This is a genomic window from Neolewinella antarctica, assembly GCF_011927835.1.
Classification (GTDB): domain Bacteria; phylum Bacteroidota; class Bacteroidia; order Chitinophagales; family Saprospiraceae; genus Neolewinella; species Neolewinella antarctica.
The window spans coordinates 61,254-118,924 of sequence record NZ_JAATJH010000006.1 but is presented as its reverse complement, the minus strand read 5'-3'; the positions used below and the strand labels follow the sequence as shown (position 1 = coordinate 118,924).

Here is a 57,671-nt window from a genome sequence, read left to right as displayed (position 1 = left end):
GCCAGCGTGCGACCGTCCGTAAAGGCGCGTTCCTGCCGGTGACAATCAGCGCAGGCGAAGGCGCTGTCGCGGCCCATAATTTTGTCGTAGAACAGCCGGCGCCCCAACTCGATTCCTTCCCGAGTGAGGGGGTTGTCCTCGTCCAGGATTGGGCGGGGCATGTATTCGGCAATTTCCAACTCGTAATCGGTTGCCACCGACGGGCCGGTAATTAGGGGATCCGTCGGTTCGCCGGGGCATTCCGGGCAGACCGGCTGCGCGTCGTCTTCCGGATCGGGGCCGCAGGCGCTCAGCGACGCGAGCGACAGGGAAACGAGCAGGAAGAGAATCCGGTAGGGCATTATTTTGAGTTCAGGGGTCGGTGGTCCGGGTTATTAACAAACGAAGTGTCGGTAAGGGTGTGCAGGAAGTCGACTAAAGCGGTCTTTTGACGGCCCGTTAACAGCAACGGCATTACGTTGGCGCTACGATTTTCGGCGTAGTGACCCCCACGGTCGTAGTGATCGACGACCGCGGCGAGCGTCGCCATCCGGCCGTCGTGCATGTAGGGACCGGTCAACGCTACGTTGCGCAGGCCGGGGACTTTGAACAGGCCGTTGTCGTATTTGCTTCCGGTGACCGCTCCCCGCCCCTTATCCCTGAAAGCCGCCACGTCCAACTGCTCATCCAACCCATTATTGAAGAATCGCTGGTTGGTGAAGTGCGGAGCGGTGTGGCAGTGGGCGCACTCGCCGGTGGGGATTCTGCCAAACCATTTTATCTCTTCCGGTTGGTCGCCCAGGTCGAAAAAAATGGCGGCGCCGAGGGCTTCGCTCTCCGTGTACGCCGCGTCACCCCGCACGACCCGGTCGTATTTGCTGTCCGCTGAAATGAGCGAGCGTTGAAATTGCGCGAGCGCCTTACCGACGTGGTCGGGATTAAGCTGGCGGAGTTCGTCCAGTGCGAAGGCGTCCAGGAACGCCGGACCGTAAGCAGGGTGCCGCCGGAGCTTACTGATGACGGCCGGCCAGCTACCACCCATTTCGTGCTGGTCGGCGATGGGGTGAAGCGCCTGGCTTTCCAGATCGGCGGCGCGGCCGTCCCAAAACAGGGTTTGGTGTAGGTAGCCGACGTTCGCGAGCCCGGGGCTGTTGCGGCGGCCCGTCCGCCCACCGAGACCGACGCTGAGCGACTTGCCGTCCGCAAACGCTCTGGCGGGTTCGTGGCAAGTTCCGCAACTGACGGTCGAATCAGCCGATAGGATCGGATCGAAGAATAGTCGGCGGCCCAACGCTAGCCCCTCCTTGGTGGTCGGGTTATCGTCGGGAAGGATCATACTTGCAAAAGCAGCGGGTTCCGCAAGGGCCAGACGCTCCGGGCCGGGGTCGGTACACCCCAGCGCCGTCCACAGCAAACAAAACCCGAGCAGCGTACGCATACTTCGTTGATTTACCGGGTCAGTTTGAACTGCTCGGCCAGGCGGTTGAAAACACCGGCGGCAACATTCTGATTACCCCCGTGCACGCGGCGGTTGGCGGGTACGGTGAGGTCGTAGGTGTCGCTGTTCCCGCCGAACGCCTGGAAAATGTCGGCAACCACGGTGAGTTCGGCGTCGGTGCCGGGGCGGAAGGACACGTCCTGGCTCAGCGTGACGGTGCGGTAGAGCGCGTCGCTGCCCATGTGGATGGTGACGGGCGCGTCGAAAATGTCGTCACCCTCCAGATCCGCATTAGCTTCGATCTTTGCGAAAACGTAGCGGGCATTGGCGTTCCAGAATTCGTTTTCGTTCAGTGGGTCGTTCGCCGAGAAGTTGTTCGGGTCGGTGTTGTTCAGCGCGGGCTTCACGCCGAGGCCGAAGCGGACGGCGGAGTAGTCGCCGGAAGGGACGGTAAAGGTGCGGGATTCGACGTTGTCTTCGGTGGCGGACGCGTAGCGAATCAACTCGATCTCACTCAGGATGACCGGATCGCCGCCGTCCGCCGGGACTAGTTGCAAGTCGGAAACGTAGTACTGGAATAACTGAAACTTCAGTTGCCCCCCCCCGGGGTAGGCGTAGGCTTCACTCTGTACCATGAGGTCACGCCCGTCGAAATCGCCCGTGAAGTTCATTTGTAGTTCCACCTCGCCATCCGTGAAGGGATCTTCGTCGTCTTCGCAGGACACAAACAGCAACGCGAGTAATAGAAAAGCAGCGGAGAGGTACTTCATGATAGATTTTTCGGGGGGTTAAAAGGGCAAGCAGTTTGCGCGGGCGTTGAAGCAGGGTAATTGGGTGGGGCGGTGATAAGGGGCAAATTTCCTCCTCCAAATAACGTGCTTTCCACCGCAAAGATTTGTTAAGCGACGGACAATGCCGTGATCAAGCCCATCATTAACGGATGAACAAGAACGCCAGAAACCCCGTTGCTTCATCACGTATATCAGTACACACAACCCCAAACAATTATGGCCGACCAAGCTAAAGAAACCCTCAACAAGGCACTCCACCAACTCTCCTACGGCTACTATATCTTAGCCACCCGGGCCGACGCCTCCGACCTGAAAACGCGCAAAGAAGACTGGGTCAGCGCCGGCACCGTCAGCTGGGCCACGCAGTCCAGTTTCGAGCCGCCCCTGATCACCGTCGCGATCCAAAAGGACAGTGACCTGAACGAGACGATCCAGAAAAGCCAGGTCTTTTCCCTCACCGTCATCGGTAAGGACGAGAAGGAACTCATCAAAAAATTTGCTGAGGACAGTAAAGTCGACTATTCCGACAACAAGGTGAACGGAGTCTCCTACAAAGAAGGCAAAACCGGTGCGCCCCTCCTCGACTGCGGCGTCGCCACGCTGGAATGTACGCTCGAAGACGCCCTGACCACCGACGGTGATCACCTACTCTTCGTCGGCCGCATCAAGCATGCCTTCACGTCGGGTGGTGACCCCATCACGGAGCGCGAGGTGAACTACGAGTACGCCGGCACCTCGCCCCGGAAGTAGTTTCCTGGTTAGTTACGAATTTGGTAAACTCCTCCAGTCATGCCTCCCGATTATTGACGGAAGGGTAACCCGGAAGTGGTCAAACGCTTCGGAAATCCATCAGCTAAATAACTGACCCTAAAACTTGAAAGCCGGCAGCCAATCTCACGATTGGTTGCCGGCTTTTTGATTGTGTCCGTTTGCGACGGCACTAATACATTCTCAGGCTCAAAGAAGTCAAGCCCAAGCTTTCCGTAACCCGGAATTTTACCTCGCTGAAAGTAGGCAACCGGAGTCTGGTCTTTGCCTCCCCCGTAAACGCCCACGGCTCACTCGGCAACCCCAGCCAGTTGCGATTCATGTCTCCGTCGTTGTCCACGTCGTGAAACACGGCCAGCGCGTATTCTTGATTCACCACCATGTCCGGTAGCTCCAGATAATTATCACCGGCCGCTTCAACGTTGACGCCGATGATGCGGGCCTTTTCCCGGTCCATAAAGTCGTGGTCTCCCTCGTAAATACCCACCCAGATCATGCCCCGGGCCACTTTTACATTGGACACCCTGAGGTGGATGGTGCGCGTAGTGGGAGGGTCAGCAGCCGGGTTGACGCGTTCACGGTGTGCCCCGGACATCGCCGTGCAGCACAGCAAGAAACTCAGAGATAGAAACAGGTTGCGCATGGTGGACTAGGTACGTAGACTACAAATGTATAGTTGTTCTGGAACCCATCTGAATCCGCTCACACACTCGATAATCGGCAGGAGTATAGTGCGCAGACGCAAATATCCGCAGGTCGCACACTAAGTATTCTACCAGCTCTCAACGCAATGGGAAATTAAGCAGTCCTGGCGTTCCCAGGTCTAATCCGCTACACTACTGTTTGAGCGTCTCCAATCCGGCTTTAGCAATACGAATATCTTCACTACCCTTAGCCCCACCGACTCCGATGCCACCAACGACTACGCCGTCGACGACGATAGGAACTCCTCCATCCATGGCAATTATGTCTTCAGCTAAGGAGGGGAATTCTTTTGAAATGGACCCGTCTTTAATTCCCTGGGCTATTTCGGCCGTTTCACGTTTTTGAGAGCAGGCCGTGTAAGCTTTTTTATAACTGGAACGTAACGTGTGTACTCCGGCATCGTGATGGCGCAGTACGGCAAGCGTCTGCCCCGATCTATCGACCACGGTGATGGTGACTAACAGGCCGTCCTTCTCAGCTTCGGCGTGTGCGGCTTGCATTATTTTATTGACCATTACGTCCGTAAGGATCGGTCGTTGTGTAGAGTTCGTCTGTGCGTTTGTCATACTTGTAACGAATATGGATAAAATTAGAAATAAGCTTTTCATAGCGCTAAATTATTTGCTACGGTAGATGTAAATTAATGGATAAGCTCGCCCCCTGCTCAACGACCAACGCCGGCCACCTCCACAACGGAGAACAGTCATTGAACGGAGAGGCTTACAAAGTTCTACTCAACCACGAAAGCGTAGCGAACAACGCGGTCGGGGTCTTCGGGGTAAACACCCTCCAGCGATACGGCGCCGGTAGCCCGGTCGAGCAAACTGGTAAGCTTCTCGACACTACCGACGACGGTACCGTTAACTTTAGTGATAATGAACGTCGGCCGGATGCGGGTCTGTTCGGAAAGTAATCCACCGCTCAGGTCTCTGATCACAACGCCACCGTCGAGGCCAAAATCGTTGGACTGACTTTCGTTAAGTTCATAAAAGCTCGCCCCGAACTTAGTCGTGGACGCGGGTTTCTGGGCTACGGCCACTACGCCCGAGCCGCCGTCCGTATTCTTCAGGCGTGCAACGGTGGTCAGCGCGCGGCCGGCGCGTTCGTAGCTCAGCGTGACTTCGTCGCCGGGTCGGCGGCGGCCGAGTTGTTCCAGGAGTTCACTATTGCGGAGGGTACTAATGCCATCGACACTCAGGATGACGTCCCCTTCCCGGAGCCCCGCCTCTTTGGCGGCACTTCCTTCGGTAACTTCACTTACGTAGACGCCGTTGTCGCGGTCGATGCCGCGCTCCTTAGCAAAAGCAGTATTTAGCTCCTGGATGCGCGCACCCAGCAACCCACGTTGAACGACGCCAAATTCGCGCAGGTCCTCGGTCACTTTTTTGACGATAGCGGAAGGCACGGCAAAACTGTACCCGGCAAAAACACCGGTTGGGCTGGAAATGGCCGTATTGATCCCCACCAGATTGCCGTTGATGTCGACGAGCGCGCCACCGGAATTACCCGGGTTAACGACGGCATCCGTCTGGATGAAAGACTCGATGGCCAACTCGCCACCGCTACGGCGGACGATGTCGATGCTCCGGCCTTTAGCGGAAACGATGCCAGCGGTAACCGTGCTCGTCAGGCTGAAGGGATTACCGACGGCAACGACCCAGTCGCCCACTTTGAGCAGGTCGCTGTCGGCGAACTGCACGGTGGGTAGGTTTTTCGCGTCGATCTTGATGAGGGCGATGTCCGTCGTAGGGTCCACGCCGATCACTTCAGCCTGGTAGGTTTGCTGATCGTTGAGGTCGACTTCCAAGTTCTCCGCCCCCTCCACGACGTGGTTATTCGTGACGATGTAGCCGTCGGCGCTGATGATGACGCCGGAGCCGGAGCCCCGCTGCAGTCTTTCTTCACCACCACGCTCGCCACCGGGGTTACCGAATAGGTCGCGCAGACCGGGCGGAATGAGCCGAGGGTCGATGCCTTCGTGCGGATTACCGCCACTACGGCCGGCGGTTGCGCGCTTACTGGCCTTGATGTGCACGACGGCCGGGAGCGTTTTCTCGGCGGCTACGGAAAAACCGGCGTTCGGAGCGACGGCACCCGTCGACGTAGAAGTATCGGCGTAACGGGCGAAATTAGTTTTTTGGTTGGCGGGGACGTCAACGTACTTGACGGTCTGGTTGAGGCCGAGAAATTGCGCCCCGCCGAGGGCGGCCAGCCCACCAACGATGGCGGCCAGCAGGATAAAGAGAATCTTTTTCACGTAAGTAATTTTGATGCGCTGTTAAAATGGAAAGCGGACCCGAATTGAATTCGTTTGGTTCCGTAGTTAATAGACGAACGCGGAGCCGATTTAGTTGGATGGCTTAACCTTGATTAACGCAGGTTAACCACGTAGCGACACTACTCGTCCGCCGCCTTACTTTTGCCCCGCCCAAAACCATCCCCGATGCGGTCACTCCTCCTCCTCTCCCTCTTCTGCTGCACCAGCCTGCTCCCCGCCCAGGAGTACTTCCAGCAGGAAGTAGACTACGACATTTCCGTTAGCCTGAACGACCGAACCCATGAGTTACTAGGGCAGCTCACGCTGGGCTACACAAATAACTCCCCGGACCAACTAACGCGCATCCCCTTTCACGTCTGGCCAAACGCATTCAGCAGCACTACCACGGCGTTCGCCAAGCAGAAGCTGCGGAACGGGGATACGGAATTCTACTTCGATGATTCGGACAACTGGGGGGAGCTAGATGGCCTCAACTTTACCGTTGACGGGAACCCAGCACGCCACCAGGCCGACGCTAGCCACCCCGACATCGTCTACCTGACGCTCCCGGAACCCCTGGCACCGGGCGGCACGATCACCATCCGCACGCCCTTCCGGGTGGACGTTCCAAATAGCTACTCCCGCCTCGGGCACGTGGGGGAAAGCTACCAGGTCACACAGTGGTACCCCAAACCGGCCGTGTACGATACCGACGGTTGGCACGCCATGCCTTACCTCGACCAGGGGGAATTTTATAGCGAGTTCGGCTCGTTCAAAGTGGCGATCACCCTCCCGGAAAACTACGTCGTGGGCGCGACGGGTATCCTCGAAGAGGCCTCAGAGCGGGAGTGGCTACTCGAAAAAGCAGCTACGAATCGCAAGAATTTAGTTACCCGCGCCGTCACCGTCGGCACCGGCGAAGAACCTTTTCCAGCCTCTTCAGCGAGCACGAAAACCATCACCTTCACCGCCGAGCGGGTCCACGATTTTGCGTGGTTTGCGGACAAGCGGTTCAAAGTCCTGCACGACACTTTACAACTAGCGGGAGCACCGGAGCCAATCAACGTTTGGTCCATGTACACCGAGACGGAAGCGGCGCTCTGGGCGCGGAGCACGGAGTACCTGAAACGGGCGGTCCGCTTCTATTCCGACAAGGTAGGTACTTATCCGTACCCGCAAGTCACCGGCGTGCAGTCGGCGCTTTCCGCGGGCGGCGGCATGGAGTACCCGATGATTACCGTTATCGGTTTGAGTTATTCCGCGCGTTCCCTGGACGAGGTGCTCACCCACGAAGTTGGCCACAACTGGTTCTACGGCATCCTGGGCAGCAACGAGCGAGATAGCCCGTGGATGGACGAAGGCCTGAACTCCTACTACGAGGGGCGGTACATGGATACGTATTACGAAAAAGAGCAGACCAACGTCCCGTTCATCGGCTCGCTCGACCTCGGCCGGACGGGTTATCGGTACCTGGCCCGGCAAGGTCGCGATCAGGCTCCGAATACCAACGCGGATTCGCTCAGCCAGTGGAATTACTGGATCCAGGCTTACAGCAAACCGGCCATGGCGCTCAGTGAACTGGAAGCCTTCGTCGGCGCCGACAAGGTGGACGCGGCCATGCGGAAATACTACCGCCAGTGGCGGTTCAAACACCCGCAGCCAGATGACTTTTTCCGGGTGATGGAAGCCGAGCTGGGTAGCGAGATTTCTCCCTGGCTGGCCGACGCCATGCTGACGACCAAGACGTCCGACTGGAAGGTGAATTCCGTGCGGAACGGCCAAATTAACCTCGCTCATTCCGGCGACCGCCCGGCACCCGCGACCGCGCAAATCGAACTAGGGGATGGCACTAAATTGGCGCGGACGCAGGTGCCGGGGGAAATACCGGAGAAGCAAGCGGACGGGGGCGAAGGGACGAAAGCTACCCTCCCGGAAGCCGCCAACCCGCTCGATTTATACGCGCACAACAACGCATCCGGCACGCGCAAACCCGTGTTCCGCTTCGGCATCGGAACGGGGGATGCGGAGAAACTGCCGCTCTTCGCGCTACCCCTGCTCGGCTACAACATCCACGACGGTTTTCAGGCCGGTGTCGCCCTCCACAACCGGACGTTATTGCCGCAGCCTTTCGAATGGATGATTGCCCCACTCTACGGCTTTTCAAGCGGTGAAGTGAACGGATTCGGTGGCGCGCGCTACCGGCTGCTACGTCCCTTCAGCGGCGTTCGGCAAGTGATGCTCAGTGCTGGCACGCAGCGGTGGAGCGACTTCACCCTGGCACGCACGGACGAGGCTTACGGTTACGCGCGCACGGCGGCCAAAGTGGAATTTTACTTCGATAATCCACCGATCACCGAACGCAAAACCAAAGCCTTTATCCAGGGCATTTACCTCAACAAAAACCGCCCTGCGTTTGCCCGCATCGACACCGTCACGCAAATAGTGGGCACGCGGGACGAAGCTAATTTATTCATCCGCCTGGGCTTCGAGAGCCGTACTGAGCGAGAGATCAACCCGTTCGCCTACGCATTGACGCTGGAGTACAAAAACCGGGACGACGGCCAGTCGGAAGCTTTCGAAGCCAGTCATTTGCGGCTCGACGGGACGGTGGAAGGCGCCTTCCAGTACGAGGCGGGTAACTTCTTCCGGTACCGCGTTTTCTGCGCCTATTTCATCCAGAACGAGCTGCGCGACCGCGCTTTCTACCCCGAATCCGCCCTTTCCCTCGTCGACAATGCCGACAGTGACTACCGGCGCGACGGGCTCTACCTGGGCCGCAACGTCAACCCCGACCAGAACGACTGGGCGGACCAGCAACTCGGGCGGCGGCAGGGCGGCTTCCGGGCCCCGATCAGCTCTCAATTCCCGGCGTTCAAGAGCAACAACTACATGGTGGCGACTAACCTGGACGTCGACCTGCCGTTCGGCAAGCTTCCGATCCCGCTCGGTGTATTTCTCGACGCGGGCTACTATGGCTTTCGTGCGTTAAGTTCCGACCCTGCTACGGGGAGATTTAGCTGGGTAGGCGGAGCCTCCCTAACGTTATTGGATAATCGGGTGGGTGTATTTTTGCCCCTGGTTGCGGACCCGGACACAAGAAATCTACTGGACCAACGGGGCGGGTTGTTGTCAGGACTTAGCGTGCGGCTACAGTTAGACGGGTGGTTGCCTTGGAAATGGGTGGATGGGATTCTTTAGGGCTGGGGGCTGGAACCCAGGTCTTTGGTCTTTGGTCTGAGGTCTTTACTCTTTAACCTAATCCAGCCCGTGAGTAATAGTTGGCGAGCGATTTACTCATTCTCCCACCAACCCGCAATCAGCTTCGAGACACTACTCCAAATAGTACTTTCTCGAGCCTTGCCGGTGGGTGACGGTGTTTATCGGTTAATGTGTGGTTGCTAACAAGGCGTGGTCTGAACAGATGACATTTCGGGTGGTTATAATTTATACATTTCGTTGACGCGGGGGCAGTCGATTTTGTGTAGTTTTTATACTATTTTTAGTCTTAGCAACAACCTGACAATGAGAATCGCCATCCTCGGGAATTATCCCCCCAAAGCCTGTGGCATTGCCACCTTTACTAACTCCCTCGCCCGGGCGATTCTCGCGAACTTACCGGGGGAAGATATTTCGGAGTTCGCCGAAATCGTTGCGATTGAAGACGCGGGGCAGCAGCACGCGTACCCAAAAGAAGTAACCCGCACCCTGCCCCGCGACGAGCGGGCGGCTTACGCCGCACTGGCGGACTACCTCAACGAAGGCGGTTTTGATTTGCTGGTCGTACAACACGAATACGGCATCTTCGGCGGGCCGGACGGCAACTACCTACTGGACCTGGCGAGCCGGTTACAAGTCCCGATGGTGATGACCTGCCACACGGTACTCAAGGACCCCAGCGACGGACAGCGTTCCGTACTGCGGCGACTGTGCTCGCGGGCGGACGTGATGGTGGTGATGTCGGAAATGGCACGAACCTTTCTGGAAGATGTTTACGCCTGCTCGCCGGACAAGATCAGAGTCATCGAGCACGGGGTACCGGAAATTAAAACGTCGCCGCGCCAGGCGCTGCGCGAACGCTTCGGTTGGCAGGACCGCCGGGTAATCTTCACTTTCGGTCTGCTGGGCCGGGGTAAGGGCATCGAGACGGTCATCCGGGCGCTTCCGGAAGTAGTGGCCGAACACCCCAGTACGCTCTACGTCGTCCTCGGTAAAACCCACCCAAACGTGGTGCGGGAATCCGGCGAAGAATACCGCGAATGGTTGCACACACTGGCCGACGAACTCGGCGTGCGGGACAACCTGCTCATGATCAGCGAATTTGCTTCTGAGCAGTACTTGTTCGAATGCCTGACGGCGATCGACGTTTACGTCATCCCCTACCCCAACGTTGCCCAAATTACCAGCGGTACGCTGGCCTACGCCGTGGGTGCCGGGGCCGCCGTGGTGAGTACGCCTTTCTGGCACGCTACGGAGCTGCTCGCCGAGGGCCGGGGTCGCCTGTTCCCCTTTCACGATTCGGATAACCTTTCCGAGCAACTGCTCGAATTACTCGGCGACGAAGCGGCGTTAGCAACCATCCGGGCAACCGCCCTGGCTTACGGAGAGCACTTATTTTGGCCGAAAATCGGCGCGGAATACATTCAGGCGTTTGATGACGCAAAGACGGCCTACGAATCAGCGAAACTGAATCCACAGTTGGGCAAAGATTCTGACGTGGTACCGGACCTAGACCTGGCGCACCTCCTCCGCATGACCGACGACTGCGGCCTGATCCAACACGCTAAATTCGCCACGCCGAACCGTTTTGAAGGTTACTGCCTGGACGATAACGGCCGCGCACTGCTCTTCACCTGCCTGGCGCTGGGGTCCAAAGCGATCAGCCACCAACAGCGGAAGTCACTAATCAGCCTGACGGAGATTTACCTCGCCTACATCTTTCACGCGCAGAACGAGGACGGTAGCTTTCGGAATTTCATGTCGTACGGACGGGAGTTCCTCGAACCGCAGGGCAGTGAGGACAGCTACGGCCGCGCCCTCTGGGGCCTGGCCAAGTGCGTAGCCGCCCCACCCCGGAAGGACCTCGGCCAACTCGCTCAGGAGTGCTTCGTGCGGGCCATTAGCTACCTCGACCAGAAAACGAGCCCCCGCACACTGAGCTACGGCATCATCGCCCTGAGTGAATACCTGGGGGCGAGGGACGACGAAAACCTGCTCGACCTCCTCGACCGCAGCGTCAACCGGCTACTGAACCACTACCAGGACAATCGCCACGACGACTGGGAATGGTTCGAAGCCTACCTCACCTACGACAACGCGCTGATGCCGCTGGCCCTCTACCGGTCCCTGCGCGTGCTGCCCAAGAAACACGTCAGAGCCATTGCCCGCACGACCACGGACTTCTTAGCTAAATACACGATCATCAACGGCGTGCCGCGCCCGGTGGGTTGCCACGAAACCTGCCACCGCGGGGCCACCCCGGAGCAGTTCGACCAGCAGCCACTGGAAGTTATGGCCGAAGTGCTGCTGCACATGGAAGCCTTTCAACGCAGCGGCCGGCCCGCGGACGAGCGGAGGCTTCGTACGGCTTACAGCTGGTTTCATGGCAACAATGATTTGGGGGCATTACTGTACTGCGCAGAAACGGCCGGTTGTTACGACGGACTCACCGAGTTCGGCCCGAATAAGAACCAGGGGGCGGAAAGCTTACTGGCCTACTTGGTGAGTACCGTCGCCGTGGCGGGTATGGTGAGTTCGCAGTCGCAAAAGACCACTACAAATAAATCTACCGTCGGAAAAGCGCACGGCACATCTCCGGCGCGCGGGGGTGACCGGGTACCGGTCCTCGTGGCGGACGAGCAACAATCACCCAGCATCGTCTCCGCAACCGCGCTCGGCCAGTACACCGGATCACTCGCTTACGCGCGACTGTTCAAAAAAGGACATCAGTACCCGGGGGTCGGTGAATAACCTATGGTTTAAGGGGTAATCGGGGCGGAAAGCCAAAGGAAAATTGCTACGGTGGGAGCAAAGCAGTCGCTTTGCTCCCATTTTGCTATATATATTTGCCCTTCCTCAGATTTATAGTCAAGGCCCCGAGCTTAAAGCAGCGGTAGGTGGCCCCGGCGCAAAGAAGTTTAACCCCCAGAAGCAACATGCAAGTAGCCGTAGACAGAAAAGAACTCCGCCTGTACGGAGACCCCACCCACGTGATCGGACGATTTTTTTGGGCCGGTGAGCGCCGGGCGCAGGAACTTATGGTGCGAGTCCTCGAAATGGAGGAGCGGGAGGTACACGAGCAATTGATGCGGACCCTGCGTGGTTTCGCCGGGCGGCACCGCAACATTACCGATACTTTTCGTCGCCACCTGGAAGCGGCCCTGGAGCGGGTGCCGGGTAAGCGGGAGGCGGTGATGCAGGCTTCCGACGACACCAAAGCACTGATCGGCGCCTATTTCACCCACGAATACAGCATCGAATCAGCGGCATTTTTCAACCCCAGCATCGTCCCGGCGCACGACCAGACGGATTTGCAGGAAGGGGAACTACGCTTGGTGATGAGTATGCGTGCCGTGGGGGAAGGGCACATTTCCAGCATCGTGTTTCGCAACATCATTCTGGGCAAAGACAACGAACCGCGCGCCGAGCCCACCAGCCGGTTCGTGGCGCTGTCCCGTAACGTGCGCTACTGCACTTACGATAAGGAAGATTTTGCCGAGCGGACGCACAAGGATTCGAACGTCAGCGACGAAATGCTCGCACGCCTCGTTACCGACCTGCCCGACAACTTCAACCACCGCGAGCTCTACGAACGCTACTGGCACCTCTGGCAGAACTTCCCCGAAGACAGCTCCGAGCGCGACGAGCTCAACACGCTGATGACCGTCGCCGATGCTTACTACGAGATCAAGTTCAGCCTCGACACCGACCTGAGCGAACGGGTGCTCTACCCAATGATTGATTTTGAGATGCGCGGCATGGAGGACGCCCGCTTCACGCAGTTCACCCAGGACGACGGCTCCACCTGCTACTACGGCACCTACACGGCCTACAACGGCAAGCAGATCCGGCCGATGCTGATCGAGACGAGTGATTTTTATGACTTCACCATCCGGCCCGTCTACGGCGAAGCGGCCATCAATAAAAACCACGCCATCTTCCCCCGCAAGATCAACGGCAGCTACTACGCGCTCTGCCGGATCGACGGGATCAATAACTACATCATCAAAAGCGACAAGTTCCAGGTGTGGGACGACGCGCAGCTCCTGACGAAACCGGCCTTCGACTGGCAGTTGTACCAAATCGGTAACTGTGGCTCGCCGATCGAAACGGAGCACGGCTGGCTGGTGATCACCCACGGGGTGGGGCCGATGCGGCGCTACTGCCTCGGGGCGATGCTGCTGGATTTGAACGACCCAACCATCGTACTGAAACGACTTCCCGAGCCACTGCTTTCGCCGGACGAAGACGAGCGGGAAGGCTACGTGCCCAACGTCGTCTACTCCTGCGGCAGCATGTTACACAACGGGGAGATCGTGATCCCTTACGGTATCTCGGACGAGGCGGCGCGGTTCGCTACGGTGCCGCTGGAGAAGTTGGTGGAGGCTATGGTGGAGGTTTGACTAAGTACTACTCCACGAGTTGAGTTCTGCCACAAAAGCACAAAAACACAGAAAGGAGTCACTGCTTAGTTGTACAAATAGACTGGTTTGTGATTTTGTGCTTTTGCGATCAAAACATTGTTTAACGTGCTCTTCCACTAACTTGCTTTGCACCCGCGGCCGCGCAAAATAATTAGCTTAGCGATGCGCGGTCGCGGGTGCCAGGTAGTTTAGACGAGAGCAGTGTTTTGTCACCGAGACAGCAGCAACTTCCGCCCCCAGACTAGGACCTGCCCTCCGTAAACGCACAGCCAAAGCAAGAGCGTCGTGAACGAAAGCGCCTGCGCCCCGGCGTACCAGACCTGACTGCGCAAGTCCGCCACGTAAAACTTAAAGGCGAAAAAATCCGCCAGCGAGAGAATGGTGTAGGCGACCATAAAAAAGACGCACCCCTTGAGCAATTTGCGGATGTACCAGAGTTGCCGCGGCAAGCTCCGCCGGTTGAGGTAGCGCCGCCGCTGGCGCATGTAGAGCACGGAAAAGAGGACGTACAGCGGCCAACCGGCCAGGAAAAGTGCCTGCTCGAAGGCACCATAGAAAGGGTTGTAGAAATACCGCCCCGCCTCGTGGCGGTACGCCGGAACCAGCCAAATGCAGATAAAATAAAGCGTCTGCCCGATTGGGAAGGCGAGGTGTTTGAGGTCCGTCCACCGAAACTGGTACGCGGGGTACAGACTGATCTTAACGTAACTAAACAGCAGCACGGGCAGCCAGAGGCTAAAGTAGATGGGCAAGAATTTCCAGTCCGGGTGCCGCTGAAACTGACCCGTGAACTCCAGCAAAAAGTGTAATTGCGTAAAGCCGGCGGTAAGCAGCAACGTGCCGTAGAGATAATTAGGGCGTTTGTCACCCGACCGTTTTAGAAAGTAGAGCACGCCGATCCCCAGCGCCGCCAACGTGGTGGCGGCCATGAGCAAGGTGGGGATGATGCGCGGAAGCTCGGTGGAAATAGCGGTTTATTGTGGTGCCCCTCACGGTGGGTGGGCGGGTGCGGCGAAGGTACGGTAGGCACCCTGCTCCGGTCGTTAACAAAAAAGGCTGCCCACTAATTTGTGGACAGCCGTAAGAAACTAGTAAAAACTCTAACCTCATTTTGCCGGGGCAATGGTTCCTTTAGCGAGCTCGCGGAAAAAGCCCTTCAGGTATTTCGTGATCTCGCGCTTACTGGCTTTTTTCAAGCCGGGATAGTTTTCGACCTGGGCCAGCAGGGTATCTTGGTGGGCAAGGAACTTAGCGGTGGCGGCGGTCAGGTCGCAGTCGGCGGCGAAGCTCCACTTGAGGAGGCGATCGGTGACGTCCGTCTGTCCAAATTGAGCATCGACGGAAGCATAGTCCGCGTTAACTAAGCCGCTGAAGTCGAAATCGTAGGGGACGAGCGTTTTTTCGCCCGCTTCGTTCGTCATCAATTTCAGGTTGCGTAACATCGTATTGCAGTAGTCCGCGTTTCCAATCATGTACTGAAAAAGGGCGACTTCCTCGGCGTTCGTGATCTCGTCAGCGGTGGCGTTGTAGCAGTCTTTACAGTTGTCGAGTGCCAGGCGGTCCTGAAGCTCGTCGTAGTCTTCGATGAGGATAGCGACGTTTTCTTCGGTAGTCCCGTCGGCGGTGTTGACGTAAGTGACGCTCAGTAGTTGGGTGCGAAAGCTGGCGGCGGGGTTGATCGTACCGTACAACTCGTAGGCGAGTTGCTCGCGCAGCAGGGCGTCGCGACCGGCCTCGTCGCTGGTGCAGTGGGTGACGAGCTTGAAGTCGTTGTGGGTGTTGAGGCCGAGGGCGCGCAGACCAGCTTTGGCGAATTTCAGCTTCATCGGCGGCATTTCGCAGGTGCGGCGGCGGAAGCGGCCCCGGACGGCTACTTCGAGGGCCAACTCCTCGCCGCCGGCCAGCACGGTGGCGGGGAGGAAGTCAGCGGAGGAGCGGTTGATCTCGAGGCTGTCCATATTAATGTAGAGCGAAATGGAGAGCGTTTCCTGTTTGGCCCAGCGGTCAAAAAGACTATTTCCGCCCTTCGGTGCATCTTCCAGCGGCGCGGCGAAAGCGGCACAACTAACTAAAAGACAAATTACTAAAGTGGAAAAAGATTTCATGATGGGTGCGGTAAGCGGGTTTAGGAGGAGGGACGAGCCGGAGTTTGCCAGGGTTGCATTATTCTCGATTACCTGGTCTATTTTCCGTTTCATGCACCAAATATGGGGGGACACTCCCCCGCCGGGCGATTCTTTTCGAGCGCGCCTAGGTTTTCATCGACGAACGGCGTGGTTTTCCGCTTTCTACTCCTTACTCACCTACTTTGCACCCGCGGCCTCGCATAATTCATGCACACCCGCGTGGTGCTTGGTAGCATTGACGAGGAGTCGCGCAGCAAAGCGCCATCGTAGAAAAGCGCAGGACAGTTGGGCGCGGTCGCGGGTGCCGGGTTATTCCTCAAAAAGCAACGAATATCGGGCCAACCACAAGCGGACTACCGGGTTTACCCTACTAAACCCCGCCGCCATGAGCCGAGGCTTCGTCAAAGAATCAGACCAGGAAGAGTTACCCATCATCCCGCCCCGCGCGCCCCTGCCCGCCGGCGTGGATAACTACGTCACGCCCGCCGGCCTGCAGGCGCTACAGTCCGAGAAATCAGGTTTGGAAGCCGAGAAATCCGCCTTGCCCACCAACAACGAAGACGAGCACCGCCGCGCCACCACCGTCCTCGACGGTAAACTCGCCCTGCTCAACGGACGGATCAGCACCGCCCGCCCCATCAAGCTCAGCGACCAACCGGCCGACGAAGTCCGCTTCGGCGCGACGGTGACTTTGAAGAACTCCGGGATGAAGAAACCGCAGACCTTTCAGATCGTCGGGGTGGACGAGGCGAACGTTAAGGAAGGGAAACTGGCTTTTACGGCGCCGATCGTGCGGGCGATCACCGGGTTGTACGCCGGGGAGACGGCTGATTTTCAGTTGGGTGGGGAGGTGCGGAAGTTGGAGGTTTTGGGGATTGAATATTAGTTCATATTAAGATATAAGTTCATCGACAATATTAGAGCGACAATCTGCTTTTCGGAGACTTCCCTGTTGCACGCGACGATAAATGTGTTCGGTAGCGAGATGTTTGCCCGATTATAGCGCCTTTGTTTCTGCCCGTTTTGCCCTCCTTTTCGGAAGAAAAGGAGCAAAATTCTTGTCCTGTGAGCCTGGCTGATCAATATTTTGGTGCCCAAAAAGCTAAAATCCGTAACTATGAGGAGGAACGACGATCAGCGCAGCTAAACTCGCCACTCACTTTGTGTTTCAAGATTAACTTTATTGGTAACATCATCTGGTAGGTTACATAATTAATCCGTGCAGGCTCAGACAGTACGGATTTCTTGACGCCTTTCAGGCACCAAAATATTGGCCAGGCTCAAGGGACGATCAGTAAGTAACCTTGTAATTCAATAAGTTGAATATTAATCGCCGTCCGAGAGCTACAGTTTGTAGGGGCGTATAGATACCGAAGCCCTTCTGGCCTAATTAAATAACATACTTTGGCATTCAAGATACATTCCCCCTTCTCCCCCACCGGCGATCAGCCGCAGGCCATTAAGGAACTCGTCCACAACATCGAGCAGGGTGAACGCGGGCAGGTGCTGCTCGGGGTGACGGGCTCGGGCAAGACGTTCACGATGGCCAACGTCATCGAGAAGTTGAACCGGCCGACGCTGGTGTTGACGCACAACAAAACCCTGACGGCGCAGCTCTACGGGGAGTTCAAAGAGTTCTTTCCGGATAACGCCGTAGAATATTTCGTGAGCTACTACGATTACTACCAGCCGGAAGCCTACATCTCGGTTTCGGATACGTACATCGAAAAGGACTTGGCGATCAATGAGGAAGTGGATAAGCTGCGGTTGCGCGCTACTTCAAACTTACTAACGGGCCGCCGGGACATCGTCATCGTTGCCTCCGTCTCCGTTATCTATGGTATGGGCAACCCGGAGGATTATAAATCCGGCATCGTTCGCCTAAAAACGGGGCAGATCAAGAGCCGTAACGGACTTTTGTATGACCTAGTTGATAGCCTCTACGCCCGCACCGAAACGGAATTTAAGCGCGCTACCTTCCGCGTCCGGGGCGATACGGTAGACATCAACCTCCCCTACGCCGAGCACGGCCTGCGCGTCATCTTTTTCGGCGACGAGATCGAAACCCTCGAGACTTTCGAAATCGAAACCGGCAAACGCATCACGACGCTGGAGTTTGCGGCCGTCTTCCCCGCTAACCTCTACGTCGCCCCGAAGGAAAGACTGAACGGCATCATCGCCCAGATCGAGGACGAACTCTACGAGCAGGAACGCTACTTCGAGCGTGAGGGCCGCCTGCTGGAAGCCAAACGCATCCACGAACGCGTGGCCTTCGACCTGGAGATGCTCAAAGAACTCGGTTACTGCAACGGCGTGGAGAACTACTCCCGCTTCTTCGACCGCCGCAAACCCGGCACCCGCCCCTTCTGCTTACTGGATTACTTCCCGGACGATTTTCTGATGATCGTCGACGAGAGCCACGTGACCATCCCCCAGGTCCGCGGCATGTTCGGCGGCGACCGGGCGCGGAAGCTTTCGTTGGTCAACTTCGGCTTTCGCCTCCCCTCGGCGATGGACAACCGGCCACTCAACTTCACCGAATTCGAGAGCCTGATCAATCAAGTTGTCTACGTATCCGCCACCCCGGGCGACTATGAATTGGAACAGACGGGCGGCGAGATCGTCGAGCAACTCATCCGGCCTACGGGCCTGATCGATCCGCCGATCGAAGTCCGGCCGAGCATCAACCAGATCGATGATTTACTGGAAGAAATCGACAACCGGGTAAAGGCCAACGAACGCGTGCTGGTCACGACGCTCACCAAGCGGATGAGCGAGGAACTGACTACCTACCTGGATTCCCTCAGCGTCAAGGTCCGCTACATCCACAGCGAAGTCGATACGATGGAGCGGGTGGAGATCCTCCGGGATTTACGCCTCGGAGAATTCGACGTGCTGGTCGGGGTCAACCTGCTCCGGGAAGGACTTGACTTACCGGAAGTCTCCCTTGTCTGCATCATCGACGCGGACAAAGAAGGCTTCCTCCGCAACGAACGAAGCCTTACCCAGACGGCCGGCCGCGCGGCCCGTAACGTCAACGGCAAAGTTATTTTCTACGCGGACGTCGTCACCGACTCCATGCAGAAGACGATCGACGAAACCAATCGCCGCCGCACCGTCCAGATCGCCCACAACGAAGAACACGGCATTACGCCGCGGTCGCTGGCCAAAACGCGGGAAGAAATTATGGACCGGAGCACCATCCTCGACGTCCGGGGTAAAAAAGCCCGGGTGAGCAACGTCGAGCGCGTCGAGATCAGCAACGCGAACGACCCCATCCTGAACTCCATGTCAAAGGACCAGATCGAGCTAGCGATGAAGGAGGCGGAACGGAAGATGAAGACGGCGGCTAAGGAGCTGGACTTTATGAGCGCGGCGCAGTACCGGGATGAGGTGTTTGCGCTGAAGGCGCGGTTGAATGGGGGGCGGTAGGTGATTTTTGGTCTGTGGTCTGTGGTCTGTAGTCTGTGGTCTGTAGAAAGATTATCATTTCCTAACTCCATTGATAAGTTGAGTGGATGCGATCAAAACTTTGTTCGCGGCCCGGCCAAGATCAGAGGTGGGGGATTTGAGCCTTTACCTGCGGAGCATTATCGTTCATCCACTAACTTGGGGGTTGATGTATTCCGGCTGCGGGATTATCTATAGGTGAAGTAGTAGTTAACTAATTACGGAGATAAGCTTGGCATAAGCGTAGGGGATGCCGCGCACGAAAGCTGAAATCAAACGGACACCTCACCACGGTAGGCATCCAGTGCGTTAAGGATCTCGGCATCTTCGGTTTGGTCGAATTTGCGGGCGAAAAGGAAAGAAGGAGATAGTCCTTTTATTAGGTCGAGATCCTGCAGGCGAAAATTAACCGGGCCCGATTCACTTTCCTCATTCCAGTTAGCGTAGGTGACTTTGGGTGCGATTCTCTCGGGGCGATCCCGGTAGAGATGGTTAACAATGCTGTGCAGAAAAATCTCTTCCACCAGTACGGTATCCTCATGATAGATTCTGTAATCGGGGTGGTCGATCAGGAAAGCTAGTACGTCTTTTACCGTGTCGGTGGTCAGGGCCCACCAGTGTTCTCCTCCGTATGGCTCCAGGTAGGCGGGGAACTTCCGGCGGCGCAGCAGTTTTCGGTGGGCGATCAACTTGCCGCGTGCGAGCGCTTTTGTCCATCGCTTGAGTACGCCCAGGCGAAAAAAGCGGCGCGTAAAGATGGGGGGGATAACTACACAATCTTCCCGTTGGCCAGAAAGATTGAATTTATAGTCGTTGATACGGGCCATCCCTCCCCGGCACCAAAGTTTCGTGGGTAGCTTGAAGCTTTCCAGGTAATTAGTCGTTGGCCGTTGTTGAAAAAAGTTACGTATCCGTTGGTTGCTCCGTAGGGGATAATCCTGTCCACTCATTAGAATACAGTAGCCATCTTTGTCGGTCGCCAGGGCCAGCCGTAGGAGGTTGAGGGTGGCATCGACCAGGCTGATGTCTCCCCAGGAGGTCGCGTAGCGTTCTCGGTCGCTCAGTAGGTTAACTTCGGGCGGGCTTCCCCGGAAAGCCTCGATGAACGGTTGCAGTTCGACGCTGGCATCGATGTTGACGTAAAAATAAGTGTTTGGCCCCAACAGTCGATCGACGAGCCGCCGTACCTGGGCGGGTTGTGTGTGGGCCAGAATAAGATAGTGTAAGTTCACGACAGTGGGTTTCACAATGATAATACCGAATAACCTCACTTCGTTACGGAATCGCCAGCCATTTGGTGGCACTGACGGGTATTTTGTAATCGGAAAATAGGTGTTCACGTCCTTTTTGGTCCGTTCATCCCAACAAACGCGCGTTCTCCTTCGCTAAGTGTTCGGGCCGACCATCTTTCGCGGAAGAACCCCACCCTTTTCCGCGTGGCCGGTTTCCTTTCACGGCACCTTACAAAAATACTCCGCATCTACGACCGCGCCAAATAGCTCGACTGGCGGCCACGACCAGGACTAACCGCCCAGGACCGCGCACTCCGAGGGTGCCGTGATCCCGCCGGCCCCGGCGGTAAAATATAGAAAGCCCCCCAATCATCTGACTGGAGGGCTTTCTGGTTGAGGACGGATGCCTCACCGGTCTTTACAAGCTATCGATCCAGCTGGTAATTTCGTCCTTCGTTTTACCGAGGGCTTTTTGCAGTTTACCGAGTAGTTCGTCTTCTTTGCCTTCGGTGTAGGTCATATCGTCGTCGGTTAGGTGGCCGTACTGCTTTTTGGCTTTGCCTTTGAGTTCGTTCCAGTTGCCTTTGATCTTATCGTTCGTTGCGCTCATGTTATTATATTTTAGTTATAAGATAGAACGCGAGCTAAACAGCGATGTTCGGCTCATTAAGCTGATTATCAGCACAATAAATACCGAAGCTCATGATTTCACGTCGAGGATACCGCTCGGTTTGGGCACTTCTGTTTAAAAGTATTTGTACCGCACGAAACTCCGATTAGCATGCTTACCTGCCGGTACCGACGGCTACCCTTTCCGGCAAAATCACTTTCAACCGGGCAAGCCCCCGCACCCCGGCACCAAAATTTACGTTGCCCCCTCAATGCGTACCCAACAAGGCCAACACCTCGCCAAACTCACTCGCTACTACGCCGGCTTTCGAACTTCCTTCCTCCGCTGGGCAACCAAAACCTTCCGCCAACCGGAGGACGCGTGCCTGGCCAACTACCGCCGCGCCCTCATCGCGTGGTACGAAGCGACAATTCGCACGACGGACCCCTACGCCGGGGAAACGGATGATTTCGTCAAGGCGATGGTCGGCTACTACTTCAACCCCCAACCCATTCAAACATCTTTGGCGGGCAACGCCATGCCAGTGGGGGATGACCTGGCGATGGGGACGCACGAACGCCCGTTGCACTACATCCCGTTGCCCATCCGCCTCAGTGCGCGGCAGCAGCAAATGCTGGCGAGCTTTCAACAGCTGGAAAAGCGCCCGCGGGAAGTACTGTTGATGGACAACTACCACCGCATCGACCGCGCGCGGATGGCTCAGATAATGGACGCCCCCGGTGGCCTGACCGAGCTAGAGAACGAAATCAACGAATACCGGCTGCTAACCCACAAAAGCTGGGCGGCTATGGGCATCACCGAAGCGGAGCAAATACCCTCGCCGGCTGACGATGAACTGGTCGAAGCCTACTTCACCAACCAGCTCGAAACAACCGAGCGGTGGGCGTTGGAGGCACGCCTGCCGACCGACTCAGTACTGCGCGAGGCGGTGGCTTTACGGGAAGACTGGACGGAGGTCCTGACGGTAGCCGGCCGGCAGGACCTGATGGAACTACTGCAACGGGAAGAGGAACGCACCACCTCCACCGGCCAATCAACCGATCCGAAAACGATTAGGCCGCCAACTAAAGACGTGCAGCTTTCGCGCAGAAGAACCTGGCTCGCTGACCTGCGCCTTCCCACGCTCCCCACCGTCCTCGCCATTATGCTGATCGCCGCGTTCGCCTACCTGGCCTACGGCACTTTCGGCCCCGCCGCGCCGGACCGCCGGGCCGTCGCCAATTTCGAGCCCTTCCCGAATATCTTTGCGCGGCTGGACCCCAAAGACGAAGACGAACGTGATTTACAGCGCATCCTTTATTACTACGACCGGGGGGATTACGCGACGACCTACGATGAGCTTCTACCGGTGGCGGACGCCTACCCCGCCGCGCCACTCTACCTGGGCGTTTCGGCGCTGGCGCTGGAGCAGCCTTCGCGGGCGCTGGAATGGTTCGACCGTATCCCGGCCTCGGATTATTATCACCCTTTCGCCGAATGGTACGAGGCGCTGGCTTACCTCGCCGAGGGGCGGGAGGAGGCAGCCAGCACTACGTTGCGCGACATCGTTGCGCAGCCCGACCATCCCTACCGGGCGCAAGCGGAAGCTGTTTTGGCGCGCTGATTAGGAAAGTTAGTTGGCGGCGCAATTGGCCATCGCTCTCACTTGATTTTTTCTTGCCACACAGTTCACAAAGATCACAAAGTGCATTACAAAATGGCTCGCACGTAGCTACTATCGGGTTGTCGGTGTGACCGCTGTGTTCCGTGTGGTCAAAGGTCGTCCTACGCGGGACGGGGTGGCATGAATACCCGCGTACTTCCACGGTTGCCCCACCAACAAATAACTTCTACCTTCGCCCCCATGAAACCCACGACCCTGAAAGGCACCCGCGATTTCCTCCCCGCCGAAGTGCGCCGCCGCGACTATATTTTTGATATTATTCGGAAACATTTTCGCACGTTTGGCTACCAGCCCATCGAGACGCCAGTCATGGAAGATTTGCGCACGCTAACCGGGAAGTACGGCGAGGAAGGGGACAAGCTGTTATTTAAAGTATTAAATAATGGGGATTTTTTGAACAAAGCGAGCGCCGCGGATTTAGCGGCTAAGGACAGCAACAAAGTAATCCCACAAATTGCCAAACGGGGTTTACGCTATGACCTCACCGTCCCCTTTGCCCGCTACGTCGTGATGCACCAGAATGATTTGGCTTTCCCCTTTAAACGCTACGCCATCATGCCCGTTTGGCGCGCCGACCGGCCGCAGAAAGGTCGTTACCAGGAGTTTTACCAGTGTGACGCCGACGTGGTGGGCAGCGACAGCTTGCTCTACGAAGCGGAATTAACGCAATTGCTCGACGCGGTATTTACGGAACTCGGGCTTAAAGCCGTAATTCGTTTAAATAATCGGAAAATCCTCGCTGGCCTGGCTGAGATAGCCGGTATGGCCGACAACATGATGGATATGACCATCGCCATCGACAAATTGGATAAAATTGGGGAAGACGGCGTCGTAAAGGAACTCAAAGAAAGGGGCGCGGACGCGGGTGCCGTGGACGTGATCCTCCAGTTCCTGAAAACTTCTAACCTGGACGACGTTGCCCCATTACTCGCGGACAGCGAGGTGGGCAAGCAAGGAATAGCCGAATTGCAGGAAACGTTTCGGTTGATTAAAAAGCACCTCTCCCCTAACCCCTCTCCGGAGGAGAGGGGAACAAAAAACCGCATCGAATTCGACGTCACCCTCGCCCGCGGCCTTAATTACTACACCGGCGCCATTTATGAAGTCGCCGTCGACACCGACGCGCCCGGTCAGGGGAACATTAAGATGGGTTCCATTGCCGGCGGCGGTCGCTACGCCGATCTGACCTCCATATTTGGTATGAAGAACATGCCCGGGGTCGGTATTAGCTTCGGTGCGGAAAGAATCTATGACGTCCTCGAAGAATTAAATCTATTCCCGGCGGACGCTTCGGAAGATCTGCAGTACCTGTTGGTTTGCCTGGACGACGCAGCACTGGAGCACGGCTTCGGATTAGTTAGTCGCTTGCGAGCCCGCGGCGTGCACGCCGATCTGTACCCCAGCGCCGCCAAGCTGAATAAGATGATGAAGTATGCGGATCAGCGGGGGGTACCGAAGGTGGTGATTATTGGGAGCGAAGAGGTTAAGACGGGAAAATATTCGGTTAAGACGATGAATAGCGGTGACCAACATAAAATAGATGAGCTAAACTTGTGATGAGCTAAGCTAGTGGACCGATTAGTATCCAGTTGAAAATACCTTTTTCGATTCACATGTAGTATGTTTGTGGTACGTCATTGCTGGATTTCTTCCACCGCGGACTCGGAAAATCATTAAACTGAACACACACTGATTCATAATTGCGCTAGCCTTTGATTCTTGTCGCCAACAGGCAACTATACGTTGCTTATCAATTCTGTCCGGAAACGACTTGTCAATCATCAGCACCAAACTCTAACTACAACCATTAAGTGCTATTTCCCCAATCATAAAAATTAGAGATCAATTATTACAACAAATTGCTTGAAACTGCGCGTCTACGCACCGTAGGTGGCTAATCACCAGTCCGAGCAACGTTGTTTTCTTCCGATCTCACTTAAGCTATCTTTCCAATCTACATAACCCCAACACAAAATGCGTTTAATCATATTACTTTTATTTTCCCTCGCGCTCAATTCCTGCGCTTCCATTTTTGGTAGTCGATACCAGAAAGTAGAGATCAAATCAGGCAAAGGTGACAAGGTTCTCGTTAATGGTGAGCCCGCCGAAAAAAAGAAAGGAAAATACCTCATCCTCCGCAGCCACGTTCCGACGCAAATCACCGTTCAGCGGGAGAGCTTCCAGGATGAGAACGAGGTCGTCATGCTTTACAAACGCAATGCGCTCGGCCATACATCCGACCCCTGGATAATCGTAATGGGGACTAATGTTGACCGGGGAGCTAAAGCGTATAATTACCCCTCGAAAGTAACCATTGGTAAACGCGTCAAACTCTTCGAGAATGGTTCAAATACTACTAAAAACCTTCGGGTGAATACCACCAGCGTGGAGCTTGCCGCGGATGACATTCGTTCGGTTTATTTCCGCTCCTATCGTCAGTTCTTGCGACGAGAAGACGATAAGAAATCCAAAGTCGTTGATGATGCTGAAGACATCAAGCTAGACAACACGATTTTTTCTGATGCGCTCAACGAAATTCTTGTAGAGCGTGGTTTTATCGACACCTCCGGGCGCGCGATCACCGCTAATTATCTCAACGATATGTACGTTGACGCGACGATTAAGACCATTACGACGAACGTAGTGCAAAACAGCGACAAGGGCGGCGGTATGATTTTCGTGAACATGGAGATAAAGTGGGATCTCCTGGACTACTATCGCAAATCAGTGGCGGAGTTCACGACCAACACCACATCCGGCCAATTTGTAGTGAAAGACGGTAACAAAGGATTTTTACTAGCTACCAAAGATGCTACCGAACGCGGATTACTAACGTTGATGGGTAAGCAAGAAGTACAAAAGCTGATTACCATCGATGAGGACGCCAAGGATGAATCGCTCGCCGACCTGACCCTTGCGCCCGCCACTCAATACGTAAGCAACGTGAGTGAGGCCCTCGCTTCTTCCGTTACCATCAAGCACCGGAAAGGGCACGGAAGTGGATTTGTCGTTGGGCAGGATGGATACATAATCACGAATTACCACGTCATTTCCGAATTAGACGATAGCAAAGTCATCATGAGCGACGGCACGGAATACCCTTTCGAGGTAATCCGCGCGAGCAAGGTTTATGACCTCGCCTTACTCAAAGTGGAAGCTAGCGGCCTGCAGCCCTTCCGTGTTAGCGCCGATAAGGACATTCCAATCGCAACCGATATTTACGTAATCGGTACGCCAACGGCGTCGGATCTTTCCCAGACGATCTCCCGGGGTATCATCTCCGGAGTTAGGAACTCCGGTAACGGCGGCAAACTGATCCAAACCGACGCGAGTGTCAATTCCGGTAACAGTGGTGGTGCCATCATCACCAAGGACGGTGCGCTACTTGGCGTAGTCAGCGCCAAACTCAAAGGTTACGGCATCGAGGGCGTAGGCTTCGGTATTCCGGCGTACGAGATTACCGACCAACTTCACGTAAAGCAGTAAGTATAGGATATTTGACTACCCTAACTTTATAAAATCAGCTCCGTCCGTCCAGTAGAGACAGACGGAGCTTCTTTTATTAAAAACTAGCATTTCGTTAAGCAGTTTCTCCAAATCATCATTGTATCCGGCAGCCGCGCTACCTCGGCCCGCTGAATACACTCGATTGCCGCAGGCAGTATCCACCAAACATCAGCGATAAATTTTTGAGTCAGCTAACCCCCACTTATTCAAGCGGTGCATAATGCTGACCCGCAGCACGCCAAACCCATATTTCGTGCTCCGCGCAAAGTTGATCGAACTAGCCTCGTCGAAGTACTTCGTGGGGCAGGTCACCTCGCCGATGTCGTAGCCGTGGTAGATAATCTGGCTGAGCATTTCGTTGTCGAAGACAAAATCGTCGTCGTTGGCGTTGAAGTCGATGCCTTCCAGCACTTCGCGGCTGAAGGCGCGGTAGCCGGTGTGGTACTCGCTGAGTTTGTAGTTGACGAGCAGATTTTGCGTGGCCGTCAGGAAGCGGTTGGCGACGTATTTGTACAAAGGCATGCCACCCTTGAGGGCGCCCTTACCGAGTATCCTACTGGCCAGGACGACCGGATAAAGGCCCTCACCGATCACATTACACATCGTGGGAATCAGTAATGGCGTGTACTGATAGTCAGGGTGCACCATGATGACGATGTCCGCACCGATCTCCAGGGCCTTGTTGTACAACGATTTCTGGTTGCCGCCGTAGCCCCGGTTACGGGGGTGGGTGATGACGTGGTCGACACCTAGCTGCCGGGCCAGCGCGCTGGTATCGTCCTTACTCGCGTCGTCGCAGAGGATCACTTCGTCGACCAGATCGCGGGGGACTTCGCGGTAAGTTTTTTCGAGCGTCAGGGCGGCGTTGTAAGCCGGCATGACCACCACTACTTTTTTGTCTTTGTACATCGTGGCCGTAAAGATAAAATCCCCCTCGGTAGCGAACGGGGTTTGCAAATCTTAACTAATCCTTCAACGTACCCAGCCCTGATTTAACCGCAAATGTATTTATCTTAGTCCTGAGTTTAGCACCACCGTCATTATCCATTCGAGCATGCTGTTTCGTTTCACGCAAGCCCTGTTTTACTGCTGTCTGCTGCCCGTTTTGGCGCTGGCGCAGGTGCCGGGTCACGGGGGGAAGAGCAAGGAGATGGGGCCAACGACCGAACGCTCGCTCCGCGCCTGGGCGGCTAATGACGTATTCATCCTACCCGTCAGGACCGATCAGTACTACACCGCCGGCGCGGGGTTCGAGTACAGCAACATACGCCGGGAGCGGAGCGAAATTCAATCGATTACCCACCGGCGATCCTGGTTGGTCGAGCAGGCGACGTTCACGCCCCGCGACATCCTTAGTACCGATCTCCTCCCGAACGACCGTCCTTTCGCCAGCTACCTGACGGTGGATAGGGGGCAGTCTACTACTAACTCACCGGGAAGCGTTAGCACCGACCACCCCGGCGAACTCACTACCGACTGGGGCCTCACCGCCGGCGTCCTCGGAAAATATTCCGGCGGCGGGAAACTCCAAACCGTTTTTCACAACATGGTCGACTTCGCCGACGAGTTGCCCGGCTGGTCGAACGAGGTGAAGCCGGACCTGATCCTCAACGCCCGCTACGGTCTCGACAAAGACTGGTCAGTGCACCCACGCTACGCCCTGCGTACCTACGCCAAAGCCCGTGCCGGGACGCTCTTTACCGACCTGACGACCGGCGTGGGTGCGGACTTCCTTGTGGGGTCGGTAACAAATCTTCGGCACGTAAAGCTCGGCGTGCGGGGCGACGTGCGGGCGGTGGGCTGGAACGCGACGCTTTCCGGAGGGCTCCTGAACCGCGACGAGCGGTTTCGGGGGGTGGTGCGGCCGGCGCGGTTGGTGGGGGCTTGGTCGTTTCTCGCCACGGCGCGGTGGGGGCGGGTCGGGCTGGAAGCTTCCGTGGTGCAGCTAACGCGGGAGTTTAGGGGCGGAAAGAACCATGCGTACGGCGTAATCGGAGCTCGGTGGTACTGGTAAGCTTGGCCTCTTCCGTACCTACTCGGCACCCGCGCCCGCGCCCATCATCCACCTACACCGGATACGGCAACGCACTGACAAACGCGAATAACTCGGTTGGCTCATGGGCCCCGCTACGGACCGATCGCCGACCCGCCCGCTCGTGGCGCGTACCGGACATAAATTGACGTGGGGCCGAAATTCACCTCACCCAAAGGCCAGATCTTTGTTCCATGCTAGCAAACTCTCCCACCACTAATTTTGGTTACTTCCGTCGCCTCGGCATCATCGAAGGGGTTTCCTTTCTCATTATTTTGGGCATTACCATGCCACTGAAATATTTGGCCGATACGCCGGGCCCCAACAAGGTCATCGGCATGGTCCACGGCGGTCTTTTCCTGCTGTACTGCGCCGGTGCGGTGTACTTCGCCTGGCGGCAAAAATGGCCGGTGTGGAAGCTACTACTGTTGTGGCTGGCGGCGATCATTCCGTTTGGGACTTTCGTGGCGGATCGTAAGTTACTGGAAGAATAGGCGTGCGTTATTTCGGTCGCTACCCCAGGTTCACACTGGGGGGACCGCCGGCCGAAAAAATAAATTATGCGACGGGGCAACCCCCCACTACCTTATTCTCGTGGGGTGAGTGACAACAGTTATAACCTTAACTTACTCACCATGCAGCAACGCCGCGTTTTAACTTCACTTGCGTTTCCCCGCTTTATCCGCGGCACGCTCGGAGGTCCAACGCCAAAAATCTTTTGCCCCTAACCCAAGACCAAGATGGATTGCACCCCCGAATGGCGGAACGTCGTGGCCGCGGTAGCTCGGGGAGACACCGCCGCGCAGTACCAACTCTACAAACGTAGTTTCCCCTACGGACTCAACGTTGCCCTCCACTACTGCAGCCACCGGCAGGAAGCGGAGGAGGTGCTGCAGGATGCTTTCGTCAAGGCCTTTCGCCACCTCGAAAGTAAGGGCGCCGTTACCCACTTCAAACCGTGGTTCCGCCGCGTGATCATCAACACGGCGATCGACGCGGGCCGGCGGAAGAAAAGTGTTTGGGACCACGCCAACCTGTTGCTGCCCCAGCCGGCGACTAACCTCGCCGAACAAGAACTTAACACCCAGAATTTATACGCCCTCTTACAATATTTACCGCCGCGCTACCGGCTAGTTTTTAATTTATTCGTGCTGGAAGGCCACACCCACCCGGAGATTGCCAAGATACTGGGCATCTCCGTGGGGACCTCAAAATCTAATCTTTTTAAAGCCCGTAAACGCGTCCAGCAATTAGCACCTCCCTATTTTTTAATTGACAAACAGTTTTCTAATGGATAACCTAGAGGATCAACTCAGGGCCAGTAGCCACAGTGAACAACCCGTGGCGGCAACTGGCGAAGGATTTGAGCGGGTCCGATCCGCGCTCGCCGGAGCTTCCGCTCCCCGGCCCGGAAAATCATGGTTCATGCGGCCGCCGGCGATTCTGGCGGCCGCGATCCTTTTCTTTTCACTGGGCTGGTTCGCACTGGCGGAAAGGGGCGCGGACGTAGATGCCGAGTCCGTTACCAAGCGCAGCGAAGCGACCTTCCCAACGGCAAATACCGACCGGACCGACGCTTCCCCACTGACGAGGGTGGGCACTACCCTTTCCGACGATACCGACCCATCGGTGATACTTTCCGAAGCAGACTTATCCTTAACTAATTCTTCAAACGACCGCAGCTCACCCACTGCACCCGGCGTCACGGCTACGAACGCCGCCACCGGACCGATTAGAACTACACCTAACCCAACCCTTACACCGACGCGCCCGCCGGCACGTCCGACAGTTTACCCACCAGCCTACACTCAGCCCGCAACCACCACCGACCAGGCCCAAATCTCTGCTCCAGCTTACCCACCCGAGCCAGCCACGACGCCCCGTTCTACCGGCTTCCCGCCGGCGCCCTACCTACCGACCCATCACGGACTAGCGGTATCCAGTGCCGATTCTACGCTCACTGCAAAAATAGCCGGCGCTTCCGCGGGCATTCACGCGCCGGAGTACGACCCGGAAGCCTGGCAGCTGAATAATCAACAATTCGTGAAGCAGAAAAGCGCTTACTGGATGGTCGGCACCACCGCTCTGGGCCTTTACTCCACCGCGAACCGGTCCGCCAGCCGCTGGAGCCGGACGCCGGAAGCTACGACCGTATTCGACGCGGTAATCGATGGGGTGGCCACCCCGCTGCACTACGTGGCTACCGAAGAGTCAACCAGCAATCAGTTCAACGTCATTCACCAAGTTCACCTGCTCCGGCAGACCGGCGGTGGCTTACTATACGGCGTCGGGTACGCTCTTTTGAACGACCGGAGCTCCAACGTCAAGTTCGCCCAGTCACTGAGTACTAGCGACGAAAACTTCTACTACCTAGCCTCCGACGAGCAAGCAAAATACAGTCTGGTCACCACTACCGTTGGCTTCACCTTCCTCCGCAGCCGCCGCTACCAGCCGTGGATCAGCGTGAACGCTAATGTCCCCGTCGCGTCCCGCAACATCCAGCGACGCTACTTCGTGGGTGGCGCGGAGGGGACGACGCACCTCCAGGATCGGCGTACGCAGACGATTGCCCGGAGAGATATTTCCCCCAAAATCTTCCCTTCGCTACAGGTGGGCGTGCGGGGGCAACTCGGTCGGCGTTTGCGGGTGGGCGTTACGGCGGGGCTGGTACCGACGAATATAGACATATCGGTGCCCATTGCGGCGGGGTTGGACGTGCATTATGTCTTTGGGCGGTAGGCGGTAGCGGGGGTTGAGTGGGCCGTCCGTACGAGCGTCGGACCACCGACGTTTACTGACCTACGTGAGATCTTTACCCTGAGCTGGATCGTGGGGCTACCGCCCTTTAACCGACGCTAAGTATAACTGCTCCACTTTCGCCCGGGCCCAGGGTGTCCTGCGTAGAAACTTCAGGCTGGACTTTACCGACGGGTCTACCGTAAAACAACGGATGTTAATTCGCTCACCCAGTTCTTCCCAGCCATATTTATTCTCCAGGTGTTTTACTATTTCGGCGAGCTTTACCCCGTGCAGTGGATTGTTAATTTGCATTGTCTCCTGGTGTAAATGGCGAGTAAGTAAAATATCAATTATGTTACTATTCCTAAAACTAAACGACGGCACAAGCTAAGCAACGCCAACAGAATATTTGTCATTGAATCAGCTATCCTTAATACTCTACTGTCATACTACTAGACCTCTCCCCCGAACGCTCTAAGCGTCCTCAAATAAGATATTGGAACCTTGGAGCGTCTCGAAACCAAAGCGTAGCGAAGGATTTCGAGCCCTCCAAGCGTTCGATTTGAAAACGTCCCGTTGTGCGCTCTACGGTATAATGCATCCTTAGTTAAGGTTACGGTGGCATACGAAGGTGCGTAGTTGTGGATACTTGGATTTAGCGCTGTATAATTACAAGTGAGCGTAACCCCCGTCGTCTTTTTCGGACGGCGGATCACGCAGTGCCTGCCCCTTGCGACCCACTTAAGAAAAACCGTTCGGGGGTTAGAATTAATCTATTAAGAGAAACGGGTCACGACGTCCGGGCGCTCGAAGATTACCGACTACTTACCGAGCTCGGTATTCGTACCGTGCGCGAAGGCGTGGTGTGGAGCGCGGTGGAGACGAGTCCTTTCGTCTTTGACTTTTCGGAGGTTGCTAACCGCATGCACGCCGCGGATCTCGCGGGGGTACAGATATTGTGGGATTTATGTCATTTCGGTTACCCCGATGGACTCATCCCCACTCACCCCCAGTTTGAAGCCCGCTTCGTCGCGCTGTGTGCCGCCTTCGCGCAGTTCTACCGCCAGCAAACTACCGCTACACTGTTCGTTTGTCCGATCAACGAAATTAGTTTCTTGTCCTGGCACAGCGGCGACGTGCGCGGGACGGTTCCCTTCGCGACCAATTCCGGGTGGGATATGAAGTGGCACCTTTGCCGGGCGGCCATCGCGGGCATTCGCACCCTGCGGGAGATAGACCCTTCCTGCCGGATCATGACCATTGAGCCATTGATTCGCGTCCACCCCGGTGCGCACAGTAGCCCGCCCCACGTTGCCAACCTCAACAATGACCAGTTCCAGGCGGCGGACATTATTGGCGGTCGGATGTGCCCCGAACTGGGTGGCCAGGAAAGCTACCTCGACGTGATGGGCTTTAATTGCTACTACGACGGGCAGTGGATGGACGGCGCCAAGCACCTGACCTGGCCGGAAATCGGCGAAAAGGTTCGCACGCCCTTAGCGGAGATGTTACAACAGGCTTACGAGCGGTACCGCCGCCCCTTCTTTCTCTCCGAAACGGGGCACTTTGGCGATAACCGCCCGGTTTGGCTGGAAGAGATCACGGAGGAGTGCCAACGCTTACGACGGGCTAATGCTGATTTTTCCGGTATTTGTCTTTATCCCGTAATCGACCGCCCCGACTGGGATGACCTGAACGATTATTCGAATTGTGGCTTGTGGGATTTTGACGAGGGGCAAAATCGTATTCCGCACGGTAAGTCCATCGAAGCGGTAAGGAAGATGCAGGAAGTTTTGGGCACGTAGGGCAAAATTTGCGGCTGCGCTACGTCAAGAACAATTGGAATTGGGGCGTTGGGCGCGGTCGCGGGTGCCGGGTTAAGGCGGAAGCCAGGATTAAAACTAAAAGGATGGTATTTAGCCGTCCAATTGAGTAGGGTACGAAGCAAGTGGTGTACAGGTAACGGACCTTACGTAACCGGATTATGCCACAAAAACACAAAAACACGTAAGAGTAAGTAAATGGTGCTACGGCGCAGCCGTACACCAATTTTTGTGCTTTTGTGTTTTGCTTCGCAGTACTTCGTGCTATGCGGCGAAATAATCTGCGTAACATCAGCTGGCAGTAAAGATGGGGATGTGGGAGAACCTAGGGGGGCCACCCGAACCCCCCCGCTTCCTTCCCACCGGCACCGCACCCGCGACCGCGCACCCGTTTTTCGACTTAGACCACCGGCTCCACCGACCAATCACTCCTGAAGACATATAGCCAATAAATCAAATCGATTTAATTCCTTTCCCAAAATTAATCTTTATTCACCTTAGTCGCCGCCTCTTGCCGGGCTACTTGCGCCGCCGGGTCGTAACTAAAGTTCCACCTCTTCGCATAATCCGTCAGGGCCCCAAGCCCGACGGTTTCGCGCAAACTATCTACTTTGTAGGGCTCGGCGATGGGAAAAAAGTAGAAGTCACCCGTCGTCGTATCTCTTCCTACCTGGCTACCATAAATCTGCGGCCGGTCATTGCGTTGCTCGATTCGGTCGATGAGTAAGGCAAGAGAGCGGTAATTAAGTTCTCCAGCCTCGGCGGCGCTCCGTAGCACGGGAAGGTACTTTTCCTGGACCCCCAGATCGGCGTGTTGAATTACCAAAAAAGCCGTTCCTGCTTGTTCACCCACTATGGATTTACCGGGATACCCCGACGAGTCGATCAGCTTAGTGACGTAAATCGTGTTCACGGAATCGGAAAAGTTCTGGATCGCCCATAAAGAATCCATTTGGGGGGACTCGTAGCCGTACTGATCACCGACCGTGCTCATTTGACCGCGCTGCTCCTGATCGGTCCGTTGCACCTCGGCTAGTGTGTCCGCCAAACGCTGGTTGAAATTCGGGAAAGCGACGGCGAAGCGCTCCTCCACGAGCCCCGCGAAGGGTGTTTCTTGCAAATACGCAAACTCGTCGTACGACTTGAATACACTCGCTGCACCGTCCGGGCTCAGGCCAAAGGCGTGATCCAGGTAAATATCGCGCAAGGTCGACTCACCGGCGGAGTGGGCGCAGGCCGCCGCCCGCATGGTCGATAGAAAGCTGGTGGACTTAATCGCGAAGGCCGTGGCGTAGTACACCAGGCAGCTATCGTATTCTGCCGCGATGAGTTTGGCCTCGCCAAGGGTGACGTTTTCGGCGTAGGCCGGGTCCGTCGAGCTAAAGTTCTGGGCGCGGACGCCGGTGCCAAGTATGGTTAGGAGGAGCAGGGTGAGGAAGGTACTGCGCATGGGTGTGGGGTTTAGGGGTGGGATTTCACCCTTCGAAGTTAGGGGTTTTTACGGATTACTTTTAGCGTGGCTGGTGAAACCGACGGCTCGAAACCTTGGTCGATGGGAACAAGAAACACGGAGCACCATTTCACTACCGGACGGATGCGTACGACCAGTATAATTGTTATCGCATCAGGAGACTAAGACTCCGGACCAAAACCCATTGACCAAATCCCCCCCCCTACCTTCGCTCATATGCACCGATTCCCGCTCCTGATATTATTAATGCTAGCCCTGAGCAACTGCACGCCCACCCCCGCCCCCATGAAAATCCACGCCCTCCGCCTCCTCCCCGGCCAGGATCTCAAACAAGAAATCCAGGCCTATGTCGAACGTAATGGCATCGAAGCCGGCTTCGTCCAGACCTGCGTCGGCAGCCTCACCGACTGGCACCTCCGCTTCGCCAACGCTCCCGCCGGAACGACCGGTACCGGGCACTTCGAAATCGTCAGTCTCGTTGGTCTCGTCAGCACCCACGGTACCCACTTGCACGTGAGCGTCAGCGACAGCCTCGGTCGGGTCACCGGTGGCCACCTCCTGGACGGCAACGTAGTCTACACTACCGCCGAGATCGTGATCGGTGAAAGCCTGGATCACGTATTCCAGCGCGCCAACGATGGTTCGACACCCTACAAAGAACTACGGGTTGATCCACGATAGCACAGCTATGAGTTAATTTCAGACCCGCGAGTACCGTGAAAATAGTGAGCTAGTTAATTCAATACTAAGCTCACTCCTACTGTTCTCATCGGATGCATCTTTTGGGCATCATCGCGCGGCAATGAAGCCAAAAATTTTGGAACTCATCGAGTGTGTAAAAGCATATGGGACCAACAGACTAATCCCCCCAACCAGCCCCCGCCAATACCGCCGCCGGAAACTCAACCAACGGCCTAATCCGAACCCGCCGGAAATAAGCATCCGCCGCCTCGCTCTGCAACTGTAACTTCCCCCGCACCAGCGGCCGCGCCTCCCCGTGAATATTCTCAAAAGCGCCCTCGATGGCGTTGACGACCTGGCCGTTCACCACGTGCACCGCCCGGTCGCCGATTGTGTACAGCTCGATGGTGTTCCACTCGCCGTGGGCGAGTTCCGCATCCACTGATCGGGCCAACTTACTTTCGTTGAAGGCACCGCCGTAGCCGCTCCGGTCCCCATCCGCAATGAACGTACCCTTGTTTTTCTGGTGGGTCGAATCACTCGTACCGTAGGCGTTGGCACCGCCCAGGGCGTAGAAATCCCCCATGTCGCCCTCCTGGATTTGTAGCTCCAGCGAGCGCATCCAGACGTTCCAAAACGCCCCGTGCTTGCCCGTGCAGTGGTAAAGCAAACCGTTGTCCCGCTTACGCTCCAGACGGGGTTCGTACTTATTTTCGTCCCACTTGAACTGAAGTTGGAGGTGGTAATTTTCGTACTCCTGCTTACTCGTCAGGCCGCCGTAGACGAGGCCCGTCACCTTCAGCACGTCCTCGTCGTCCTGGCGCACCATCGTGAAGACATCGAGCGGGTCGTTGTTCAGGCCGAGCGGAATACCACTGCGGCCATCCTTGCTGCGTGGCACGCTGTCCGGTAGGGCGACTGACGTGTGCGGCACGCCGATAAATTTGTCCCACTGACTGAAGGTTGGGTCCAGTAAATCGGTCCATTCTTCCGCTAGTTCCACGTCGGTCAGGCCGGTAGCCCAGCGGATGCCCTCCCGCAGGTGGGTGACGAAATCGGGCTGCACGAACGTCTCCGCCGTGTGCCCGAGGCCGGTGTAGAAAACGCGGCCGCCTTCGTAGTAATGGTACCAGGCAATGGGGTGGTAGCCACCCATTTGCTTGCCTTCGTAGGTACTTTCGTCGAGGTCGAGCAGCACACTGATGTTGTTCGGGATCGGGTTTTTGAAGTTGTACCACTCGTCCTCCTTCACCCATTCCTGGCCAAGGTGGGCCACGGCCGGGTGCCGGGTTTCGTGGTGGACGTTGAGGTGCGCCTCCTGCACCTTCGGGTGGTGCTTGAACTGCCCGCCGATGAGCCCGCCGTACCAGGGCCAGTCGTGCTCGGTGTCGGAAGCGGCGTGGATGCCGACGAAGCCACCGCCGTTGTTGACGTATTTAACGAAGGCGTCCTGCTGCTCGTCGTTCAGGATGTCGCCGGTCGTGCTGAGAAAAACGACGGCGTCGTAGCTGCGCAGTTTAGCGTCCGTAAAGTGGTACGCGTCTTCGGTTACGGTCATCGTCCAGTTTTGCGCGCGGCTCATCTGGTACAGCGCCGCCACGCCCTCGGTAATCGACGGGTGGCGAAACGTGGCGGTCTTCGTGAAGACTAGCAGGCTTTTGGCCGTCATCATTGTGTCCGACTGAAAGGTGGCGCGTTGGGCATTCATCAACACGGGTAGTAACAGGAGGCAGAGCAAAAAGGGATAGCGGCGAATATTCATAGCAGTAAGGATAGGCTTAAGACGGCCACTAAACCAAGGAATGCACTCGGGCTTTTCTCTCACTTACTACCGATCTTAGATTTATCGGTGAAATAACCTTGAGCTGATGGGCGCCCCGATAGCTATCGGGGCGGGTGCCAGGTAGTTTACCGGATAAGCGTAAATACCACGGAAACCGGCTTTCGTCAGAACCGCACCCGGTACCCCACCACCAAACTCAGCGTACTCACCCGCGTTCCGTTACTGCTAATTTCCGGATCTTCAAACGCCCCCCCGAACGACTGCAACCGCAAGCCGGCGGTAATTGCGCTCTGCTCGCTCAGTTTGTACTCGCCCGTCGCCATCATCAGGAAACCGATACCGGGCCGACGGCCGAGGAAGTGCCCACCGCTCACCGACCGAAATCCTTCTCCTTCCCGAACGTGGGCCTCCCCACCGCTCGACAAATTAAAGCTCGGGCCGCCTTCCACCAGCAGCCCGTACCGGTTACCCTTGATTCGGTAGCCCACCAGCAGGGGGAAGTCGATGCTGTTCAGCCGGTTATAGTAGCGCACCTCCGTGGTGGTCGTCTGCGGTACCTGGATCGGCCCCATGATCTCCGTGCGCGAGCCATCCGGATTCTGAATAATCTGAACGACCCCCGTTCGGGTAATGGTTTCGGTCTGTGTGGACTTGTCCGACACCTTTGAGTTAATCACGCTGGCGGCCAGGCCGGCTCGCACGCTGAGCCCCTTGGCGGCCCAGTGGTAGCCCGCGAGGGCCTGGATGGTGATGGCTTCCAATGATTTCTCGTCGCTGGACCCACCGGAACGGGCGGGCAAACCGATGGCGATGGCGGGCTCGGCCGTCCAGTAAGGTGGGTTCTTAGCGCGGCGCAAACGACGGGCCTCGCGGCGAGCCATGCGGGCGGCTCTGCGGATCGCGCGGCGAGCGTAGCGATCGGCGCGGCGAATTGCTCTCCTGGCCATCCGGTCGGCGCGGCGGGCCGCACGGGCTGCTAACCTACCGGCGCGACGCAGATCACGGTCGGCCTTGCGGGCGGCCCGTGCGGCCAGGCGGTCGGCGTTGCGGTTGTTGCGGGCGGCCATTCGGGCCGCCTTACGCAACCTGTTTGCCGCGCGCCTTTCCGCTTTCGCGAGTGCCCTTGCGGCGCCGCGTTGGGCACGGTCCGCTTTTTGCTGCGCGCGGATAGCCAGACGTTGTCTACGTTTTTCGGCCTTTCCAGCACGACGTTGTGCGAGTGCTTCCTTGCGCATGCGGCGTTGGACCATACGGGCCGCGGCTGCATCCCGGGCGGCTTGCCTGCGGGCCGCCTGACGTTCTCCTTTGGCCGCCCGGTAAGCAAACCGGGCCGCCCGGGCGGCTTTTTTCCGCCGGGCAGCTTCTATTCTTTGCATAGCGAACGCTTCGGTGCGTAGCTGTTTTAGGCGCGCCTTATCCAGCGGCGTGAGTTTTGGGGTGGCGACTGGACGGGGGGCGGCTGCTACGGGCGGCGGGGTGCGTTCGGCGCGGCGGGTGGCTTCCCGTCGTTCTCTCTCGGCGCGCTCCGCCGCGGCGACGACGGCACGCTCGGCTTCGATGCGTTGCCGTTCCATTTTTTCGGCCCTTTCTTTAGCCTGCCGCACGAGTAATTCGGCGTTTTCTGCTTCGCGCACCAGGCGTTCCGCTTCCCGTTTAGCCATTAGCTCGGCCCGCTCCGCTTCGCGCACCACGCGCTCGGCTTCACGTTTGGCGAGTGCTTTTTCACGTTTACGGGCGTCGCGCGATCGGCGAGCTAGCTTTCGTTTGTCAAAGTTGGTGTCATCGTACGCCTCGCCCCGCAATTTTTCCAGGCGTTGGCGGCGGCGCTCCAGACGGTCGGCGAGGGCAGCTTGTTCCGCTGCCTTCCGTTCGTCGGCTTTCCGTGTTTGTTCATCAATTCGGCGCTGAACGTCGCCAGGCTCCGGTGCGGGTATTCCCAACCGCGTGTGCTCGATGAGGACGCCGGCGCGATTTCGCTGCGCTTCGGTGGCGGTGGTGCGGATCGGTGCTTTGGGAAGTTTGGGCCGGGGTACTGGCGGGACGGTATCTTGGAATACACGAGCCGCGTGCTCAATGTCTGAGTTAGTAGAGGCGTATTCAACGGTATTGGCGGACAAGCCCAACGACGCGACCACTACTAACGCAAACGTTAGTAGTGGTCGCAACGACACCGGGATGTATGTCGTCTTCCGCCAACTGGACTTGTCCGTCGAAATCATCTTGCCACTTACCGTGGTGAGTAGAGCGGCTGTGCTCCCTACCGGAATCATAGCTCCAGACGGAAGCTTACTTGAACGGCTACGCCTACCTTCTCGACCGAGTTATCGACGTCGCTCTGTAAGTTCATCTTCGCGTCGAACGCGCCTTCGAACGTCATGCCGTCGTCGGAAAGGGTGATGCCCTGAAGACCCAAATTCTGCTTGGGGTTGACGTACACGCGTCCTTCACCGTACGCCTGCCCGGGGAGGAGACGGTAGATGGCGGCGGAGGCTTCTTCGTTGGAGAAAGTTCCTTCGTGAGGTTCGGCAAACTGCAGGAAGAGACTGTATTCTTCTCCTTCGAACTCACCAGCGGCGCGGACGAGCCAGTCGAACGAGCCGTTATCCGGCCAGTAGATCGGTACTAATTCCGTGATCGGCACCTTGACGCCACCAATCGTTACGTCGATGTATTCATTGGCGCTCAATTCTCCACAGAGAATGAATTCGGTCGGTGTGTCTTCGGCAGCGGAGCGCTTTACGACGCGGGAGGATGCCTTGTAGTCATTGGTGAAGGCCTGTACGAACAGGTCGTCGCCACTACAGTCGATCAGGTTGATCACCGTGGTGCCGTCGCCGGTGGGGGCGAAGTATTCTCCGTCGTTACCACCGTTGCCGCCAACCCAGATTTCAGTTTTGTCCATATCCGGTAACGCCGATCCGCTACAGTCACGTACGGTAGCGACGAAGACCGGGTTCGTCAGGTCAACCGTAATCTCGCCGATATCGCGGGAGGTATTCGGGTCCACCGGATCAAGGGCGAACACAAAAATTTCGTCGGTGCAGGGGTCGGTTACGTTAAAAACGAGTGGGACGTTAGCCGCCACGTCCACGCAGAAATAGCCTTCGCAATCGACCCGGGCGGCCGAGACGCTCATGCCACCCTCCAGGTTCACCAAGAAGGGGGTGTGCGTCAGGGGAAGCCCGTTGGGGTCGACGAAGCGGCCACAGATACGGGTGACGGGGTGCGGTACGTCGATGTTACAGGTGGAACTAGTAGTAATGTAGACTACGTAACAGCCGGGCGCCAAACGGGCGACACCGTCGGGAAGCCAGAAACCTTCGGGGCTGAGCACCCAGAAAGGCACTTCGTCCGGAGCGTTGGCCTGGGTCGCGGCCTTGATGGGCATGCGTACTTCGGCGGGGGTGCTGCCGTCGAGCTTAAGGGGGGTACCGTCCGCCGCCTGGAGGGCGATGTCCATCATGCCGTAGCTTTCCAGTGCGGCCATTTCTCCGGAGGCCGTCCGGGCCAAGAAGTTAGTGGCGCTGTTGAGCATTTCGTCGGCGTCTTCGGGTGCGTCGTGGTTCACGAACACTTCTACCGCGCCGGTGAAGGGGGTGCCGTCTTCGGTGGTCACGATGGTGTTAGGCGGTAGCTTGACGGAGAAGTTATCGCCTAATTCTATCGTTCCGCCGGTGGAGGGGTTGATTTCGCCGGCCTTTACTTTGGGCTCCATGACGAAGGTTTCCCGCAGTTCGCCTTCGCCCGCGGGCAGCAGCCGGCGATTCTCGGGCCAGAAGCCGGGTTTAGTCACGGTCACCGCCGTGCCGTTGGGGTCCAACTGATTGGCCTGGATGGTAATGGAGCCGTCGGGGTTCACCTTTGCCGCGGTGCTGAGGCCGGAGATGGAAGCGTCGGTGAGGTTGTTGCCCGGCCGCTCCGCCGTGACTACGGAAAGGGTTGTTGTCGTGATGGCGGGGGTCGGGAGGTCTCCCGTGATGGTGTTCGTGGTGACGCCGTCTTCGCGGCAGGCACTCAGGATGACTAGGGCGAATAAAGCTGGGTAGAGTAGCAGACTACGCATAGGTGTATTAAGGTTTAGGTGTCGTGAATAAGGTGTAAAAGTTTAATAGGGGTTGGAAGATAACGAGTTTATCTTAGTTATACTAATACGTTAACATTTAAACAGAGCAGTAGCCACGCTAACTAGGCATGGCGCGCGGATGCAGATACCAAAAAGTTTGCTCCCCAAAGCAGAGAATCTGGATGACCAACCCAACCCAATACAAACGATGAGTTTATGATCCGCTAAGCATTATGGATTTTCGAACCGTTCTCTACGGTTGTTCAATCTAGCATCCCAAGACCTATTATATACACTCGTTAAACTCCTTTTAGCGGCCCACGCCGTGCTCCTCCTCTTCGGGCGCCCGACAAGACGGCGCCAAGCGTTCGCTCCTTCAGCAAATTACCGCAAAACTGATCACGGAAAAGTTGGTGGCTAGTCGCCCAATCCGAGGGGTGCCACGTGCAACAGCGGGTATTAACGCAGGCGTGGGAGAAAGATTAATGATTGTATTATTTCGTCCCGAACCCGCATCCGTAAGATTTAATTTTTAGGCATTTTATCAAGAAACAAACCGTAAGTGGCCGTGACGACAGGAAGCGGGCAGCGATTGAGCAAAGTGGCCAAACTTGAAGCGCAGTAGCGAAAAATGAAGCGGCGGAACATTGTTCCGAATGCCCCACCCCCTTCGGGCGGTGCGCAAATAATTATTTGGCCAAATACAAAATATGCAGCATAAATTTTTGTATAAAATAACAATATAGGAACATATATTCCGGTATTTGGACATTTTGCCTACATAATAATTTTCTTAAAAAAATTCCTTTAACAGCCCGGAGTCGCTCAACGGACTATTACACATGTACTGATTGTGGTGAACAACTGTTGTCAGGACAAGATCGTTCGTCGGCTATTCTTAACCACCCGAGGATATTAGTTTCTGAAGACTAAACCAATGCACTTCATAGTATCCTCACTTTTAAATTCCTTTTTTATGAAATCATTCTTTTTAACCGCAGCGCTCCTCGTGAGCCTTGCGACCGCTGCTAACGCAGCCTGTACGGTAACCACCGACTGTGGCGTCCGGACTTACGAGGATTCCGGCGTAAGTGCTTCGATCAGTAACGGTGTCGTTACCGTTACGGCTGACGGTGAGGTAATCGACACTTACGATTGCGCTTCGTCCAGCATCTCCGTCTCCTGCAGCTCGACCAGTGGCGATGATACCGCCGATGATGACGACGGTGGCTTCGATTGGGAGGAGTACCTGAGAAAGCTGCGTGAGCGTTTCAACGACCGTTTCGGTGACCGTACCGGTCGTGGTGCGCGTGCCTAAGTTAGCGCGAATCACCTAGCTAACCCAGTGAGTCGGGCCCCGTACGATTAAATTCGTGCGGGGCTTTTTCGTGCGCGTTGGGGTAAGTTTGGTAGTCGAAGGCACGGAAAAGGTTGCTGCTTCCGCCCCACCTTCCTTGCTTTTCTCCTAATTCCCCCGGCACCTGCGGCCGCGGCTAAAAAGCAGCACCCCTACCCCTACCGGACTAGCCGGCTGGCGGCCTACCCGATCTCCGGCCGCAGCAGCATACGATCCGTACTATCCAAACGCAAAGAATCTAAATAAAGCGAGTCGCGCAGTAGCGTATCGAACCGAATTTCGAAGGGGAACAGCGGGCGCAGGGGAAGGGGTGCCGACAATTCTCTGACCGGTGGCGCGCCCGGGCGGTTCGGCCGCGGCGGTCGCCCCTCGATTCTGCGCATCCGGCGGGCGCGTTGAATGAGGAGGCTGTCGGCGCGGGCGTTGGCGAGTTCGAGGACGTCTTTTTGGCAATCACCGGTGATGCGCTCGGTGAGGCGGGCGATGCGCTCGTCGAACCGGAGCTGAATTTCGGCGGTGCTGTCGGGGTTGCGGTCCTTACAGCCCCAGACGGCGAGCGACAGCAACAGCAGCACGAGAAGTCGCTTAGCGGTCATCGCGCAGATTTTGCGGGAGGCGGGCGCGCATACGGGCTTCTTCTTCCAGTCGTCGTTGAATGATGCTGTCGGTGGCGATGGCAACGCGGTCAGCCTGGGTGTCGGCACAGTAGGCTTCCAGGGCGGGGCGGAGGGTGTCCATATGACCGAGGATGCGGGCGTCGAGACCGGTGCGCTCCTCCATAGTGAGGCGGACGTTTATTTTTTCTTCGTCCGTGTTGCAGGCGGAAAAGGTGGTGAGGAGCAGTAGAAAGAAGATTAGCCTGGGTAACAAGGACAATTGGTTTTGGAGATTTGACCGAAGACGCGAAGGTCGGTCGCTTAATTGGGTAATTTTGTTGTTGACGGAAATAAGGTCGGGAGGTAAACGCAGCAAACTGCTTTAAGCTGTCTTTTGACGGGTGATTTGCTGCGCCGTACTGCTTGCTCGGGCCGGGGATCTTTAGTCGGAGGTTAAACGCTACTGAATTACCTAAGGTCGAGGACCTCTGGTCAGAACGTTAGGCAGGGAGAATTGGCGCGTGTTGCATTCGGGCCGGAGGCCCTCGGCCTATGCTTTTGACGGGTGATTTACAGCGCAGTACTTCTTATTCGGGCCGGGTATCTTTTGCCGGAGGTTAAATGCTACCGAATCATCTTAGGTCGAGGACCTCTGGTCCGAACGTTAGGCGGGAGGAATTGGCGCGTGTTGCATTCGGGCCGGAGGCCCTCGGCCTGTACTTTTGACGGGTGAATTGCTGCGCCGTACTGCTTGCTCGGGCCGGGAATCTTAGACCGGAGGTTAAATGCTACTGAATCATCTTAGGTCGAGGACCTCTGGTCCGAACGTTAGGCGGGAAGAATTGGCGCGTGTTGTATTCGGGCCGGAGGCCCTCGACCTATGGGTGGCAGGAAGAAGGATGAACGCGTAGCCCTATCTTCGCCGCCATGACGCTCGCCGATCTTTTACACTACGCCAACAGCTACCCGGCGCACGTGCTTTTTTACTTCCTCCTCATTCCGTTCGCCGCCCTGCTGGCCAGTTGGATGGAACGGGAGGAAGGCCACCTGCCGCCGTGGAATTACCTGTTCAGCACGCTGGTTTACCTGGTGGCGGTGCCCGCCATTCTTTCCGTTGCGTACACCGCTTACCGCTGGTTCTTTGACCGGGAGACTATCCTGAACACAAACCTGCTGCTCCAGATCTTACCCATCGCGAGCATGCTACTCACGTTTTTCATCGTCAAGCGGAGCGTGAAGATCGATACCCTACCCGGCTTCGGGCGACTGAGCGGGATGGTGATGATGATCGTGGCCACGATGTTAATTCTGTACGGGCTCGACCGGTTCCGGCTCATTGGTTTCACGGCCATCCCGTTCCACTACTTGCTACTGGTGTTTTTTGGTTTGTTGTTTGCCATTCGGTTTGGGTGGCGGCGGATTGGGGGGTGAAGGGGGAGGAAAGAGGTAAGAATAAAGAGGAAAGAAGCAGGAGGGAAGGGTAACGGAATTGCGGAGAAATGGGTGATGTGTACCGTTTACTGTTTGGGATCTTGCTTAGGACAGAAAAGAGGAGAGACGTTAGGTGCTGGACGCTCGTTAAGTAATTGTGTTTTTGACTTATTTCTGATCAATCAGGCGGAGGTAGTCGAAGATGGCTTCGCGGGCTTGCTCGCGGGCCAGGCCGGGAAAGGCGTCGAGGGTGTCCTGGCCAAGGATGATCCGAACGGGCCGGTTGGTGCTCAGGTGGTTGTCGAGTTGGCCGAGGGCGGCGGCGTCCGGTTTGGCGGGGAGGGTGACTTGGTTGTCGCCGGTGGGAGAAGTGATGAGCAGTTCGATGGGCCCGCTGGGCGTGGGTGATGCGCCGGTTTTGCGGGTGTGCAGTTGGAGGTAGGCGCGGTCGTCGAGCCAGTCGTCGTGGATGACGGGCACGAGGGCAGCGTCGGAGTTAAGCAGGTCGTCGTGGGTAAAGTAGTTGCCCGCTTCGCCCGCGGAGACGAGCCGGTACTGCTGCTGGCGGGTATTCGTGAAGAATAGATAGTTAGGGTCGGGGACGAAGTTTTCCCCACGGGCGGCCTTGCGGGCTTTGGTGTTGCCGTCGCAGGAGAGGATGCTTAGGAGAAAGAGTAGGGGAAGGAATTTTAGCATGGTTAGGGAATAGTATTCGTGGCAATTTGTTTGCGCGGCCCCGATCCCGATAGCTATCGGGATCGGGATCGGGATCGAGAGTGCAATGGCCCTGAGGGGCCCCAGCTATGCTGCCGACTGCGTCGGTGTAGCTCCATCTTAACAGCACAACTATCCGGATTTTATAGTTGCTGCGTTAGGATGCTGCTGTCGCTACGTTCGGGCAAGAGTGTCCTCAATCTTTAGGAAGGTGTCTATGAATTTCAAATCCCGTCTAGAGGGTGTCTTGCAATATGGAATCTACTAAAATTAAGGCACGAGTAATGTCGTCCCTTGAGCCTGGCCAGTGTTTTGGTGCTTGGAAGGCGTAAAGAAATCTGTACTGTTTGAGCCACCACCAATTGAGTACGGGTAATCACTTAGTGATGTTGCCGCCAAATGTTATATGAAAAACAAAGCGGAAGGGCGAGTTGACAGATTTTAGCCTTTCAAGTACCAAAACACTGATAAGCCAGGCTCACAGGACAAGAGTTTTGCTTCTTTTCCTCAGAAAAGAAGTGCGAGATAGGTTTGGTTAAAATATAGTGGAACTGTTAGTAGCCTACCATACTACTGGACACTTTCCCCAGACGCTTGGAGGACCTCAATAATTACGCCTTCGGCTTCACGGCAGAGGACGCTCCAAGGTCCTCAAATAGGTTTTTGGAACCTTGGAGCGTCTCGAAACTAAAGCGTAGCGAAGGGTTTCGAGTCCTCCAAGCGTCCGATTTGAAAATGTCCAGTAGTGTGGTAGCCTACATACACAAACATGATAACGCGACCCTAGTAACCTTAAATCAGTACGATCCGACCACCCGGTCCAGTGAGCGTGGCTTCTAAAATGGCCGCGGGCCGGTTAGCATACGTAACCGTCCCTCCACCGGCCCTCAAACCCCGCAAACCATCAACCCCCGGCCCACCAACCAACAACTTCACCAATCTACACCCCACCTCCGGCAACCGCTCCGCCGGCGTAGGATGACCGAGCCAATCGATGAGAAAAGGCCGGGCCCGCACGAGCGGCGCAGTTCCCGGATCGGTTAGTTGCCATTCCAAAGTGGTGCCGTCGGGGAGCGCGCGGCTACCGGCTTCGAAAGGACCGGCGTCGAGCGGTACGCCGGTAGCGGCCATTGGGTAGCGACCGTCCGTCACGGCCCAGGCCCAGCGAGCGAGGCGGCCGGAAGATATTTTGGGGAGAAGGTCCATCCCCATCCAACGACCACCGGCCGGCGCTTCGGTATCCGGGTCAACGGCCAAGAGTTCGAGGTAGGTCTTGGGGCCGATGCGAAGTAACTTATTCATCGTCCCGCGGGTAAGGTGGCGACCGCCCGGGGAAAATTTTACGCCGAGCGCAGCTTCGATGTGGGCGGCGGCACGGCCGAGGTCGTGGGTGAGGTAGACTAGGTGATCGATCATGTTTGTTGACGTCTGGACATTTGAACGGCAAGAAGTACGGGGAGTTTCTACCCTCTTTACTCTTTCGTCTTAATTCTTTACTCTCTACGCCCCCCCCCAGCACAACCAACTGCCACCAGCATCGTGCCCCAGGAATCATACCACGCTACAAATAATTAAAATTATTAATACCAGCCGCTTCATCCCCTTAACTGCTCCCGCCCCTTCCGGAACCCCACGGAAAGCCGGAGCAATAATAGAATACCCCGTACAATCCATCCACAAAACTTTAATTCCCTAAAGGTCACAAACCCCAATTAATAGCACCATTACCGCCAGCTCATCAATATTTTAACTAACTTGGCGACGAATCATACCTCTCACTGCTTTCCGAGTCGCCCATTCTCGGGCCGTCCTAACTAACCAACCGCCTTTTATTTCCCCCCCACCGCGTCCACCAGCTGCACCTGGTCCTACGACGCGCACGCGGCCGAAATACTCCAGCAATTGACCGAGACGAACGCGGAAGCGTAAACCTGCTTTATGCAATCTATTTATACCCGATTTCTTTTTCTACTCCTCGCCCTTACCGGCCTTTCGTTCACCGCCCAGGCCCAACGCACTTGTGGCTCGATGGACCTCCTCGAACAACAAATCCAGGCCGACCCCGGGCGCGCCGCCCGCCTGGAAGCGCTGGAAAACTTCACCAAAAAATTTGAGTTCACCGAGGGAGAAAAAGTGCTGCGTACCATCCCCGTCGTCGTCCACGTAGTTGCCCGGACGAACGCCGAGAACATTTCCCTGGCTCAGATCCAGAGCCAAATCGACGTGCTCAACGACGATTTTCGCCGCTTGAATACCGACCGCGACGGCACCTGGAACCAGGCCGCCGACTCCGAGATCGAGTTCTGCCTCGCCACCGTCGACCCCAACGGAAACGCGACGGGCGGCGTCCTCCGCCAGTCTACCACCCGCACACAATTTGGCCGGGGTAACGACAACATGAAATTCACCTCCACCGGCGGCTCCGACGCCTGGCCCGCGGCGGACTACATGAACATGTGGACCTGTAACATTGGCGAAGGCACCCTCGGCTTCGCCCAATTTCCCGGCGGCCCCGCCGCTACGGACGGCGTCGTCATGGACTACCGCTACTTCGGCACGATCGGCACCGCCCAGGCGCCCTTTAACCTCGGCCGCACGGCGACTCACGAAGTCGGCCACTACCTCAACCTGCGCCACATCTGGGGCGACGGCGGCTGCAACCGCGATGATTTCGTCAGCGACACCCCCGGTAGCGACGGCCCCAACTACGGTTGCGCCACCGGCGTAGTCAAGTGTAACTCCGTCGACATGGTCCAGAATTACATGGACTACTCCGACGACGCCTGCATGAACCTGTTCACCACCGGCCAGAAAGCCCGGATGCAGGCCGCCCTCACCGGCGCGCGTGCTTCCCTACTCAACTCCATCGGTTGCGGTACACCAAATGGCGGCGGCGGCGGTGGCCCCACGGTCTGTAACGACACCGACGTCACCCTCACGCTGACGACCGACCAGTACGCTTCCGAAACCAGCTGGACGCTTAGCGGACCCAACGGAACGGTCGCCACCAGCGGCACGCTGGCCAACAACAGCACCAGCACGGAAACCTTTTGCCTCCCCGACGGCTGCTACGAATTCACGATCAACGACAGCTTCGGCGACGGCATCTGCTGCCAGTACGGCAACGGCTCCTTTAACCTGAGCGGCGGTGGCGTCAGCGAATCCGGCGGTAGTTTTGCCTCCTCCGACGTTAAGACTTTCTGCATCGGCGGCGGCGACACCGGCGGCGGCGCTTGCCAGGATTTCACCATTACGGAGGACAACTTCGAAGCTAACTACGGCAACTGGAACGATGGCGGCTCCGATTGCGTCCGCAGCAGAACCCGCCCCGTCCAGGGTGGCATCAGCGTTTACTTGCGCGACAACACGAACACGTCCGTCCTCACCTCCGACGCCCTCGACCTCACCGGTTTCGAAGAATTGACGGTCGACTTCAGCTACCTCCCGTTCTCCATGGAGCCCGGCGAAGATTTCTGGCTCCAGGTCGACAATGGCTCCGGCTTCCAGACGGTCGCCACCTGGGCGAGCGGTACGGATTTTGTGAACAACACGGTGTACAACGAGTCCGTCACGCTCACGGGCGATTTCGGCAATAATGTCCGCGTGCGGTTCCGCTGCGATGCTTCGGCCAATTCCGATTACGTGCATTTGGATAACCTCGTGCTGAGCGGCTGTTCGAACGGTAGTTTCCGGGAGCTCAACAAGGATGCAGGGGGCGCGGTCGTGGATGCAGAGTCTGATGAGGCGGCCACGGAATTGGAATACGACGTATTCCCCAACCCCGCCAAAGAGATTTTCACCATCCGGATTAGCGAAGAAGGCTTCCGCGCGCAGCTGACCAACGTTGCCGGCAAGGCCTTGCTCAGTACCGACTTACAAGTTGGTAGCAACCGGATTGAAGCCGGGCACTTACCACAGGGTATGTACCTGTTGATCCTGGAAGGCGGTGATGGCGTGCGGGAAGTCAGCAAAGTGGTACTGCGGTAAGCTTTGGCTTAGTGCTGCACGCTCTTAGATACCGACCCCCGGGATGGCTTTAGCCGCTTCGGGGGTTTTTTATGCGCCCGCGGGGGTAGTGGGGGACGCACCGTAAATACTTTTGACTAACCCAGCCCTTCGGGATGGCGCGCTGAATGACGTGTGAATAGAGTGGAAGTCGGCACCGTTAGCGGAAACAGCGGCGAAAACGTCGATGGGCTGCCCGTAACCGCGCGTCTGCGAAATGACGGCCGGTCGTACCGGAAAAGGACCGTCTATTTATACGCCGGCATTCCGTATTCACCCGGCACCGGCGTCCGCGCAAACTTTGTCGCTGAAGGGCGCATCGGTTTTTCCAGCACGGCAACGGTCGCTTACCAAGGGGTAAGTTGCGGACCGGAAATTCGCGCGCCAAACTTAGCTTGCAGGTGGTACGACCCGGCGAGCGGTACGGAACACTCGCGAAAGTTTTCGATTCTTCTCCCCCTTTTATAAGTGGTACATTACAAGGTTACCCCCCACTAACTAAGCCACTTGCCATGTTGAAACTACGAGAAGACCCGCGTTCCGAGCACGTCCGAGAAATGGCGCTGCACTTCGGTGCGGAGTTGGACGAGGGCAACGACGCGGCGACGATCACCATGGACAACGAGCGGGCGCGGGGCTTCATCAGCTCGTACCGGATTTTTGACGGGCTGACGGTTTGGGTGTACAACGTGACTTTTTTCGAGGACTTCGCGGTGGATTTGGCCCTGATGGAGGGCAGCCCCTATTATTTTTCTTACAACGTAGCGGGCCATTTTTTGCACCGCTTCGGCGAGCAGAAGACGTTCGCGCGGGTTTTGCCGAACCAGCACATGATCTTTGCCAGCGGTCCGGAAAGCTCCGTGCAAATTGTTTTCCCGGCGAACGAAAAACTCAAGATCGCCGTCGTCATCGTGGACCTGGAGCAGTTGGGGGAACTGGACGTGCGGAACGCCAAACGCATCCACAAAAAAGTCGGGACCATCTTCAGCCACGCCCCGGAGGAGCGCCCTTACCGCCACCTGGGAAGCATCGACACCGAGGCGGAGCAGTACGCCGCGATCGTGTGTGAGAACGACAGCGTCGACCTGGTGGGCGGGCTGCTGACGGAGGGGGCCGTGCTCAACATGCTGGCGTGCCAAATCAGGGCCTACGATCAGGACCAAGCGGGACGTACCGTGCCGTCCGTCCTCACCACGGCCGAACTTTCCAAGATCACCTCGCTGGGTGCTTACGTGCTCGATAATTTGGACGACGATCTCACGATCGCCAAGCTGAGCCGCCACTACCGGCTGAGCTCCAAGAAGTTACAACTAGGGGTGCGGCACCTCTACGGAGACTCGGTCGGGCGCTACGTATCGAACTTGCGGATGGGCCACGCCAAGCACCTGCTCCAATCGACAGAGCGGAACGTATCGGAAGTTTGTGACTTGGTGGGGCTCTCCAGCCGGAGCTATTTTTCCAAGGTGTTCAAGGAACGGTACGGGGTTTCACCTAACACGATTTTGCACTGAAGCGGCGGCCCGAAACCCGGCGGTAGGCGTGCGTTCCTAAGGTAGCCAAACGTGGTTTGACCCCACGTGGACGTGCGCGTGGAGACGGGAAGCAAGCCCCCCCCCTGACCCTTTTGCGCTAATTATTTACCCAAATTTGTCAGTCCGGTGCCGGGCCGACGACTAGCTTTGCTCTGCAAGCAGGGTCCGACGCGGTTGATACCACGGGATTTACGCCCGGCATGTTTCGCCGTACCCGTAAACAATCGATGGCCTCTACGCTGCCACGTTTTGGGGTTCTACTTATGTGAAACCCGCTTTCTGCACTTGGACTTTACTTTTGTGAAGTCCATTTTTGGTTTGGTTGAGAAATTTCCGGCCTGGTTTTAAGCTTTGTGGTATTTTTTACCTTTTTCCATAATGATTCACATCCTCTCGCCCGGACAACCAGTAAGCGCACCTTAAGAGTAGTGTGGCTACCCACCTCCCTCGCCCGCCGTACATCCCCGGCACCGGCGTCCGCGCCAACTCCCCAACTTAGCCGGTCACTGAAGGTACATTGTCGTCGGGCACACCCCGCGGGCTTACGAATCAGCGCCAAAATCCATAACTTGTTGAACTGTCGGCAAAGGGCGGCGGCGCGGACGCCGGCTGGCCAACAGTTAGTCCCGTACTTTGTCGGGATGCCAGGTGTATCCATAAAACAAAGTCTACCGACCGATGATGAAACTTACCATGACTGCGCTCCTCCTGACCGGGCTGCTAACCTCGTGCGGGACGGAAGAAATTACGACCCCACGGAATCCTGATCTAACCTACACGACGGGTGCCAAGCAGCGCACGGACCTAGTCATCGACCGGAAGGCTTACTACGAGCAACTCCAGGGTTTCTGGCTGGGGACGTGCATTGCTAACTGGACGGGCCTCGTCACGGAAATGGACAAAATCGGCAACATCGGCGACCTGCAGACGGGCGATTTTTACACGCGGGACGACTGGGGTAAGATCGACGAGCCGAGCATCTGGGGGGAGGGCGTGCCGAGCGACCTGTCGGAAACGATCGACTTCGTTTTCTCCCCACCCGACAGCACGTGGGGCTCCGACGACGACACGGACATCGAATACATCTACCAGGAACTATTACTGGCCAACAAGACCTCGCTACTGACGGGCGAGCAGATCCGGGACGGGTGGCTAAAGCACATTCGCAAGGAGGAAGAAAACTACCTGTGGGTTTCCAACCAGAAGGCGTTCGACCTGATGGGGGAAGGGCTCGTACCGCCGGCGACCGGCGACCCGGCGAATAACCCAGAATACGAGATGATCGACGCGCAGTTGACGACGGAGATCTTCGGTTTGTACGCGCCGGGGATGCCGGCGTTAGCGCGCAAAATAGCTAAGCTGCCCATCCAGACAACGGCCCGCTACGACAGCGAATGGATTTCAGAATTCTACGTGACGATGTTCAGCCTGGCTTCCGTAGTGGATAAGGAATTACCCATGCAAGACCGGATGCTGTGGATGGCGGACGCGGCATCGCGGAATTTACCCGATACTTCCTATGCCAAGAAAATGTACGATTTCGTGCTGGAGAAATACCGCCAGGATTTGCCGTGGGAGCAGACGCGGGATTCCCTCTACCAGCGCTACCAAGTAGAGGAACGGGACGGGTACACCATTACCTCCCAAAACAGATACTGTAATGGCTGCTTCGCGGCCGGGATTAACTTCGGCGCGAGTTTAATCAGTTTATTTTACGGGGAGGGCGACTTTGTTGAAACGATTAAAATCGGCGCGCTGGCTGGTTGGGATTCGGATAATCCCACGGCTACCTGGGGCGGGTTAATTGGTTTTATGATCGGCAAAGCTGAAATCGAGCGGCTGTTTGACCGGAAGTTCTCCGATAAATTTTATATCCACCGGACGCGGCGGGGGTTTGGGGGGGATGGGATTGATACGTTTGACCGGATGGCCCTGAAGGGGGTATGGATTGTGGATCGGTTGGTGCAGGCGGAGGCTGGTGGGGTGGTTGATTTGGAACGGGATAGTTGGCGGATTCCTGCTGTGCGTGCGTTCACCTTAGATTTCTAACTGGTTTTATATTGACGTTGTAGCGTTTCACACTGCGCTGGATGTCCGTCCGGGTTACGGTATACACACGTCATTGCACTGCTTTTGTTTCTGCCCGTTTTGCCCTCCTTTTAGCTTCGCTGCGACTTCGTGGTCGGAAGAAAAGGAGCAAAATTCTTGTCCTGTGAGCCTGGCTAATCAATGTTTTGGTGCTTGAAAGGCTAAAATCTGTAACTCAGAGGAGGCACGACGATCAGCGCAGCTAAACTCGCCCACTCGCTTTGTTTTCCATACAACTCTGTCGGTAACATCATTAAGTGGTTGTAGCATTTGACTAGTGGTGGCTCAGACAGTACAGATTTCTTCACTCCTTCCAAGCACCAAAACATTGGCCAGGCTCAAGGGACGATTGACAAGTACTTAGAATCTCAATAAGTTTTAAAGCAATATTCGTTCAAAGGCTACTTCCTGAAGTTGATTGCACGTCATAGATTTTCGAGGCTTATCTAAAGTCAGCACCATCGATATTTCGCGTAAGTCAAGTTACAAGTAGAATCCATGATTTTGGTATCTTCACAATAGCGACACCGTTCACCTACTGGTTCTACGAGCGGGCCCTACCCTTCTATTTTACGTAACACCCCACCCACTACGGGCCGGAAAATCATGCAAATAATGACAATAGGTTTAAAGCTGATTCAACGACACAGTACTATGCAGATTAATCTGCATTCAATTGCACTGTGTTTTATACTTCTGCTCATCTCCTCCTGTAAATCTACCGTCGCCCCAAATCCAGCGTCGGTACGGGAGGAGGTAGACACGCAAGGCGTAGTTTATCCGGCGGAATTAGCGCAATTACACCAAAACATACTGAACTACCATTTGGATATGCAAACAGACTCCACCACGGTAGCTACTCTGCTTACGGAGATGACTGATGAGGGTTCCTGGCCAACAATCGACTACACCGACCGGATCCGCGGCCAGTGGCCGGTAAAGAAACACTTGGCGCACGTCCAGTCCCTGGCGATTGCTTACCGGCAACCGGAGTCGCCCTGGTACGGCAAGGCGTCCGTGTCGGAAAAGATACATTCGTCACTGAATTACTGGTTAAAGAATGACTTCTTGAGCACGAATTGGTGGGACCAGCACATCGGCGTCCCGGAACTACTGGCCCCCACCCTTTTTTTAATGGAAAAGGAACTATCGCAAAAGCAGCTGGACCAGGCGCTGGTCTTACTGAGGCGCGCCAAAATAAAGATGTCCGGCCAGAATAAAGTGTGGCTCTCCGGAAACGTGCTGATGCGCTCGCTACTGACCAGAGACATCGATTCCGTCGCAATGGCCAGCGCGGCCATTCAGGGCGAGCTAAGAATTGCGGACGGAGTGGGTTTGAAAAGCGACTGGTCGTACCACGAGCACGGCGCGCAAATCCAACTGGGCCTCTACGGCATGTCGTACCTCGAAGACATGATCAAGTGGTACACCCTGGTCGACGGCACGGACTTCCGCTTTTCCGAGGATAAGAAAGTAATGCTGCGAAATTATCTGTTGGAGGGGCAGCAGTGGGTCATCTACAAGCAACAGATGGACATCAGCGCGAGCGGTCGCCAAATCTGGCTGGACGAGCAGGGGAAAAAATACCAGCAACTGAAACGGTGCCTGGAGCAAATGGCGCTACTGGATGAGGATTACGCGCCGGCGTACGCGGACGCGATCGATTCCGAAACGCTAGAAGGCAACAAGCATTTCTGGAAATCTGATTTTCAAGTCCACCGGCGCAAAGACTTTTATTTCTCATTAAAAATGAGTTCGGAGCGGGTGGTGGGGACGGAGTCCGTCAACGAAGAAAACATCCGGGGTTATTACCTGGGGGACGGCGTTTCGCTCCTTTACACCGATACGGAAGCCTACACCAACGTGGCGCCTTTCTGGGACTGGAAAAAGCTACCGGGCACCACCGTCGTGCAGGACGACGAGCCACTACCCGTGACCAAATCGTGGGATTTCGAGACCAACAGCACCTTCGTGGGCGGCGTGACGGATGGGCGGAATGGGATCGCTACGTTGAGCTACGACCGGGACGGCGTACAAGCCCTAAAATCGTGGTTCATGTTCGACGATCAGATTATTTGCCTGGGCAGCGGCATCACCACCGCGCGGGATTTTCCGTTGACGACGGCCGTCGATCAGGTGTTTATGAAGGGGCCCATCTCGTACGGTAAGAATGGTGAAGTGCGTGACGACCTGAAAGTAAAAGAACGACTGAATCCGGACTGGCTACTTCACGACGATACCGGCTACCTATTCCCCAAAAGTGAGGGCGTTTACGTACTACGCCGTTTTTTGGAGGGTTCCTGGCACAACACCACTCTGCGCTACCGCCCCGTCATCCTTACCGAGACAACCCTGTCGATCTGGTTCGACCACGGTACCCAACCCACGGACGCCACGTACGAATACGTGCTCGTCCCGAATGCTACCGAGGAACGGCTGGTGGCGCTGACGGCCGACCCGGCGTATTTAATTACGAATGAGAAGAGCCGGCAGGTGGTGGTGTCGAAAGACGGAAGCCGGGGGGGCGTCGTTTTTTACGAGCCTGGGTCCGCGGATGTTTTGGGGGGTATTGCGGTGGACCGGCCCTGCATCGTGCTCTTTAAAAAGGTAGGCACGGGCGTTGAGCTTACCGTGAGTGATCCTTCGCAAAAGTTAACGGAGCTCACGATTTCATTGCGGGAGGACTACACGGATGGTGAAGAGGTTCGACGGGAGGCTGGTACGTCCGTCACGGTGGCGTTACCGCAGGGCGGGGATGCAGGGCGAAGTACTTCGGTGCGTTTGGCGGGGGGTAGCTCAAACAATTGAATCCAGCGTAGTGCGACTTTTGAACTAAAAGTGTTTTCCCACTATGAGGCGGGCGAAGGCGTGTGAAGTCTCCCTCAATACAGGCGGCACTAAAATTTCCGTGGTGCTACCCCATCGCCCCTTACAACGCGTCGTTGGGGTTGATGCTCGGTTCGCCGTCGATCTCGCCGATATTGTGCAGGTACATATTCATCAGGCAGAGGCGGCGGGTGTTGGCCACAATCTCGTTACCGTGAAAGGTTCCGTTCTTGAGAAACCGAAGCTCCTCCCGGTCCAGGTCGTGGCGTTCGACGATGTCGTCGTAGGCCGCAAGGAAAAAGCCCCCCGTGCCGCAGGCGGGGTCGATGATCGTTTTCAGTGGCTCCGGTTGCAGGCAGGCGACCATGGCGCGGATGAGCGGTCGGGGCGTGAAGTACTGACCGGCGCCCGATTTGGTATCCTCGGCGTTCTTTTCCAGCAGCCCCTCGTAGATATCGCCCTTCACGTCGGCGTTCAGTAGGCTCCATTCCTGCTCGTCGATCATCTGGATGACGCGGGCGAGTTTGGCCGGGTCCTGGATCTTGTTCTGACTCTTCGTAAAAATTTGGCCGAGCATCCCCCGCTCCGTAGCTAGCGTACGCAGCATCTGCCCGTAAAAAGCTTCGAGCTCCGCACCGCGTAGGTTACTGAGCGTATCCCAGTCGCAGACCAGGCCGTCTTCGATCTCGTTGCCCTCGATGTCCTTCAGGCGTGGGAAGTGTATCTCTTTGTCGTAAGGCGGCTTCGTCTGCTCGTCGGCCATTTTGAGAAACAACAGGTAGGTGATCTGTTCGAGGTAGTCGCCGTAGCTGACGCCGTCGTCGCGCAGGACGGTGGCGAAGGACCAGACTTTGGAGATTAGGGAGGCGGTGGACATGGGTGGTAGTCTTTTGGTCTGTTGGTATTTTAGTCTGTTAGTGCTGTCCGTTAAGAGACTAAAACAATAACAGACTTTTGTGGGCGCGGACGCGGGTGCAAGGTCAGTTTGGTGGCAGAAAGGGAATGCGAGTAAAGGTGACAAAGCCGCAATCTTCATAAAACGGCAATTTATGAAGATTGAGACTTAGTATTCTTCAATATCAGACTGTTTGTGAAGTCATCGGTTAACAATTTTCAGCAACGGCCGAAATTCATATTTGGCTGGGGCACGACCGGCCGCCGGAATAGTACATTCGATAATATGACTGATTAATAGTGTTTTGATCATTCTGTTAACGCTGGTTGTCGGCACTCCGGAGCCCTCGGCGAAAGATTTACTGGTAAATATTGGTGAGGTGAATAGGAAATCAAGGCAGGGTAGGGCAAACTGGCTGCGCGTTTCAGCAACTACCTTATCCTTCATTTTTCCGTACAGATCAATGATGTTTCTGGTCTGGCCCGTTGTTTTATCGGCCTGCTCGATAATTCCCGCCAGAAAGAACCTAACCCAGTTGGTCCAATCGCCCTCCTGCGTTATTCGCTTCAACGCAACGTAGTAGTCACTACGATTTGACTCCAGATAGTCACTCATGTAAAATACCGGGTCATGAATGATTTCCTTGTGGTACAGAAATAGAGGGATTAGGATCCTGCCAATTCGTCCATTACCATCCACAAATGGGTGAATGATCTCGAATTGAGCGTGAACGATTGCTAATTGTACCATCACGTCAATGTCCTGGTGGTGTAGGTATTCCTCCCAGTTGTACAGGGCTTTCAGCATCTCCGGGGCCGCGGGTGGTACGTGGGTAGCCGTTTCCTGGGTACTTCCGGGAGGGCCAATCCAATTTTGTATCCGACGGAACTCGCCTCTGGCTGCGTTCTGACCACGGACACCCTGCATCAGCACGCCATGAATGCGCCGAATAAGGTTTAAAGAAAGTGGCAACCGATCCATTTGGTGCTTTCCCATCAGCAGCGCATGCCGATAGTTGATCACCTCATCAATGTCAGCGGCTTTTCTGGGTACGCCGGCTAATTTTGCATCAAAATCAAGGACTTCCTCCAACGTAGCCTGGGTACCCTCAATTTTTGAGGAAAGCACTGCTTCCTTCGTTCGTAGCGGCGCTAGTAGCACTTCTGGATTCACTATCGATTGTAACAAACCGTCGTAGCGGGCAACCTTTCGGTTAGCTTCACCGGTGAGGTCGGCAAACTTGTTGTAGTCAAGATTCTTGAAGGGTAGAGATGTTGGTACGAATGGTCGCATGTGGTGTAAGGATGAATCACAAGAGGTGGTTGTGAGTCACAAAGTACGATATTATGCATCACAAAGCTGTTTGTGATGCATCTGCGCACTAATTTAGTAAGGCGGTCGTGGTATATAGAACTCATTTTTTGCACCATAAATCAGGTCTTGAGCTG

42 protein-coding genes and 1 pseudogene (1 of these 43 only partly in view) are annotated in these 57,671 nt (G+C 56.3%); 21 read left to right on the top strand and 22 right to left on the bottom strand.

What is annotated here, in order from left to right:
- The 3 genes in view from GGR27_RS16195 to GGR27_RS16185 are tightly spaced (at most 11 nt apart) and all read right to left on the bottom strand, a layout consistent with a single transcriptional unit that may run on beyond the window.
- Positions 1 to 341: the beginning of a cytochrome-c peroxidase gene (locus tag GGR27_RS16195; protein ID WP_168039228.1), read on the bottom strand. Its footprint begins 805 nt before the window's first position; the window shows 341 of its 1,146 coding nt (coding positions 1–341); it begins with the start codon at positions 339 to 341; its stop codon lies beyond the left edge, outside the window.
- The gene (locus GGR27_RS16190; RefSeq protein WP_245184708.1) at positions 341 to 1,417 is read right to left on the bottom strand and encodes a cytochrome-c peroxidase; all 1,077 of its coding nucleotides are present in this window, start codon (positions 1,415 to 1,417) and stop codon (positions 341 to 343) included. Before GGR27_RS16190 ends, GGR27_RS16195 begins: the two co-directional genes overlap by 1 nt.
- 11 nt (positions 1,418 to 1,428) lie before the next feature.
- Positions 1,429 to 2,187, bottom strand: a complete 759-nt coding sequence (locus GGR27_RS16185) for an MbnP family protein (RefSeq protein WP_168039226.1) — start codon at positions 2,185 to 2,187, stop codon at positions 1,429 to 1,431.
- 237 nt (positions 2,188 to 2,424) lie between these two features.
- Between GGR27_RS16185 and GGR27_RS16180 the strand changes: the two genes are divergently transcribed.
- Positions 2,425 to 2,958 (top strand): flavin reductase family protein, encoded by a 534-nt coding sequence (locus GGR27_RS16180; protein WP_168039224.1) that lies wholly within the window; start codon positions 2,425 to 2,427, stop codon positions 2,956 to 2,958.
- Between the two features lie 190 nt (positions 2,959 to 3,148).
- On the opposite strand, the gene GGR27_RS16175 is transcribed toward GGR27_RS16180, so the two are convergent.
- The 3 genes from GGR27_RS16175 to GGR27_RS16165 all read right to left on the bottom strand — a co-directional run bounded on the left by GGR27_RS16175 (position 3,149) and on the right by GGR27_RS16165 (position 5,938).
- On the bottom strand, positions 3,149 to 3,619 hold the full coding sequence (locus tag GGR27_RS16175) for a DUF2141 domain-containing protein (protein ID WP_168039222.1): 471 nt from the start codon (positions 3,617 to 3,619) through the stop codon (positions 3,149 to 3,151).
- A 193-nt stretch (positions 3,620 to 3,812) separates the two neighbouring features.
- Positions 3,813 to 4,289, bottom strand: coding sequence for a GlcG/HbpS family heme-binding protein (locus GGR27_RS16170; RefSeq protein ID WP_168039220.1), 477 nt, complete (start codon positions 4,287 to 4,289; stop codon positions 3,813 to 3,815).
- Between the two features lie 122 nt (positions 4,290 to 4,411).
- Positions 4,412 to 5,938 carry a trypsin-like peptidase domain-containing protein gene (locus GGR27_RS16165; protein WP_168039218.1) on the bottom strand — a complete coding sequence of 509 codons (1,527 nt, stop codon included), beginning with the start codon at positions 5,936 to 5,938 and terminating at the stop codon, positions 4,412 to 4,414.
- A gap of 186 nt (positions 5,939 to 6,124) precedes the next feature.
- Between GGR27_RS16165 and GGR27_RS16160 the strand changes: the two genes are divergently transcribed.
- The 3 genes from GGR27_RS16160 to GGR27_RS16150 all read left to right on the top strand — a co-directional run bounded on the left by GGR27_RS16160 (position 6,125) and on the right by GGR27_RS16150 (position 13,557).
- A complete protein-coding gene (locus tag GGR27_RS16160) occupies positions 6,125 to 9,136 on the top strand; it encodes a M1 family metallopeptidase (protein ID WP_168039216.1) in 3,012 nt (1,003 codons plus the stop codon).
- 324 nt (positions 9,137 to 9,460) lie between these two features.
- Positions 9,461 to 11,905: a glycosyltransferase family 4 protein gene (locus GGR27_RS16155; protein WP_168039214.1), complete on the top strand. Its 2,445-nt coding sequence runs from the start codon at positions 9,461 to 9,463 to the stop codon at positions 11,903 to 11,905.
- Positions 11,906 to 12,090: 185 nt separating this feature from the next.
- The gene (locus GGR27_RS16150; protein WP_168039212.1) at positions 12,091 to 13,557 is read left to right on the top strand and encodes a glycoside hydrolase family 130 protein; all 1,467 of its coding nucleotides are present in this window, start codon (positions 12,091 to 12,093) and stop codon (positions 13,555 to 13,557) included.
- A gap of 230 nt (positions 13,558 to 13,787) precedes the next feature.
- Here GGR27_RS16150 and GGR27_RS16145 read toward each other — a convergent pair whose 3' ends face one another.
- Complete coding sequence (locus GGR27_RS16145) at positions 13,788 to 14,507, bottom strand: hypothetical protein (protein WP_168039210.1); 720 nt, start codon at positions 14,505 to 14,507, stop codon at positions 13,788 to 13,790.
- Positions 14,508 to 14,684: 177 nt separating this feature from the next.
- Positions 14,685 to 15,776 carry a CotH family protein gene (locus GGR27_RS16140; protein ID WP_168039208.1) on the bottom strand — a complete coding sequence of 364 codons (1,092 nt, stop codon included), beginning with the start codon at positions 15,774 to 15,776 and terminating at the stop codon, positions 14,685 to 14,687.
- Between the two features lie 313 nt (positions 15,777 to 16,089).
- On the opposite strand from GGR27_RS16140, the gene GGR27_RS16135 reads away from it, so the two are divergent.
- Together GGR27_RS16135 and uvrB are read left to right on the top strand one after the other, a co-directional pair.
- Positions 16,090 to 16,590, top strand: coding sequence for a GreA/GreB family elongation factor (locus tag GGR27_RS16135; RefSeq protein WP_168039206.1), 501 nt, complete (start codon positions 16,090 to 16,092; stop codon positions 16,588 to 16,590).
- Positions 16,591 to 17,108: 518 nt separating this feature from the next.
- Positions 17,109 to 19,136 (top strand): excinuclease ABC subunit UvrB, encoded by a 2,028-nt coding sequence (gene uvrB / locus GGR27_RS16130; RefSeq protein ID WP_168039204.1) that lies wholly within the window; start codon positions 17,109 to 17,111, stop codon positions 19,134 to 19,136.
- A 290-nt stretch (positions 19,137 to 19,426) separates the two neighbouring features.
- Here uvrB and GGR27_RS16125 read toward each other — a convergent pair whose 3' ends face one another.
- Positions 19,427 to 20,386: a beta-1,6-N-acetylglucosaminyltransferase gene (locus GGR27_RS16125; RefSeq protein ID WP_168039202.1), complete on the bottom strand. Its 960-nt coding sequence runs from the start codon at positions 20,384 to 20,386 to the stop codon at positions 19,427 to 19,429.
- Positions 20,387 to 20,804: 418 nt separating this feature from the next.
- Positions 20,805 to 20,996, bottom strand: coding sequence for a CsbD family protein (locus tag GGR27_RS16120; RefSeq protein ID WP_168039200.1), 192 nt, complete (start codon positions 20,994 to 20,996; stop codon positions 20,805 to 20,807).
- Positions 20,997 to 21,267: 271 nt separating this feature from the next.
- Between GGR27_RS16120 and GGR27_RS16115 the strand changes: the two genes are divergently transcribed.
- The 3 genes from GGR27_RS16115 (at position 21,268) to GGR27_RS16105 (ending at position 26,166) form a co-directional block, all read left to right on the top strand.
- Positions 21,268 to 22,620: a tetratricopeptide repeat protein gene (locus GGR27_RS16115; protein ID WP_168039198.1), complete on the top strand. Its 1,353-nt coding sequence runs from the start codon at positions 21,268 to 21,270 to the stop codon at positions 22,618 to 22,620.
- Positions 22,621 to 22,860: 240 nt separating this feature from the next.
- Positions 22,861 to 24,237, top strand: a complete 1,377-nt coding sequence (gene hisS, locus GGR27_RS16110) for a histidine--tRNA ligase (RefSeq protein WP_168039196.1) — start codon at positions 22,861 to 22,863, stop codon at positions 24,235 to 24,237.
- 417 nt (positions 24,238 to 24,654) lie between these two features.
- A complete protein-coding gene (locus tag GGR27_RS16105; RefSeq protein WP_168039194.1) occupies positions 24,655 to 26,166 on the top strand; it encodes a S1C family serine protease in 1,512 nt (503 codons plus the stop codon).
- Between the two features lie 189 nt (positions 26,167 to 26,355).
- Here GGR27_RS16105 and GGR27_RS16100 read toward each other — a convergent pair whose 3' ends face one another.
- Positions 26,356 to 27,096: a glycosyltransferase family 2 protein gene (locus tag GGR27_RS16100; protein WP_168039405.1), complete on the bottom strand. Its 741-nt coding sequence runs from the start codon at positions 27,094 to 27,096 to the stop codon at positions 26,356 to 26,358.
- 145 nt (positions 27,097 to 27,241) lie between these two features.
- Between GGR27_RS16100 and GGR27_RS16095 the strand changes: the two genes are divergently transcribed.
- The 4 genes from GGR27_RS16095 to GGR27_RS16080 all read left to right on the top strand — a co-directional run bounded on the left by GGR27_RS16095 (position 27,242) and on the right by GGR27_RS16080 (position 30,958).
- Entirely contained in the window at positions 27,242 to 28,201 is a 960-nt protein-coding gene (locus GGR27_RS16095) for a lipid A-modifier LpxR family protein (protein WP_168039192.1), read from the top strand.
- A 212-nt stretch (positions 28,202 to 28,413) separates the two neighbouring features.
- Positions 28,414 to 28,713 (top strand): DUF3817 domain-containing protein, encoded by a 300-nt coding sequence (locus GGR27_RS16090; protein WP_168039190.1) that lies wholly within the window; start codon positions 28,414 to 28,416, stop codon positions 28,711 to 28,713.
- Positions 28,714 to 28,959: 246 nt separating this feature from the next.
- Positions 28,960 to 29,517, top strand: coding sequence for an RNA polymerase sigma factor (locus GGR27_RS16085; protein ID WP_168039188.1), 558 nt, complete (start codon positions 28,960 to 28,962; stop codon positions 29,515 to 29,517).
- Positions 29,510 to 30,958 (top strand): hypothetical protein, encoded by a 1,449-nt coding sequence (locus GGR27_RS16080; RefSeq protein WP_168039186.1) that lies wholly within the window; start codon positions 29,510 to 29,512, stop codon positions 30,956 to 30,958. The genes GGR27_RS16085 and GGR27_RS16080 overlap by 8 nt, the downstream gene beginning before the upstream one ends.
- 96 nt (positions 30,959 to 31,054) lie before the next feature.
- On the opposite strand, the gene GGR27_RS16075 is transcribed toward GGR27_RS16080, so the two are convergent.
- Complete coding sequence (locus tag GGR27_RS16075; protein WP_168039184.1) at positions 31,055 to 31,270, bottom strand: VF530 family protein; 216 nt, start codon at positions 31,268 to 31,270, stop codon at positions 31,055 to 31,057.
- A gap of 407 nt (positions 31,271 to 31,677) precedes the next feature.
- Between GGR27_RS16075 and GGR27_RS16070 the strand changes: the two genes are divergently transcribed.
- The gene (locus GGR27_RS16070) at positions 31,678 to 32,763 is read left to right on the top strand and encodes a hypothetical protein (protein WP_168039182.1); all 1,086 of its coding nucleotides are present in this window, start codon (positions 31,678 to 31,680) and stop codon (positions 32,761 to 32,763) included.
- Positions 32,764 to 33,262: 499 nt separating this feature from the next.
- Here GGR27_RS16070 and GGR27_RS16065 read toward each other — a convergent pair whose 3' ends face one another.
- Complete coding sequence (locus tag GGR27_RS16065; RefSeq protein WP_168039180.1) at positions 33,263 to 34,231, bottom strand: DUF6624 domain-containing protein; 969 nt, start codon at positions 34,229 to 34,231, stop codon at positions 33,263 to 33,265.
- Between the two features lie 237 nt (positions 34,232 to 34,468).
- Between GGR27_RS16065 and GGR27_RS16060 the strand changes: the two genes are divergently transcribed.
- Complete coding sequence (locus GGR27_RS16060) at positions 34,469 to 34,933, top strand: PPC domain-containing DNA-binding protein (RefSeq protein ID WP_209037966.1); 465 nt, start codon at positions 34,469 to 34,471, stop codon at positions 34,931 to 34,933.
- 178 nt (positions 34,934 to 35,111) lie between these two features.
- Here the strand turns inward: GGR27_RS16060 and GGR27_RS16055 are convergent, their stop codons facing one another.
- The 3 genes from GGR27_RS16055 to GGR27_RS16045 all read right to left on the bottom strand — a co-directional run bounded on the left by GGR27_RS16055 (position 35,112) and on the right by GGR27_RS16045 (position 40,779).
- Complete coding sequence (locus GGR27_RS16055; RefSeq protein ID WP_168039178.1) at positions 35,112 to 36,695, bottom strand: ThuA domain-containing protein; 1,584 nt, start codon at positions 36,693 to 36,695, stop codon at positions 35,112 to 35,114.
- Positions 36,696 to 36,880: 185 nt separating this feature from the next.
- Positions 36,881 to 38,881: a hypothetical protein gene (locus GGR27_RS16050; protein ID WP_168039176.1), complete on the bottom strand. Its 2,001-nt coding sequence runs from the start codon at positions 38,879 to 38,881 to the stop codon at positions 36,881 to 36,883.
- A 101-nt stretch (positions 38,882 to 38,982) separates the two neighbouring features.
- Positions 38,983 to 40,779, bottom strand: coding sequence for a hypothetical protein (locus tag GGR27_RS16045; RefSeq protein WP_168039174.1), 1,797 nt, complete (start codon positions 40,777 to 40,779; stop codon positions 38,983 to 38,985).
- Positions 40,780 to 41,755: 976 nt separating this feature from the next.
- Here GGR27_RS16045 and GGR27_RS16040 point away from each other — a divergent pair.
- The gene (locus GGR27_RS16040) at positions 41,756 to 42,097 is read left to right on the top strand and encodes a hypothetical protein (protein WP_168039172.1); all 342 of its coding nucleotides are present in this window, start codon (positions 41,756 to 41,758) and stop codon (positions 42,095 to 42,097) included.
- A gap of 221 nt (positions 42,098 to 42,318) precedes the next feature.
- Here GGR27_RS16040 and GGR27_RS16035 read toward each other — a convergent pair whose 3' ends face one another.
- Together GGR27_RS16035 and GGR27_RS16030 are read right to left on the bottom strand one after the other, a co-directional pair.
- Positions 42,319 to 42,732: a hypothetical protein gene (locus GGR27_RS16035; protein ID WP_168039170.1), complete on the bottom strand. Its 414-nt coding sequence runs from the start codon at positions 42,730 to 42,732 to the stop codon at positions 42,319 to 42,321.
- The gene (locus tag GGR27_RS16030; protein ID WP_168039168.1) at positions 42,722 to 43,006 is read right to left on the bottom strand and encodes a hypothetical protein; all 285 of its coding nucleotides are present in this window, start codon (positions 43,004 to 43,006) and stop codon (positions 42,722 to 42,724) included. Before GGR27_RS16030 ends, GGR27_RS16035 begins: the two co-directional genes overlap by 11 nt.
- A gap of 653 nt (positions 43,007 to 43,659) precedes the next feature.
- Between GGR27_RS16030 and GGR27_RS16025 the strand changes: the two genes are divergently transcribed.
- Entirely contained in the window at positions 43,660 to 44,163 is a 504-nt protein-coding gene (locus tag GGR27_RS16025) for a hypothetical protein (protein WP_168039166.1), read from the top strand.
- A gap of 168 nt (positions 44,164 to 44,331) precedes the next feature.
- Here the strand turns inward: GGR27_RS16025 and GGR27_RS16020 are convergent, their stop codons facing one another.
- Both GGR27_RS16020 and GGR27_RS16015 read right to left on the bottom strand, forming a co-directional pair.
- On the bottom strand, positions 44,332 to 44,859 hold the full coding sequence (locus GGR27_RS16020) for a hypothetical protein (protein ID WP_168039164.1): 528 nt from the start codon (positions 44,857 to 44,859) through the stop codon (positions 44,332 to 44,334).
- A gap of 810 nt (positions 44,860 to 45,669) precedes the next feature.
- Positions 45,670 to 46,293: a VOC family protein gene (locus GGR27_RS16015; RefSeq protein ID WP_168039162.1), complete on the bottom strand. Its 624-nt coding sequence runs from the start codon at positions 46,291 to 46,293 to the stop codon at positions 45,670 to 45,672.
- Positions 46,294 to 46,815: 522 nt separating this feature from the next.
- Between GGR27_RS16015 and GGR27_RS16010 the strand changes: the two genes are divergently transcribed.
- The 4 genes from GGR27_RS16010 to GGR27_RS15995 all read left to right on the top strand — a co-directional run bounded on the left by GGR27_RS16010 (position 46,816) and on the right by GGR27_RS15995 (position 55,310).
- Positions 46,816 to 48,864: a M43 family zinc metalloprotease gene (locus GGR27_RS16010; RefSeq protein ID WP_245184705.1), complete on the top strand. Its 2,049-nt coding sequence runs from the start codon at positions 46,816 to 46,818 to the stop codon at positions 48,862 to 48,864.
- A gap of 530 nt (positions 48,865 to 49,394) precedes the next feature.
- On the top strand, positions 49,395 to 50,393 hold the full coding sequence (locus tag GGR27_RS16005) for a helix-turn-helix domain-containing protein (RefSeq protein ID WP_168039160.1): 999 nt from the start codon (positions 49,395 to 49,397) through the stop codon (positions 50,391 to 50,393).
- A gap of 699 nt (positions 50,394 to 51,092) precedes the next feature.
- Entirely contained in the window at positions 51,093 to 52,463 is a 1,371-nt protein-coding gene (locus tag GGR27_RS16000; RefSeq protein WP_168039158.1) for an ADP-ribosylglycohydrolase family protein, read from the top strand.
- A 645-nt stretch (positions 52,464 to 53,108) separates the two neighbouring features.
- Complete coding sequence (locus GGR27_RS15995; RefSeq protein WP_320060362.1) at positions 53,109 to 55,310, top strand: polysaccharide lyase 8 family protein; 2,202 nt, start codon at positions 53,109 to 53,111, stop codon at positions 55,308 to 55,310.
- Positions 55,311 to 55,434: 124 nt separating this feature from the next.
- On the opposite strand, the pseudogene GGR27_RS15990 reads toward GGR27_RS15995, so the two are convergent.
- Positions 55,435 to 56,205 (bottom strand): annotated as a pseudogene (locus tag GGR27_RS15990) (type I restriction-modification system subunit M); the annotation flags it as partial.
- Between the two features lie 219 nt (positions 56,206 to 56,424).
- On the bottom strand, positions 56,425 to 57,516 hold the full coding sequence (locus GGR27_RS15985; RefSeq protein ID WP_168039152.1) for a Fic family protein: 1,092 nt from the start codon (positions 57,514 to 57,516) through the stop codon (positions 56,425 to 56,427).
- Positions 57,517 to 57,671 lie beyond the last annotated feature (155 nt).

Bases quoted from the DNA above. Each gene is read 5' to 3' on its own strand.
- GGR27_RS15995 (WP_320060362.1), top strand. From the start codon at position 53,109: ATGCAAATAATGACAATAGGTTTAAAGCTGATTCAACGACACAGTACT.
- GGR27_RS16000 (WP_168039158.1), top strand. From the start codon at position 51,093: ATGATGAAACTTACCATGACTGCGCTCCTCCTGACCGGGCTGCTAACC.
- GGR27_RS16080 (WP_168039186.1), top strand. From the start codon at position 29,510: ATGGATAACCTAGAGGATCAACTCAGGGCCAGTAGCCACAGTGAACAA.
- GGR27_RS16100 (WP_168039405.1), bottom strand. From the start codon at position 27,096: ATGTACAAAGACAAAAAAGTAGTGGTGGTCATGCCGGCTTACAACGCC.
- GGR27_RS16060 (WP_209037966.1), top strand. From the start codon at position 34,469: ATGCACCGATTCCCGCTCCTGATATTATTAATGCTAGCCCTGAGCAAC.
- GGR27_RS16010 (WP_245184705.1), top strand. From the start codon at position 46,816: ATGCAATCTATTTATACCCGATTTCTTTTTCTACTCCTCGCCCTTACC.
- GGR27_RS16075 (WP_168039184.1), bottom strand. From the start codon at position 31,270: ATGCAAATTAACAATCCACTGCACGGGGTAAAGCTCGCCGAAATAGTA.
- GGR27_RS16150 (WP_168039212.1), top strand. From the start codon at position 12,091: ATGCAAGTAGCCGTAGACAGAAAAGAACTCCGCCTGTACGGAGACCCC.
- GGR27_RS16180 (WP_168039224.1), top strand. From the start codon at position 2,425: ATGGCCGACCAAGCTAAAGAAACCCTCAACAAGGCACTCCACCAACTC.
- GGR27_RS16135 (WP_168039206.1), top strand. From the start codon at position 16,090: ATGAGCCGAGGCTTCGTCAAAGAATCAGACCAGGAAGAGTTACCCATC.
- GGR27_RS16160 (WP_168039216.1), top strand. From the start codon at position 6,125: ATGCGGTCACTCCTCCTCCTCTCCCTCTTCTGCTGCACCAGCCTGCTC.
- GGR27_RS16040 (WP_168039172.1), top strand. From the start codon at position 41,756: ATGAAATCATTCTTTTTAACCGCAGCGCTCCTCGTGAGCCTTGCGACC.
- GGR27_RS16120 (WP_168039200.1), bottom strand. From the start codon at position 20,996: ATGAGCGCAACGAACGATAAGATCAAAGGCAACTGGAACGAACTCAAA.
- GGR27_RS16155 (WP_168039214.1), top strand. From the start codon at position 9,461: ATGAGAATCGCCATCCTCGGGAATTATCCCCCCAAAGCCTGTGGCATT.
- GGR27_RS16145 (WP_168039210.1), bottom strand. From the start codon at position 14,507: ATGGCCGCCACCACGTTGGCGGCGCTGGGGATCGGCGTGCTCTACTTT.
- GGR27_RS16020 (WP_168039164.1), bottom strand. From the start codon at position 44,859: ATGCTAAAATTCCTTCCCCTACTCTTTCTCCTAAGCATCCTCTCCTGC.
- GGR27_RS16140 (WP_168039208.1), bottom strand. From the start codon at position 15,776: ATGAAACGGAAAATAGACCAGGTAATCGAGAATAATGCAACCCTGGCA.
- GGR27_RS16045 (WP_168039174.1), bottom strand. From the start codon at position 40,779: ATGCGTAGTCTGCTACTCTACCCAGCTTTATTCGCCCTAGTCATCCTG.
- GGR27_RS16005 (WP_168039160.1), top strand. From the start codon at position 49,395: ATGTTGAAACTACGAGAAGACCCGCGTTCCGAGCACGTCCGAGAAATG.
- GGR27_RS16035 (WP_168039170.1), bottom strand. From the start codon at position 42,732: ATGACCGCTAAGCGACTTCTCGTGCTGCTGTTGCTGTCGCTCGCCGTC.
- GGR27_RS16105 (WP_168039194.1), top strand. From the start codon at position 24,655: ATGCGTTTAATCATATTACTTTTATTTTCCCTCGCGCTCAATTCCTGC.
- GGR27_RS16095 (WP_168039192.1), top strand. From the start codon at position 27,242: ATGCTGTTTCGTTTCACGCAAGCCCTGTTTTACTGCTGTCTGCTGCCC.
- GGR27_RS16085 (WP_168039188.1), top strand. From the start codon at position 28,960: ATGGATTGCACCCCCGAATGGCGGAACGTCGTGGCCGCGGTAGCTCGG.
- hisS (WP_168039196.1), top strand. From the start codon at position 22,861: ATGAAACCCACGACCCTGAAAGGCACCCGCGATTTCCTCCCCGCCGAA.
- GGR27_RS16175 (WP_168039222.1), bottom strand. From the start codon at position 3,619: ATGCGCAACCTGTTTCTATCTCTGAGTTTCTTGCTGTGCTGCACGGCG.
- GGR27_RS16185 (WP_168039226.1), bottom strand. From the start codon at position 2,187: ATGAAGTACCTCTCCGCTGCTTTTCTATTACTCGCGTTGCTGTTTGTG.
- GGR27_RS16170 (WP_168039220.1), bottom strand. From the start codon at position 4,289: ATGAAAAGCTTATTTCTAATTTTATCCATATTCGTTACAAGTATGACA.
- GGR27_RS16065 (WP_168039180.1), bottom strand. From the start codon at position 34,231: ATGCGCAGTACCTTCCTCACCCTGCTCCTCCTAACCATACTTGGCACC.
- GGR27_RS16015 (WP_168039162.1), bottom strand. From the start codon at position 46,293: ATGATCGATCACCTAGTCTACCTCACCCACGACCTCGGCCGTGCCGCC.
- GGR27_RS16090 (WP_168039190.1), top strand. From the start codon at position 28,414: ATGCTAGCAAACTCTCCCACCACTAATTTTGGTTACTTCCGTCGCCTC.
- GGR27_RS16055 (WP_168039178.1), bottom strand. From the start codon at position 36,695: ATGAATATTCGCCGCTATCCCTTTTTGCTCTGCCTCCTGTTACTACCC.
- GGR27_RS16025 (WP_168039166.1), top strand. From the start codon at position 43,660: ATGACGCTCGCCGATCTTTTACACTACGCCAACAGCTACCCGGCGCAC.
- GGR27_RS16190 (WP_245184708.1), bottom strand. From the start codon at position 1,417: ATGCGTACGCTGCTCGGGTTTTGTTTGCTGTGGACGGCGCTGGGGTGT.
- GGR27_RS15985 (WP_168039152.1), bottom strand. From the start codon at position 57,516: ATGCGACCATTCGTACCAACATCTCTACCCTTCAAGAATCTTGACTAC.
- GGR27_RS16115 (WP_168039198.1), top strand. From the start codon at position 21,268: ATGCGTACCCAACAAGGCCAACACCTCGCCAAACTCACTCGCTACTAC.